General features: G+C 40.3%; 46 protein-coding genes and 1 pseudogene (1 of these 47 running past the window's edge). 24 read left to right on the forward strand and 23 right to left on the reverse strand.

Annotated elements, in window-relative coordinates; translation table 11 throughout:
- Both E4661_RS14800 and istB read left to right on the forward strand, forming a co-directional pair.
- Window positions 1-408 (forward strand): annotated as a pseudogene (locus tag E4661_RS14800) (IS21 family transposase); the annotation flags it as partial.
- A 29-nt stretch (window positions 409-437) separates the two neighbouring features.
- Window positions 438-1,142, forward strand: a complete 705-nt coding sequence (istB, locus tag E4661_RS14805; protein ID WP_136468240.1) for an IS21-like element helper ATPase IstB — start codon at window positions 438-440, stop codon at window positions 1,140-1,142.
- Between the two features lie 89 nt (window positions 1,143-1,231).
- On the opposite strand, the gene E4661_RS14810 is transcribed toward istB, so the two are convergent.
- Window positions 1,232-1,639: a hypothetical protein gene (locus E4661_RS14810; RefSeq protein ID WP_136468241.1), complete on the reverse strand. Its 408-nt coding sequence runs from the start codon at window positions 1,637-1,639 to the stop codon at window positions 1,232-1,234.
- Window positions 1,640-1,745: 106 nt separating this feature from the next.
- Here E4661_RS14810 and E4661_RS14815 point away from each other — a divergent pair, with 106 nt between their 5' ends.
- From E4661_RS14815 to E4661_RS14835, 5 genes are all read left to right on the forward strand, one after another.
- Window positions 1,746-1,994, forward strand: a complete 249-nt coding sequence (locus tag E4661_RS14815; protein WP_136468242.1) for a helix-turn-helix domain-containing protein — start codon at window positions 1,746-1,748, stop codon at window positions 1,992-1,994.
- Window positions 1,954-2,088: a helix-turn-helix domain-containing protein gene (locus E4661_RS14820; RefSeq protein ID WP_136468243.1), complete on the forward strand. Its 135-nt coding sequence runs from the start codon at window positions 1,954-1,956 to the stop codon at window positions 2,086-2,088. The genes E4661_RS14815 and E4661_RS14820 overlap by 41 nt, the downstream gene beginning before the upstream one ends.
- A 24-nt stretch (window positions 2,089-2,112) precedes the next feature.
- Window positions 2,113-2,346 carry a helix-turn-helix domain-containing protein gene (locus tag E4661_RS14825; protein WP_136468244.1) on the forward strand — a complete coding sequence of 78 codons (234 nt, stop codon included), beginning with the start codon at window positions 2,113-2,115 and terminating at the stop codon, window positions 2,344-2,346.
- Window positions 2,347-2,543: 197 nt separating this feature from the next.
- A complete protein-coding gene (locus E4661_RS14830; RefSeq protein ID WP_168796383.1) occupies window positions 2,544-4,346 on the forward strand; it encodes a sensor histidine kinase in 1,803 nt (600 codons plus the stop codon).
- A complete protein-coding gene (locus tag E4661_RS14835; protein WP_136468246.1) occupies window positions 4,336-4,746 on the forward strand; it encodes a response regulator in 411 nt (136 codons plus the stop codon). The genes E4661_RS14830 and E4661_RS14835 overlap by 11 nt, the downstream gene beginning before the upstream one ends.
- A gap of 1 nt (window position 4,747) precedes the next feature.
- On the opposite strand, the gene E4661_RS14840 is transcribed toward E4661_RS14835, so the two are convergent.
- Entirely contained in the window at window positions 4,748-5,503 is a 756-nt protein-coding gene (locus tag E4661_RS14840; protein WP_240751493.1) for a sulfite exporter TauE/SafE family protein, read from the reverse strand.
- 77 nt (window positions 5,504-5,580) lie between these two features.
- Between E4661_RS14840 and E4661_RS14845 the strand changes: the two genes are divergently transcribed.
- The 3 genes from E4661_RS14845 (at window position 5,581) to E4661_RS14855 (ending at window position 10,358) form a co-directional block, all read left to right on the forward strand.
- Window positions 5,581-7,392 carry a sodium:solute symporter family protein gene (locus tag E4661_RS14845; RefSeq protein WP_136468247.1) on the forward strand — a complete coding sequence of 604 codons (1,812 nt, stop codon included), beginning with the start codon at window positions 5,581-5,583 and terminating at the stop codon, window positions 7,390-7,392.
- Between the two features lie 63 nt (window positions 7,393-7,455).
- Window positions 7,456-9,264, forward strand: coding sequence for a sodium:solute symporter family protein (locus tag E4661_RS14850; RefSeq protein WP_136468248.1), 1,809 nt, complete (start codon window positions 7,456-7,458; stop codon window positions 9,262-9,264).
- The gene (locus E4661_RS14855; protein ID WP_136468249.1) at window positions 9,264-10,358 is read left to right on the forward strand and encodes an acyltransferase family protein; all 1,095 of its coding nucleotides are present in this window, start codon (window positions 9,264-9,266) and stop codon (window positions 10,356-10,358) included. Before E4661_RS14850 ends, E4661_RS14855 begins: the two co-directional genes overlap by 1 nt.
- Window positions 10,359-10,405: 47 nt before the next feature.
- On the opposite strand, the gene E4661_RS14860 is transcribed toward E4661_RS14855, so the two are convergent.
- Both E4661_RS14860 and E4661_RS14865 read right to left on the reverse strand, forming a co-directional pair.
- Window positions 10,406-11,032, reverse strand: coding sequence for a hypothetical protein (locus E4661_RS14860; RefSeq protein WP_136468250.1), 627 nt, complete (start codon window positions 11,030-11,032; stop codon window positions 10,406-10,408).
- Between the two features lie 27 nt (window positions 11,033-11,059).
- Window positions 11,060-11,650 (reverse strand): riboflavin synthase, encoded by a 591-nt coding sequence (locus tag E4661_RS14865; protein ID WP_136468251.1) that lies wholly within the window; start codon window positions 11,648-11,650, stop codon window positions 11,060-11,062.
- A gap of 58 nt (window positions 11,651-11,708) precedes the next feature.
- Here E4661_RS14865 and pdxA point away from each other — a divergent pair, with 58 nt between their 5' ends.
- The 8 genes from pdxA to E4661_RS14905 all read left to right on the forward strand — a co-directional run bounded on the left by pdxA (window position 11,709) and on the right by E4661_RS14905 (window position 18,482).
- Window positions 11,709-12,767: a 4-hydroxythreonine-4-phosphate dehydrogenase PdxA gene (pdxA, locus tag E4661_RS14870; protein WP_136468252.1), complete on the forward strand. Its 1,059-nt coding sequence runs from the start codon at window positions 11,709-11,711 to the stop codon at window positions 12,765-12,767.
- Window positions 12,768-12,873: 106 nt separating this feature from the next.
- Entirely contained in the window at window positions 12,874-13,404 is a 531-nt protein-coding gene (locus tag E4661_RS14875; RefSeq protein ID WP_136468317.1) for a YceD family protein, read from the forward strand.
- A gap of 7 nt (window positions 13,405-13,411) precedes the next feature.
- Complete coding sequence (gene rpmF, locus E4661_RS14880) at window positions 13,412-13,612, forward strand: 50S ribosomal protein L32 (RefSeq protein ID WP_136468253.1); 201 nt, start codon at window positions 13,412-13,414, stop codon at window positions 13,610-13,612.
- Window positions 13,613-13,786: 174 nt separating this feature from the next.
- Window positions 13,787-14,776 (forward strand): beta-ketoacyl-ACP synthase III, encoded by a 990-nt coding sequence (locus E4661_RS14885; RefSeq protein WP_136468254.1) that lies wholly within the window; start codon window positions 13,787-13,789, stop codon window positions 14,774-14,776.
- 38 nt (window positions 14,777-14,814) lie between these two features.
- The gene (gene accB, locus E4661_RS14890; RefSeq protein WP_136468255.1) at window positions 14,815-15,309 is read left to right on the forward strand and encodes an acetyl-CoA carboxylase biotin carboxyl carrier protein; all 495 of its coding nucleotides are present in this window, start codon (window positions 14,815-14,817) and stop codon (window positions 15,307-15,309) included.
- Window positions 15,310-15,391: 82 nt separating this feature from the next.
- On the forward strand, window positions 15,392-16,744 hold the full coding sequence (gene accC, locus E4661_RS14895) for an acetyl-CoA carboxylase biotin carboxylase subunit (protein ID WP_136468256.1): 1,353 nt from the start codon (window positions 15,392-15,394) through the stop codon (window positions 16,742-16,744).
- Window positions 16,745-16,845: 101 nt separating this feature from the next.
- The gene (locus E4661_RS14900) at window positions 16,846-17,967 is read left to right on the forward strand and encodes an NAD(P)/FAD-dependent oxidoreductase (RefSeq protein ID WP_136468257.1); all 1,122 of its coding nucleotides are present in this window, start codon (window positions 16,846-16,848) and stop codon (window positions 17,965-17,967) included.
- Window positions 17,968-18,023: 56 nt separating this feature from the next.
- A complete protein-coding gene (locus E4661_RS14905) occupies window positions 18,024-18,482 on the forward strand; it encodes an RNA methyltransferase (RefSeq protein ID WP_136468258.1) in 459 nt (152 codons plus the stop codon).
- Window positions 18,483-18,844: 362 nt separating this feature from the next.
- Here E4661_RS14905 and E4661_RS14910 read toward each other — a convergent pair whose 3' ends face one another.
- The 16 genes from E4661_RS14910 to E4661_RS14985 form a co-directional block, all read right to left on the reverse strand.
- Window positions 18,845-19,507 carry an ABC transporter ATP-binding protein gene (locus tag E4661_RS14910; protein ID WP_136468259.1) on the reverse strand — a complete coding sequence of 221 codons (663 nt, stop codon included), beginning with the start codon at window positions 19,505-19,507 and terminating at the stop codon, window positions 18,845-18,847.
- 30 nt (window positions 19,508-19,537) lie between these two features.
- Window positions 19,538-20,353 carry a GIN domain-containing protein gene (locus tag E4661_RS14915; RefSeq protein ID WP_136468260.1) on the reverse strand — a complete coding sequence of 272 codons (816 nt, stop codon included), beginning with the start codon at window positions 20,351-20,353 and terminating at the stop codon, window positions 19,538-19,540.
- 28 nt (window positions 20,354-20,381) lie between these two features.
- On the reverse strand, window positions 20,382-22,742 hold the full coding sequence (locus E4661_RS14920) for an ABC transporter permease (RefSeq protein ID WP_136468261.1): 2,361 nt from the start codon (window positions 22,740-22,742) through the stop codon (window positions 20,382-20,384).
- Window positions 22,743-22,784: 42 nt separating this feature from the next.
- Window positions 22,785-25,211, reverse strand: a complete 2,427-nt coding sequence (locus E4661_RS14925; protein WP_136468262.1) for an ABC transporter permease — start codon at window positions 25,209-25,211, stop codon at window positions 22,785-22,787.
- Between the two features lie 16 nt (window positions 25,212-25,227).
- Entirely contained in the window at window positions 25,228-27,597 is a 2,370-nt protein-coding gene (locus E4661_RS14930) for an ABC transporter permease (protein WP_136468263.1), read from the reverse strand.
- Window positions 27,598-27,619: 22 nt separating this feature from the next.
- Complete coding sequence (locus E4661_RS14935) at window positions 27,620-30,019, reverse strand: ABC transporter permease (RefSeq protein WP_136468264.1); 2,400 nt, start codon at window positions 30,017-30,019, stop codon at window positions 27,620-27,622.
- 18 nt (window positions 30,020-30,037) lie between these two features.
- A complete protein-coding gene (locus tag E4661_RS14940; protein WP_136468265.1) occupies window positions 30,038-32,443 on the reverse strand; it encodes an ABC transporter permease in 2,406 nt (801 codons plus the stop codon).
- A 21-nt stretch (window positions 32,444-32,464) separates the two neighbouring features.
- The gene (locus E4661_RS14945; protein WP_136468266.1) at window positions 32,465-34,912 is read right to left on the reverse strand and encodes an ABC transporter permease; all 2,448 of its coding nucleotides are present in this window, start codon (window positions 34,910-34,912) and stop codon (window positions 32,465-32,467) included.
- A 40-nt stretch (window positions 34,913-34,952) separates the two neighbouring features.
- Complete coding sequence (locus E4661_RS14950; protein ID WP_136468267.1) at window positions 34,953-37,313, reverse strand: ABC transporter permease; 2,361 nt, start codon at window positions 37,311-37,313, stop codon at window positions 34,953-34,955.
- Window positions 37,314-37,351: 38 nt separating this feature from the next.
- Complete coding sequence (locus E4661_RS14955; protein WP_136468268.1) at window positions 37,352-39,784, reverse strand: ABC transporter permease; 2,433 nt, start codon at window positions 39,782-39,784, stop codon at window positions 37,352-37,354.
- Between the two features lie 21 nt (window positions 39,785-39,805).
- Window positions 39,806-42,193 carry an ABC transporter permease gene (locus tag E4661_RS14960; protein WP_136468269.1) on the reverse strand — a complete coding sequence of 796 codons (2,388 nt, stop codon included), beginning with the start codon at window positions 42,191-42,193 and terminating at the stop codon, window positions 39,806-39,808.
- Window positions 42,194-42,236: 43 nt separating this feature from the next.
- The gene (locus tag E4661_RS14965; protein ID WP_136468270.1) at window positions 42,237-44,621 is read right to left on the reverse strand and encodes an ABC transporter permease; all 2,385 of its coding nucleotides are present in this window, start codon (window positions 44,619-44,621) and stop codon (window positions 42,237-42,239) included.
- A 14-nt stretch (window positions 44,622-44,635) separates the two neighbouring features.
- A complete protein-coding gene (locus E4661_RS14970; RefSeq protein WP_136468271.1) occupies window positions 44,636-47,017 on the reverse strand; it encodes an ABC transporter permease in 2,382 nt (793 codons plus the stop codon).
- Between the two features lie 61 nt (window positions 47,018-47,078).
- Complete coding sequence (locus E4661_RS14975) at window positions 47,079-47,774, reverse strand: ABC transporter ATP-binding protein (protein ID WP_136468272.1); 696 nt, start codon at window positions 47,772-47,774, stop codon at window positions 47,079-47,081.
- 72 nt (window positions 47,775-47,846) lie between these two features.
- Entirely contained in the window at window positions 47,847-49,097 is a 1,251-nt protein-coding gene (locus tag E4661_RS14980; RefSeq protein WP_136468273.1) for an efflux RND transporter periplasmic adaptor subunit, read from the reverse strand.
- 8 nt (window positions 49,098-49,105) lie between these two features.
- Entirely contained in the window at window positions 49,106-50,446 is a 1,341-nt protein-coding gene (locus E4661_RS14985) for a TolC family protein (protein ID WP_136468274.1), read from the reverse strand.
- Window positions 50,447-50,648: 202 nt separating this feature from the next.
- On the opposite strand from E4661_RS14985, the gene E4661_RS14990 reads away from it, so the two are divergent.
- The 3 genes from E4661_RS14990 to E4661_RS15000 are packed head-to-tail and all read left to right on the forward strand — an operon-like array spanning window position 50,649 to window position 53,820.
- Window positions 50,649-52,013: a sigma-54-dependent transcriptional regulator gene (locus E4661_RS14990; RefSeq protein WP_136468275.1), complete on the forward strand. Its 1,365-nt coding sequence runs from the start codon at window positions 50,649-50,651 to the stop codon at window positions 52,011-52,013.
- Window positions 52,013-53,362: a sensor histidine kinase gene (locus E4661_RS14995; RefSeq protein WP_136468276.1), complete on the forward strand. Its 1,350-nt coding sequence runs from the start codon at window positions 52,013-52,015 to the stop codon at window positions 53,360-53,362. Before E4661_RS14990 ends, E4661_RS14995 begins: the two co-directional genes overlap by 1 nt.
- A 5-nt stretch (window positions 53,363-53,367) precedes the next feature.
- Entirely contained in the window at window positions 53,368-53,820 is a 453-nt protein-coding gene (locus E4661_RS15000) for a GreA/GreB family elongation factor (protein ID WP_240751494.1), read from the forward strand.
- Between the two features lie 203 nt (window positions 53,821-54,023).
- Here E4661_RS15000 and E4661_RS19105 read toward each other — a convergent pair whose 3' ends face one another.
- Window positions 54,024-54,200 (reverse strand): hypothetical protein, encoded by a 177-nt coding sequence (locus E4661_RS19105; protein ID WP_168796385.1) that lies wholly within the window; start codon window positions 54,198-54,200, stop codon window positions 54,024-54,026.
- 79 nt (window positions 54,201-54,279) lie between these two features.
- Here E4661_RS19105 and E4661_RS15005 point away from each other — a divergent pair, with 79 nt between their 5' ends.
- The 3 genes from E4661_RS15005 (at window position 54,280) to E4661_RS15015 (ending at window position 56,281) form a co-directional block, all read left to right on the forward strand.
- On the forward strand, window positions 54,280-54,894 hold the full coding sequence (locus E4661_RS15005; RefSeq protein ID WP_136468277.1) for a hypothetical protein: 615 nt from the start codon (window positions 54,280-54,282) through the stop codon (window positions 54,892-54,894).
- 64 nt (window positions 54,895-54,958) lie between these two features.
- Complete coding sequence (locus tag E4661_RS15010; RefSeq protein ID WP_136468278.1) at window positions 54,959-55,831, forward strand: HEPN domain-containing protein; 873 nt, start codon at window positions 54,959-54,961, stop codon at window positions 55,829-55,831.
- A 24-nt stretch (window positions 55,832-55,855) separates the two neighbouring features.
- Window positions 55,856-56,281, forward strand: a complete 426-nt coding sequence (locus tag E4661_RS15015; RefSeq protein WP_136468279.1) for a hypothetical protein — start codon at window positions 55,856-55,858, stop codon at window positions 56,279-56,281.
- Window positions 56,282-56,601: 320 nt separating this feature from the next.
- Here the strand turns inward: E4661_RS15015 and arfB are convergent, their stop codons facing one another.
- Window positions 56,602-57,021 carry an alternative ribosome rescue aminoacyl-tRNA hydrolase ArfB gene (gene arfB / locus E4661_RS15020; protein ID WP_240751495.1) on the reverse strand — a complete coding sequence of 140 codons (420 nt, stop codon included), beginning with the start codon at window positions 57,019-57,021 and terminating at the stop codon, window positions 56,602-56,604.
- A protein-coding gene (locus E4661_RS15025; protein ID WP_313779660.1) for a sulfate/molybdate ABC transporter ATP-binding protein crosses the window boundary here: on the reverse strand, window positions 56,984-57,671 show its 3' portion. 338 nt of this gene lie beyond the right edge of the window; 688 of the gene's 1,026 nt are visible here — the last part of the coding sequence; its start codon lies beyond the right edge, outside the window — the gene reads right to left on this strand; the stop codon is at window positions 56,984-56,986. The genes arfB and E4661_RS15025 overlap by 38 nt, the downstream gene beginning before the upstream one ends.

Consider the following 57,671-nt stretch of genomic DNA (forward strand, 5'->3'; position numbering starts at 1 on the left):
CGTATCGCAGTGCACCAGAGGGACAGGAAACGCTACGGCTATACCACCGACCCTGCCCATATGCCCAGCACCCATCGCTATGTGGCGGATTGGAACCCGGAGAAGTTCCTAGGGTGGGCAGGTGGCATCGGGGGTCATTGCAGGACCTTCATCAGTCTCTTGCTGGCCAAGGCCCGCCACCCCGAACAGGCATACAGGTCATGCGCCGGGGTGCTGTCACTTAGCAAGAAGGTGGGGAACAAGCGTTTGGACAATGCCTGCAAAAGGGCCATGGACTACGAGAGGATAAGCTACAAGAGCGTAAAGTCCATATTGGAGAAACGCCTGGACCTCATAGAGGAGGATGCCCATGAGGAATCCACCCTGCCAGAGCACCAGAACATCAGGGGAAAGGAATATTATAAATAGACAATGAACATTAACACAAATTGGAACAAATGAAACAGTTGAGGCTCCATGGGATGCACAGGGCCTTTTCAACGACCATGGAGACCAACAGCATCGCCTACACCAACGACGAGCTGGTGGCCTACCTGACACAGGCCGAATGGGACGACAAGCACAACAGGAAGATAGAGCGCCTTATCAAGGCCGCCAGGTTCCGCTACACGGCATCGGTCGAGGAGATCATCTTCGACCCCTCCCGTGCAATCGACAAGAACCAGTTCATGCGCTTTATTACCTGTGAGTTCATCCAGAACAGGGAGAACATCCTGATCACGGGCAGCACGGGGGTCGGCAAGAGCTTCATAGCGTCGGCGCTCGGCTACCAGGCCTGCTCCAAGGGGTACAAGGTCAAGTACTACAATATTCAGAAGCTGTTCTCCAAACTGAAGATGGCCAAGGCCGATGGCTCCTACCTGAAGGAAATCGACCGTATAGAGAAGCAGGACCTGTTGATACTGGACGACTTCGGCCTACAGGAACTCGACAACAACAAACGACAGGCTCTTATGGAGATGATGGAGGACAGGCACGGGAACAAGTCCACCATAATAGCCTCACAGATACCGGTGATGCAGTGGCACCAGGTCATAGGGGAACAGACCATTGCCGACGCCATTTTGGACCGTATCGTCCACTCGGCACGCAGAATCGAGCTCAAAGGGGAATCGATGAGGAAAAAAAGAAAGAAAAATTAAATGATGAAAACGCCAAATTTTAATACTTTGTGACACTCTCTTAGGATACGTTCCTGAACATGGTTTGCTATGCTCACTTTAAACAGGAATCACTGGTTCACTTTCACAGGAATATGCAGTATGGTAAGGGCAATGGCGTCGTCGGGGGCATCAATTTCAAAAACCAGTCTTATGACTTGGGCGTCGGGGTCGATCATTAAATAACCGAAGCTTACGGGAAACTGCAACTGCATCATCTCACCTTGGTAGAGGAGCGAGCTACAGGGGATGATAAACCGGAACGAAAATTTAAACAGCAGATTATCCACCACCGTTATTTTGCCCAAGACCGGGCTGGCCAGTTTTTTCACCACCAACCTACGATCTGGTCGTAGTATTTGTCTGTGCGGCACCCCATTGCGAAAGCTCATGATCTTTTGCGTAGAAAAGTGCAGCTCCATGGTCTTGTGCGTGCTTTGGTCTAAAAAGGCAATGATTTCCCCTAAAATATTGGACATGGTTAAAGTTTTCGACGTTGAAATTCAATGGAGAGGTTAATCAAATATATAGAAAAACAACCGAACGGTTATTACACGAATTGTTTTTAGACCTGAAATTGCCGTTATGGAAATTGAGAGCAAGGAGCAACTACTTCAAAACTTGGCAAAAAGAGTTAAGGAATTGCGAGAGATCAATGATGTTACCCAAGAAGAAGCTCTTAACGACACTGGAATATTGTTCTCTCGAATTGAGCAAGGCAAACGAGATGTTCAGCTCTCAACAATCATGAAACTTTGCCTTTATTTTGAAATTTCCCTTAGCGATTTTTTTGATGGAACCTTCGATTTCCAAAAACCAAATTGGCCGAATTGAAAGAGCTGAAAACAACACTAGCCTAGTCACACTAAACCGAATTGCCACAGCATTGGGCCTAGAACTTAAAGACTTGTTTATATTCAATGAATAGCTAACCGATTTGTCAGGCTAGATTATGCGAAGAAAATACAGGGAAGAAGATTTACAGTTTTTAAAAAAGTTTGGTGAGCATCTTCTCGAGTTACGCGAAAAGGCCGGACTTTCCCAAGCCGCATTGGAAACCGATGCCAAAATGTCCAAAAACCAAATTGGAAGAATTGAACGTGGTGAGATCAGCACTTCGATTACAAACCTAAACCTCATTGCAAAGGCCTTGAACATGGAACTTAAAGACTTGTTCGATTTTTGATCACAACCTTTTTTACATAACAGGTACCCCAAAACTTTTCAAAATCTAAAAACCGAGCTCATCCATAAGTAACTTTAAATAAGTGGCTTCCGTATTGATCTAAATTGCTTGTTGTAGTAATGGTCTTGTTTTTGGTTTGGTATTGGAATAATATTAAGAAAATTCCTACGTTAAAGTTATGATAGATCATGCCGACCATGAAAACAAGCCCTTCTGTGCCTTTTGAATTAAAGCAACTTCCACTTCCCATTGCAATTATCGACAACAATCTGGAAATAAAGGAATGCTCTGATTTTTTCTATACGTTTTTTGGATTGCTCAAATCTGGAAAACAACCAATTTCTCTTAAAGACTTGATGGGCGAAATTTCAAAACCCCTTTCAAAAATTGGAAAAAAACCTATTAAAGAGTTTTTTACCCGTATTACAAACAAAGGAGAGGTTAAGTGGTACAAGTTGATATTATATCCATCAAACACCAAAACACTTTTTTACGCTCACTTTGATGAGGTGACCAAGAAAAAAATGGCACTGGATTTTTCTTTACAGGCCGAGCGTATTGCAAGGATCGGCAGTTGGGAAGTTGATTTGATCAACCATAAGATTTTTTGGTCGGAGATGACCAGGCAAATCCATGAAGTGCCCAAAAACTATGTCCCCGATTTAGAAAAGGGAATTAATTTTTATAAGGAAGGAGAAAATAGAGACCGTATTATTAAAGTGGTTTCAGAAGCTATTGAAAAAGGAACTTCTTACGATGTGGAACTAATCATAGTAACGGCAAAAGGCAATGAAAAATGGGTGCGGGCCATAGGCAATGCAGAAATGGTCAATGGGAAAGCTTCGAAAATTTTTGGGGTGTTCCAAGATATAGATAAGACAAAAAGGGAAAGCATAAAATACAAAGAGCTTACAGACAGGATGCGTATGGCTGTCGAAAGCTCCAACATCGGTATTTGGGATTATGACATTGTCAACAACAACCTTGTTTGGGACGACAATATGTACTCGCTTTATCAGGTTAAAAAGGAAGACTTTACTGGTGTTGTACAAGCTTGGGAAAGCACTGTTCATCCCGATGATAAGGAACGTAGTTTAAAAGCAGTTGAGGATGCCATTGTCGGAAAAAAAGAATTCAATACAGAGTTCAGAATCAAAACTTCTGATGGATCTATACGCTACATCCATGGTCGTGGTAAGGTGTTTAGGGATGACAATGACAACCCTATTCGCATGATTGGGGCCAATACAGATGTTTCAAGAATCAAAAAGGTAGATAACCGTCTTAGAATACTTTTAAATACCACGGAAAAACAGAACAAGAGCCTGTTGAACTTTGCGCATATTGTATCCCATAATTTAAGGTCACACTCGAGCAACCTTTCCATGCTTACCGGAATGCTTTTGGACAACACTTCTCCTGATAAGCAACAACGTTTTCTGGAGATGATCCGCATTTCTTCTGAAAGATTGGATGAAACCATAGTTCAGTTGAACGAGGTAATCAAAATTCAGACGGACGACCATAAAAACTTTCAATGGGTAAAAGTAAAATCCATATTGGAGAACAACCTTGAAGGTATAAATGCACTTGTGGAAGAAGTGATGCCCAAAATACAGTTGGAAATGCCTGACACCTTGAAGGTCTATGCGATAAAACCATATCTATCAAGCATATTTCTGAACCTTCTTACCAACAGCATAAAATATAGAGATCCAAAGCGCAAACTACGGTTGAAGATAACTGCAAGCCATGAGCAGGATGAAACCATAATTACGTTCAAGGACAATGGAAGGGGAATTGATCTTAAAAGACATGGGGAAAAACTATTTGGAATGTACAAAACGTTCCACGGAAACAAAGATGCCAAAGGAGTTGGCCTTTTTATTTCAAAAAATCAAATGGATTCCATGGGTGCGGTCATAAACGTAGAGAGCAAGGTTGACAAGGGAACAACATTCAGTTTGCATTTTAACAATAAAGTATCCAATGAAGGCTAGGAAAATATTTTTGGTAGATGACGATTTTATATTTCGGGAGGCCGCAGAGATTTTGATCAAAGCTTCAGGGCTTTCTGAAAACATACACCATTTTGAGAATGGGCTACAGGCGTATGAAGCCCTTGTTTCATTGTGTGAGGCTCCAAATGAGTTGCCGGACATTCTGCTATTGGACATAAATATGCCCGTTATGAATGGCTGGGAACTGTTAGAAGAATTGCAAGAAGCTGACCAAATCATAAGAAATCAAGTCCAAATACACATACTTACCTCCTCCATTGCTCCTGGGGATTTAAATTTATCCAAAGAATATGCCTTCATAAATGGATATGTGACCAAGCCGCTTACCAAGGCAGATCTAAAAAAGATGGAATTGGGCCTTCTACAACAAAACGTGTAGTCTATTTAAAAAGCATGGCCACGGCGCCAATAGCGGTAACAACAAGGATAAATTTCTTATAGTTGCGTTCGTTGATTTTTTTTAAGATAAAGACGCCAGTTGACAGCCCTAAGATTACTGCAGGAAGAAGCTTTAAGTCAATAAGCAAAGTTTCTGTGGAAATGGTTTTCCAAACAAAAATGTGAAAAGGAAGTTTGAGCGCATTGGTAATAAGAAACAACCAAGCGGCGGTGCCCACAAATTCATTTTTTGGGAGACGCATGGCCAAAAAGAATATGTTGGTAAAAGCACCGGCCAAATTGCCAATCATGGTGCAAACCCCAGCAACAATACCAATTGAACCTGCGAAGGCCCAATGTGTTGGAACATGATTCGATTTTTTCCTATCCCACCAAATTAAGGTGACCAAGCTTATAAAAATGACCACCACCATACCCCATTTAAACTCTTGTTCCGGCAAATCTTTACCAACAATTACACCTACCAGAATGCCAAAAACCATCCAAGGCAAGAACTTGAGAATATATTTCCATTGCGTATGGCGATTGTAATAGACAACAGCAACTATATCACCGACTAGTAATAGGGGCATAATGAGACCCGTGGATTCTTTGGCACCAAAGGCCAATGCCAGTAAGGTCACGTTAAAGGTAGCGAGGCCCTTTAGCCCTGCCTTGGAGGTTCCCATCAAAAAAGCGGCCGTTGCTGCCATCAACCACGCAACAAATGACGGTTCAGAAGTTATATGTATAACCAAAGCAGGTGTTTAGCGAACAAAACACAAAGTTATTTTAAAAAAACTTTACCTTTAGTGACTTACCAATTAAATAACCAATGGATATACAAACTTTAGATTATTTTATAATCTTTGGATTCTTCGCGATTGTACTCTTCATCGGAGTATATGTTTCTAAAAAGTCAGGAAAAAGCTCATCAGAATACTTCTTATCAGGTCGAACCATGCCTTGGTGGCTGTTGGGTCTTTCCATGGTTGCTACTACTTTTTCAACCGATACTCCCAACCTTGTTACCGACTTGGTTCGTTCTAATGGGGTTTCAGGAAACTGGGGGTGGTGGTGCTTTTTGGTCACAGGTATGCTTACCGTGTTTGTATATGCAAAGCTGTGGAGAAAATCCAATGTAAAAACTGATCTTGAGTTTTATGAACTGCGATATGGTGGAAAGGCCGCGAGCTTTTTGCGCAAGTTCAGAGCGGTTTATCTCGGGGTTATCTTTAATGTGATTACCATGTCGGCTGTTACACTGGCGGCTATAAAGATTGGCGGGGTAATGCTCGGTCTTGAACCTTGGGTGACGGTTGTTGCAGCTGGTTTGATAACTGTAGTATTTAGTGCTCTTGGAGGTTTCAAGGGCGTAGTCTATAGCGACTTTTTATTGTTCTTTGTGGCAATGGCAGGGGCAATAGGCGCTGCATACTACTTGGTCAATCTTCCAGAAGTTGGAGGAATTCAAGCCATTATAGAGAATGAAAATGTAAAGGACAAGCTCAGTATTGTCCCAGATTGGAGTGATACAAAGGCAGTAATTACTCTCTTGATTATACCACTTGCGGTACAATGGTGGAGCTCTTGGTATCCTGGAGGTGAACCAGGCGGTGGTGGATATATCGCACAGCGAATGTTAGCGGCAAAGAATGAGAACCATGCCATCGGCGCTACTTTCTTTTTCAACATTATGCACTACGCTTTGCGTCCATGGCCATGGATTTTGGTGGCCTTGGCCTCCTTAGTGGTTTATCCTGATATTGCCAGTATTCATGAAGCTTTCCCGAATGTAGCAGAAGACAAGTTGGGTCATGATTTGGCCTATTCTGCGATGTTGACAAAATTGCCAAGTGGATTATTGGGTGTCGTTTTAGCTTCTTTAGTTGCGGCTTACATGAGTACAATTTCAACCCAATTAAACTGGGGGTCGTCATATATAGTTTTTGATTTTTACAAGCAGCAGATCAATCCAGATGCGACAGAAAAGCAGATGGTGGCCGTAGGTAGGATTTCTACAGCAGTATTGATGGTGTTGAGTGCATTTTTGGCATTAGCTATGCAAAACGCTATGGGAATCTTCAATTTGTTATTGTCATTTGGTGCGGGAACGGGTCTTATCTTCATACTAAGATGGTTCTGGTGGAGAATCAACGCGTGGTCGGAGATTACCGCTATGTTCTCCTCGGGAATTTTGGCCATTGCTTTGGAAACAACTTCCTTGAGAGAGGTTCTTTTCGGAACTGAAAATGGACTATTACCTGATTGGGGTGAATTGCCATTTATTATGATAGTGACTTCCGTAATCTGGCTGACAGCAACCTTTGTCACGCAGCCAGAAACCAAAGATGTACTTAGAAGCTTTTACAAAAAAATACAACCAGGCGGTCCTGGATGGGCCAAGGTGGTGGACGAAGCACAATCTGACAATGTTGACATTGTTGACCCAAGAGAAAAATGGAGCGTTCCTTCTGGTATTTTGGCCATGTTGTTAGGTGTGGTATTGATTTATTCCACCATGTTCGCTACAGGATATTGGATTTATGGAGAAACCAACTTGGCAATGATTTTGACTGCGGTCGCCCTTGTTTCTGGAGGCTTCCTGATAAGAGTATGGAATAAGATAAAAGACACGATTTTATAAAGCAATTTGAAAAACCAGATATTCTATCTAAGCTTTTAGGAGCTTCTAATTATCAACAGTCGAATGGACATTCAAACTTTAGATTACTTCATAATTTTCGGGTTCTTCACAATTGTACTTTTCATTGGAATATATGTTTCCAAAAAATCAGGAAAGAACACTTCGGAATATTTTTTATCTGGACGTAGCATGCCATGGTGGCTGTTGGGATTCTCCATGGTGGCCACAACCTTTTCAACGGATACGCCGAACTTGGTCACCAATTTTGTAAGAGGCAGTGGGGTTTCAGCCAATTGGGGCTGGTGGGCCTTTTTGCTCACGGGCTTGTTGACGGTTTTTGTTTATGCCAAACTTTGGCGTCGGTCGGGTGTCTTGACCGACTTAGAGTTTTATGACTTGCGCTATGGTGGGAAACCCGCCCATTTTCTGCGAGGGTTTCGAGCTATATACCTAGGACTTATTTTTAATGTGTTGGCACTTGCTGCTGTAAATCTTGCTGCTATTAAGATTGGCGGGGTTATGCTGGGGATTTCACCAATTCAGACGATACTTATTGGAGGTGTGATAACTGTGATTTTTAGTGCCATAGGAGGTTTTAAGGGAGTGGTCTATACTGATTTCGTGCTATTCTTTGTAGCTATAGCAGGAGGTATAGGGGCGGCTTATTATTTGGTGAATCTGCCTGAAGTAGGAGGTATGGCAGAAATGTTGAGCCACGAAAATGTTAGGGACAAGTTGTCTATTTTACCTGATTTTAATGATACGGAGATGGTTGTTGCCCTATTGGTTATTCCTTTAGCGGTGCAATGGTGGGCCTCTTGGTATCCTGGAGGTGAGCCAGGTGGAGGAGGATATATAGCACAACGAATGTTGGCGGCAAAAAATGAAAACCATGCAATGGGGGCCACCTTCTTTTTCAATATTATGCACTACGCATTACGCCCTTGGCCATGGATTCTGGTAGCCCTTGCTTCTTTAGTGGTATATCCTGATATCGCAAGTATGGCAGCTGCTTTTCCTGATGTGCCTGCCGATAAATTGGGAGATGACTTGGGATATTCGGCGATGCTCACCAAATTGCCCAGCGGCCTTTTGGGAGTAGTATTGGCATCCTTGGGTGCTGCGTATATGAGTACCATTTCTACCCATTTGAACTGGGGTTCTTCGTATTTGGTAAATGATTTTTATAAACAACAGGTTAACGCTAATGCTTCTGAAAAGGAGTTGGTAAATGTGGGGCGTATATCAACGGTGATTCTAATGGTCATAAGCGCCTTGTTTTCATTGTACCTTAATGATGCCCAGCAATTGTTCAATATTATTATGCAGTTTGGTGCAGGAACGGGCCTAGTGTATATTTTACGCTGGTTCTGGTGGCGAATTAATGCATGGAGCGAGATTTCCGCGATGTTTGTTGCAGCCATAGTCAGTTTCTTGTTCAATTTCACCTCGGTTGGCGAACAACTTTTTGGTGATGGCAATATGTTTCCCTCTTGGTTTCAGATTCCGGCCATTGTGATTATTACCTCCGTAGTTTGGTTGGCCGCAACGTTTTTGACCCAGCCTGAAAGTAAGACGGTGCTCTATGATTTCTACACGAAGATTCGACCAGGGGGACCTGGTTGGAAAAAAGTACTTCAAGAGGCAGCTGAAGAGAACATAGAGTTACAACCTAAGAACGAAGGTTGGAGCGTACCTTCGGGTATTTTGGCCATGTTACTGGGCTGTGTCCTAATCTATTCCATGCTATTTGCTACAGGATATTGGCTCTATGGAGAAACAATGAGTGCCTTAATATTGACAGGTCTGGCACTGATTTCAGGTTTTCTTTTACTTAGGATTTGGAACAAAATAAAAGGCAATGTACTATAATGGAATTAACTAAGAGAGTATTATCCGTTGACATTTTTAGAGGAGCAACAATTGTGTTGATGATTTTGGTCAACACGCCAGGAACATGGTCCAATGTTTATGCACCTTTACTACATGCAGAATGGCACGGATATACCCCAACCGATTTGGTTTTCCCATTCTTCTTGTTTATAGTGGGAACATCAATAGTTTTTGCGTATCAAAACAAAGAACCCAATTCGGGCACCTACAAAAAGATATCAATTCGTGCCCTTAAATTGATAGGACTTGGACTTTTTCTAGGGGCATTTACCATTAGCTTTCCTTTCATTAAAGAGTTTGCCAATATTCGTTTTCCGGGTGTTTTGCAACGCATAGGTGTAGTGTTCTTTTTTGCTGCTATTCTCTTTTTGAATTTGGACTGGAAAAAATTGGTTGTAACGGCCATCTTTCTTTTGGTGGGATATTGGCTTCTTATGGCCTTCGTACCCGTGGAAGGTGTGGCATCTACCTTTGAAAGGGCTCCTAACAATCTTGCCAATTACCTTGATGTGCAGCTCTTCGGAACCCATAATTACAAACCGGACTATGATCCAGAAGGCTTGTTGAGTACTATTCCAGCAATCGTAAGTTCTCTATTGGGAATTTTTACTGGACTGATATTGAGGTCCAAACAACAAAAGAAGACCACCATTCTATTCGGACTGGGTGGCGCTTTATTGATTATAGGACATGTATGGGATTTTATCTTTCCTATCAACAAGGCACTTTGGACCAGCAGCTTTGTTTTGGTCACAGCAGGATGGGCCAACGTAGTTTTGGCCTTGATTTATTATCTCACCGATGTAAAAGGGATTAAATTCGGAAGTATATTCCGTTATGCTGGAGCCAATGCGATTGTGGTGTACTTCCTGTCCAGTTTTATCTCCAAATTGTTCTATATGATCAAAGTGGATGGTGAAACTTCTATTCACGGTTGGCTCTTTAAGAACCTCTATGTGCACGACTTTCTATCCATGGAGCTTTCTTCATTGCTCTACGGATTGAGTGTAGTAGCCTTTTATTGTCTGTTGGCCTATATATTATATAAACGGAAGATTTTTATCAAGGTATAAGCTCTAAAAGAGGTGGTGGGCTTGCATTTGTAGGGGTAGCCCCTGATTTATGGGGTGCTAAATTTCTTAATTACCTTCTCTACACGCTTTCTTTTTGTCTCTTTTTCAATGTCACCAAGCCTTGATTTAAGCGTTTTGATAAAAACAGCTTTGTTGTTGCCATTGATTACAGGGATTGCCCTTTCGGCATACATCGGCAGTTGATTTGTAGGGCTTCTCAGTAGCTGCTCAATCAACAGATGAAACGCGTCGTCTGAATATGTTTTAACGGAACATAGTTTTATTAGGATATTTATTGCTTGATCTTTGGTGATGACAGACCCCTTATCCGCTGCAGAAAGAATAGTGGGCAGAGCTGCATAAACCTCCTCTGGTCGTTCACCCGTGATGGTTCCTAGAGTGGTCATGGCCCCCCATTGAAGCCTATTGTTTTTACTGGATAATTGAGCAATAAATTCATGAATGTGGTCAGAAATGAGTTTTGGTGCCTGCTCTCCTATTTCATAAAGCACTTTGATACAGTCATTTTGAACAGCTTTTTTATTGGTAAGGTTTTCCACCAATACTGCAACTGCTGTTTTATCCTGTGCTGATACAATTTCCTTGGCCAATTCTTGATTGGGTATTTCATCTTGTCGGTTAAGAGAAGAAGCCAATTTATCAAGAACACTCATTTTTCCAACAATTTTTTACTGAATCAGCTATTGCCCAATTTCAAGCAATCTCGCCACATATTTTCCGATTACATCAAACTCCAAATTAACCTGGGTTCCTTCTTTGTAGGAATGGAATCGGGTATGCTCATGGGTATATGGAATTATAGCTACACTAAATCTATCATTTTTGGAATCGACAACCGTAAGACTGACACCATCAACGGTAATAGATCCTTTTTCAATAGTCACATTATTGTGCGCTGAATCGTAAGCGAAGGTATAGATCCAGCTTCCGTCTTTTTCTTCAATGGTAGCACAATTTGCGGTTTGATCTACATGTCCTTGAACAATATGCCCATCCAGTCTAGCTCCGAGTTTCATGGCACGCTCCAAGTTGACGGTGTCTCCAACCAATAAATCTCCCAAATTGGTTTTGTTCAAAGTCTCCTCGATTGCCGTTACCGTATACATATCTCCTTCAATGGAAACCACAGTAAGACAAACACCATTATGTGCAACACTTTGGTCTATTTTGAGTTCAGGTGTGATCTTTGAGCTTACTGTTATATGTAAGTTGCCACTCTCATTTTCCAATTTCACAACCTTTCCCAAAGTCTCGATAATCCCTGTAAACATGAATCTATTTAATTGAGTAGTTTTGCAATGTAAATGTAGCTATATCAGCAATGATTTTATGAAGGAAAAGGGAAAAATTAAGCTAGGAATTTCTTTAGGGGATGTTAACGGGATTGGATGTGAGGTGGCATTAAAAACGTTTGAGGATTCAAGAATGCTGGATTTTTGCACTCCTATTATTTTTGCTTCCAACAAAACAATATCCCAACAGAAGACCGATTTAGGAATTAATATCAACTTCAATGGTATCAAAGATGCCTCACAAGCGGTGGATGGAAAGATAAATGTGGTCAATGTCTGGAAAGATGCTCCAAAGATTGAATTTGGACACGCAACAGAATTAGGCGGTAAATACGCGATTAGGTCACTTCGTGCCGCCGTTGAAGCATTAAGGAATGACAAGATTGATGTTTTGGTTACCGCTCCCATCAACAAAAATAATATTCAGTCGGAAGATTTTAAATTCCCGGGCCACACAGACTTTCTTGCCCAAGAATTGAACGGAGAAAGCCTAATGTTTATGGTTGCGGACAACCTACGGGTAGGGTTGCTTACGGATCATATTGCAGTAAAGGATGTAGCAGAGGCAATCACCGCTAAACGGGTTCGAAATAAGGTGCTGACCATGGAAAAATCTTTAAAGATGGACTTTGGTATTAGAAGACCTAAGATTGCCTTATTGGGTATTAATCCACATAGTGGCGATAATGGAACCATCGGCGAAGAGGATGATAAAATTTTAAAACCAATCATTCAGGAATTGTTCAATAATGGGGTTTTGGCCTATGGCCCATATTCCGCAGACAGTTTTTTTGGCTCCAACACCCACCAAAATTTTGATGCTATACTTGCGGCTTACCACGATCAAGGACTTATTCCTTTTAAAACCCTCTCCTTTGGAAAAGGGGTAAACTATACAGCAGGTTTGGATAAGGTAAGAACATCCCCTGATCATGGAACTGCCTACGAAATTGCGGGAAAAGGAAAGGCCGATTCTAGCTCGTTCAAAGAAGCAGTCTTTTTGGCGTTACACGTTTTTCGAAACCGCATAGACCATTTGGAACTCAACAAGAATCCGCTGCAAAAGCAAAAAACTAAAAAACCCGTTAAAAGTTAAATAAACAGAATTACATTTATCTTGAATAGAATTGCAGTTTTCTAAATAAGTAGTATCTTTGCCCCCGCCTTTAGAGGCTGGTACACAAACCTTAAGTGAGGAAATAATGAAGCTGAAGGAGTTTTTCATCCCGTTTACGGGACTAAAATTAGGAAAGCACGAGTTTGGGTATCAAGTTGAAAACGCGTTCTTTGAGTCTTTTGAATACCAAGAATTTAACTCCGCTTCAATAAGAGTTACCGCCATATTGGAAAAGTTGAACAATATGATGGAACTAGATATTGAGGCAAGCGGAACCGTAAATGTGGATTGCGATCTTACAGGTGAACCTTTTGACCAACCTATTGATTCAAAACTGCATTTGGTGATTAAGTTCGGTGAAGAATACAATGACGAAAATGATGAGATTTTGATTCTTCCCCATGGCGAATACCAATTCAACATTGCACAGTATATTTATGAAATGTTGGTTTTGGCCGTTCCGCAAAAAAGAGTTCACCCAGGAGTGTTGGATGGAACATTGAAGTCTGAAATCTTGGATAAATTGGAAGAATTGCAACCAAAAGAAAACAAAGAACAAACTGAAGGCACTGATCCCAGATGGGACGATTTAAAAAAGTTACTAACGGACAAATAGGTTTATAATGGCACATCCTAAAAGAAAAATATCAAGAACCAGAAGGGACAAAAGAAGAACCCACTACAAGGCGACTGCGCCAACTATTGCCAAAGATTCTGTAACAGGTGAAATGCACTTGTTCCATAGGGCTCATTGGCACGAAGGAAAATTGTACTATAGAGGACAAGTTTTGATTGACAAGACAGAAGAAGAAACTGCTGCTTAGTCATTTAAACCTTAAACGCATATAACTCCCGTTTTGCTAAACAACGGGAGTTTTTTTATGGAGTAAGGTGAATTTCAAAAACAATTCAATTTTAGGCAAAAAGTCATATAAAATGACTAATTTTCACCGCTTTTGCGTCAAATATGGGCGTTTTTGACAAAAAAAGACACTAATATGAAAAAAACAACGGCAGCGATTACAGCTGTGGGAGGGTATGTTCCCGACTTCGTTTTATCCAACAAAGTGTTGGAAACTATGGTAGACACCAATGACGAATGGATTACTACGAGAACAGGAATAAAAGAACGTAGGATTCTTAAAGGAGAAAACAAGGGAACTTCATATTTGGCCATAAAAGCCGCAGAAGATTTGATACAAAAAAGTGGCGTTGATCCGGCTGAAATTGATTTCGTTTTGGTTGCGACCGCTACACCAGATATTCCAGTTGCAGCCACCGCAGCTTTTGTTGCTTCTGAAATAGGAGCTGTAAATGCGTTTTCATATGATCTTCAGGCTGCATGCTCCAGTTTTTTATACGGAATGTCCACAGCTTCTAGTTATATTGAATCTGGAAGATATAAAAAGGTGTTGTTGATAGGCGCAGATAAAATGTCATCTATTATTGATTATACCGATCGCACTACCTGCATCATTTTTGGAGACGGTGCCGGTGCAGTTCTTTTTGAACCAAATGAAGAAGGTTTGGGATTACAGGATGAGCATTTACGTACGGATGGTGTTGGAAGGCAGTTTTTGAAAATTGAGGCAGGTGGTTCCATTTTGCCCGCTTCGGAAGAGACCGTAAAAAACAAACAACACTTTGTGTACCAAGACGGAAAATCTGTTTTCAAATTTGCAGTTTCCAATATGGCTGATGTTTCAGCATTGATCATGGAACGTAATGGATTGACCCATGAAGATGTGAACTGGCTGGTTCCACATCAGGCTAACAAACGAATTATAGACGCTACAGCCAACAGAATGGGATTGGATGCAAACAAGGTAATGATGAACATTCATAGATATGGTAATACCACATCGGCAACATTGCCTTTATTGCTACATGATTATGAAAAGCAATTGAAGAAAGGGGACAACCTTATTTTTGCCGCGTTTGGTGGAGGGTTTACCTGGGGATCCATTTATTTAAAATGGGCATATTAATTCTTAACTTAACAACTAACTGACTAAATCATAATTCCATGGACATTAAGGAAATTCAAAGTTTAATCAAGTTTGTCGCCAAATCAGGCGCTAGCGAGGTAAAACTGGAGATGGAAGACGTTAAAATAACGATTCGCACAGGAAGCGCAGTCTCGGCTCCAGAAACCACAATTGTACAACAAATACCAATGGCACAGGCCCCAGCTGCTCCTGTAGCACCTGTACCTGTACCTGCCGAACCAGCTGCTCCGGCAAAAGAGGAAGCTGCGACCGCAGCGGCCGATGATTCAAAATACATCACCATTAAGTCGCCAATAATTGGAACTTTTTATAGAAAACCTTCTCCTGACAAACCTGTATTTGTTGAAGTAGGAAGTACTATTAACCCAGGTGATGTGCTTTGTGTTATTGAGGCCATGAAACTCTTTAATGACATTGAATCCGAGGTTGCTGGTAAAATTGTCAAAGTTTTGGTAGATGACTCATCACCAGTAGAATTTGACCAACCTCTTTTCTTGGTAGACCCTAGTTAGAAATTTCAATATTCAAATCCCAAATCCCAAAACAGAAGCTTGGAATTTGGTGCTTGGAATTTGAATTTTTAAACCAGAAGTTATGTTCAAAAAAATATTGATTGCAAACAGGGGAGAAATTGCACTTCGAATTATCCGAACCTGCAAGGAGATGGGTATCAAGACAGTAGCAGTATACTCTAAGGCCGATGAGGAAAGTCTTCATGTACGTTTTGCCGACGAAGCAGTTTGCATTGGCCCGGCTCCAAGTCATGAGTCTTATCTGAAAATTCCAAATATTATTGCGGCGGCCGAGATTACCAATGCCGATGCAATTCATCCAGGATATGGCTTCCTTTCAGAAAACTCCAAATTCTCTAAAATCTGTAAGGAACACGAGATAAAATTTATCGGAGCTTCAGGTGAGCAGATTGATAAAATGGGGGATAAAGCCACTGCTAAGGAAACCATGAAAAAAGCTGGTGTTCCTTGCGTTCCTGGCTCTGATGGCCTTTTGAAAGATGTAGATGACGCCAAAAAGACCGCGAAGAAAATGGGCTATCCGGTCATGATCAAGGCTACTGCTGGTGGTGGTGGAAAAGGGATGCGTGCCATTTGGTCCGAAGATGAGATGGAGCCCAATTTTGAAAGCGCTGTTCAAGAAGCCACTGCAGCTTTTGGCAATGGCGGAATGTATATGGAAAAGCTGATAGAAGAGCCACGACATATTGAAATTCAAATTGTAGGAGATCAATATGGAAAAGCTTGCCACCTATCCGAAAGAGATTGCTCTGTCCAGCGTAGACATCAAAAATTGACTGAAGAAACCCCTTCCCCTTTTATGACGGATAAATTGAGGGAAGAAATGGGTGCTGCCGCGGTAAAGGCAGCAGAATATATAAAGTACGAAGGTGCGGGAACGGTAGAGTTTTTGGTGGACAAACACCGCAATTTCTACTTTATGGAAATGAATACACGTATTCAAGTAGAGCATCCTATTACGGAACAAGTTGTAGATTACGATTTGATTCGTGAGCAGATTTTGGTAGCAGCAGGGGTTCCAATTTCAGGAAAAAATTACCTGCCCAAGCTGTATTCTATAGAATGCAGAATTAATGCCGAGGATCCGTATAACGATTTTAGACCATCACCTGGTAAAATTACTACCTTACATACTCCTGGAGGTCACGGAGTACGTTTGGATACGCATGTTTACAGTGGCTATATTATTCCTCCAAACTATGATTCCATGATTGCAAAGTTGATAACCACTGCCCAAACTAGGGAAGAGGCCATCAACAAAATGCGCAGGGCGTTGGATGAATTCGTAATTGAAGGCGTAAAGACAACCATACCTTTCCATCGACAATTGATGGATCATCCAGATTACTTGGCAGGGAACTACACCACCAAGTTTATGGAAGATTTTGAAATAGACGAAAAATATTTGTACTAATAACGAGCCCCGATTTTATCGGGGTTTTTTATGAATTGTCCCCTTGGGGAATGTCACCCTGAGCGAAGTCGAAGGGTAGGGGTGTTTAAAAAACATTAGTCATGAACCTTAGCTATTGGGAATATAAAACGTGGCTGTTCAATGTAGATTTTACCGTGATTGGAAGCGGGATTGTTGGACTCAACTGTGCTTTACATCTAAAAGAAAAATATCCTCACAGCAAAGTTTTAGTGCTTGAAAGGGGGACACTTCCTCAGGGAGCCAGCACTAAAAATGCTGGTTTTGCTTGTTTTGGGAGTATTTCAGAAATTTTAGATGACCTTGACAAGCATTCTGAAGAAGAGATTGTGGCACTTGTCCAAAAACGTTGGGAAGGCATTCAGCTTTTACGACAACTTTTAGGAGATGATGCTATTGGTTTTCAAAACCATGGAGGTCATGAACTTTTTCTGAAAGACAACAAAGCCTTATACGAAGGGTGCCTTGACGGAATGGACAAACTTAATAGATTGTTGAAACCGATTTTTGGCGAAGAACCTTTTCTTAAGACTAAAAATTTATTTGGGTTTGAAGGAATTTTTGATGATTATGTTACCCATCAATTTGAAGGACAACTGGACACAGGTAAACTCATGGATTCCCTTCTTCAAAAAGCATTGAGACAAGGAATCCATATTTTAAATGCCGTAGAGGTTGTTGGTTTCAGTGATTCAGGGGGTAGTGTGGCAGTTGAGACCAGCTCTTTTTCTTTCAAAAGCAAAAAGGTGTTTGTAGCGACCAACGGATTTGCCGCCAAGCTGCTAAAAAAAGAAACCATATTACCGGCAAGGGCACAAGTATTGGTCACTAAACCAATAAAGAATTTGAAAATAAAAGGAACCTTCCATTTAGATGAGGGCTACTATTATTTCAGAAATATAGATGACCGAATCTTGTTGGGTGGGGGAAGAAACCTTGACTTCAAAACCGAAGAAACCACGGAGTTTGGTCAAACTGAATTGATTCAAAACAAATTGGAAGAACTCTTACGGGTCGTGATATTACCTGACGAAAAGTTTGAAGTTGACGGTCGATGGAGTGGTATCATGGGGGTGGGTAATCAAAAATCACCTATAATCAAACCAATCTCAAACAATGTGTATTGTGGTGTTCGGTTGGGGGGTATGGGTGTCGCTTTAGGCAGTTTAATTGGGAAAGAACTGGCGGATTTGATAGATTCATAGAATGGATTGTACAATTTGTCTGTCAGTTCCAAGGGCTATCTTTTTATTTTTGCGCTATGGTGGATAATTTTGAACATGAATTTTTCGGGATAGGCATACAAAATGGAAAAACACCCGAAAATTTGGGAGCACTATGGCGTTCGGCCCAAAACCTTGGGGCAAGCTTTATTTTTACCATAGGAAACCGATACGCAAAACAGGCTAGCGACACCCATCATGCGGTAAAAGCCATGCCGTACTTTCACTATGACACTTTTGATGATTTCTATGCCCATTTGCCCAAAGGAGCTAGGTTGATAGGCGTTGAAATGACGGAAGGGGCCACTCCCTTGGAAAGTTTTCAGCACCCCCGACGGTGTGTATACCTTTTAGGCGCAGAAGACCATGGATTGAGCAAAAAAGCGCAAGAAATGAGTCATCATTTGGTTCAGTTCTTTTCTGAAAAAAGCCTAAACGTAGCTATTGCAGGAAGTATAGTGATGTATGATCGGCAATTGCCAAAACCAAGGGTTTAAATTCCCCCTAGGAGCATAAACCAAAATCAATTTGGGATTGGAAATTAAGGCGCCGAAATCTCTGATAGAAGAAAAAGTGAAGGGGCGTATAGGGTTCATTTCAGTATTCGTCAATTCATATCCGGCATCCGTCAATTTACTCATGAACTTTACCTTAAATTTCCCGAACTTCACTTATCGTTGGATATAAATCATTAGAAACGATTCATATCCTTTTAGATAAGTGTATAAACGCCTTTCCCTTTTTGGGAAATAAATATGTGCCCATTCTTGCAAGACTTGCCCACCGACAAGGCAGGCTTGTACCTAGATGAATCTTAAGACATAAAACAGCCCGTGCTGAGCTTATCGCCGCAAGCGGTCTAGACCATCCTTCCGTCCAAAAGATTGATGATTCTAGACCCATAAGCCGCATTCTTTTCGGAATGGGTAACTTGAATAATGGTCACCCCTTCTTCATTCAACGCTTTAAAAAGTTCCATAATTTCTTCACCCTGTGCTGAATTTAGATTGCCAGTAGGCTCATCAGCCAAAATCAATTTGGGATTGGAAATTAAAGCTCTAGCAATACCTACCAACTGCTGCTGTCCTCCACTTAACTGAGCTGGAAATAAATCTTTTTTCCCTACAATGTTAAACCGGTCCAGCATATCTGCTACCATTGCTTTCCTTTCGGAACCTTTGAATTTTTTGTAGAGCAAGGGCATTTCAAGATTTTCTTTTACGGTAAGTTCATCCAACAAATGGTAGGATTGAAATACAAATCCGATATATTCTTTATACAAATTGGCTCTATGTTTTTCTTTTAGTGAGTGTACAGACTCATCCAAAAAATGGTACTCGCCTTCATCAAACCCATCCAGCATTCCAATGACATTGAGAAGGGTGGATTTGCCAGAACCCGAAGGCCCCATTACGGAAATAAACTCTCCTTCCTCCACATTAAGGTTAATGTCCTTCAATAGAAAAACACGCTGGCCACCGGAGTTGACCCATTTGAAAATATTGTTTAATTGTAATAGCATGGTATATAATGATTAATGTTATAGATGTGTTTATTTGACAATGACTTGATTACTTGTTTTCGAAGTGACCGTAAATGGTAAATGAATTTGTTGCACGCCATTTTGCCAATAGGTCATTTGATACGAGCCTGTTGGCAGATATTTTTTAAAAGGAAAGGCAACTTCCTTGAACATGTGGTTTTCTGGCCCTGAGATTTTAAACTTATTCCTTTTTTTGCAGCTATCGCATTTAAAGGTAACAACTTCTTTGTCGTCCTTTGTTTCATGTTTAGCCCCAATGGCAACAAGACCTTGACCATTTTTTTTAAGTTTTTCGGCCACCAGTTTTTTGGTATTGATTTTTCCAATACCTTCAATGTTCAAAGTAGCATTTTCCGCATTTCCGGATACAGTCATTTTAACTATACCACTGAGTGAAACATTAAGGTTTTTAACTGAAACCGTTATATCTCCTTTTATCATTCCTTCTCCTTCAACGGTAAGTTCTGTTTGGTCTAAATCGTTTTCTGAAATCACATTTATAATCCCTTTTAGTCGAAGAGTTTGTATCCCGTTGTGATGCAGATAAACAATTATTTTTGATGTATTGTCGTCAGTTGTATCATTATTATGATGGAGAAAGAACTCTTTGTTCTTGACACCCATCGTATATTGTTTTGGTATAGCTTTGTTTTTTGCTTCAATTTTAACAGATGGTTGATTACTCTTTATCAGGTGTAATTCAACATTGCCACTGATGTTTGCGTTCGAAAAACTTTCTAGATCATATTCCTCTGATGTTTGGGCCGTAACAAGCCCGTAAGTACAAAAGAGAACCAACAATCTAATAATATATTCTTTTTTCATAAGGATAATTTTATAGTTAACAGTGTAATCATTCCTCTCTTAAACCTCCTACGGGGTTTTTATTTGCGGCGTTGATGGTCTGAGAGCCAACGGTCAGCATAGCAATAAACAGAGCTATCAGACCTGCAGATAAAAAGTACCAAAAATTTAAGGAAACATGGTATGAAAAAGTTGAGAGCCAATTGCTTATCAATACATAGGCAATGGGCAAGGCAATAATGGCCGAGGCCAAAACCAACTTAGCAAATTCGCTTGAAAGCATTAAGGTTATTTGCGAGGCCTTTTGCCCTAACACCTTTCGTATACTGATTTCTTTGCGTCTTCTTTCTGTGGTGAAAATAACCAGACCAAATAGCCCTAGACATGAAATTAAAATAGCCAACCCAGCAAAATACTTTGACAAAGAAGCTACGCGTTGCTCAGAGCTATATAGCTTTTGAAAGTTTTGATCCAAAAACGCATATTCAAAAGGTAAACTTGGGTTAAATGTTTTGTAGAGTTGTTGAATTTCGGAAAGAGCTTGTTTTTCCTTACCAGCTTCTATTCTTGCCATTACCTTGTTTGTTGCTTCGGGCATCATGGTAAGAAAAAGCGGCTCTACTTTGTCGTGCAACGATTTAAAATGAAAATCCTTGACCACGCCTATAATTGTACCTTGCCCGTAAAACCCTCTGACAGTTTTGCCAATAGGATTTTCAATATTCATAGTTTTAATGGCAGTCTCATTAAAAACAAGTCCGAGGCTATCGGCCCCAAATTCCCTATCGAAACCTCGGCCTTCAACAATTTCCATATTCATGGTCTCTATAAAATCATAATCCACACCAGCGACTTGAAAAGCGATGTTTCTTTGATTTCTTCCTTCCCAATCCAATCCTACTGACCAATTATGACCAACCATACTATGAGTTGTACTGGAAGCATTTTGAACCCCAGACAGCTTCTTCAATTCGGTTATGAAGGATTCTTTTTGGTTTTTTATCTGGCCTTCGACATTGAAATGGACAATGTTATCTTGTTTATAGCCCAAATTTTGGTTTTGCACATATTGCATCTGCATATACACTACCAATACCGAGGCTATCAAAATAATGGAAAGCGAAAATTGTACAATTACCAGGCCTTTTCTTGTCCACAACTCACCAAAGGATTGATTCAGTTTTCCTTTGAGAACTGTAATGGCATTGAATCCCGAAAGATAGATTGCTGGGTAACTTCCGGCGACAAGTCCGGTAAAAATTGTGATGCCGAGTATTATTAGAATCAGGTTGAAATCAAAAATTAAAGCCAACTGTTTTCCTACAATAAGATTAAACTGTGGAAGGAAAAGCGCAACCATCGCCATGGAAACAGTCAATGCTATAAAAGCCATCAAAAGCGATTCGCCGAGAAACTGGGTAATAAATATGTTTCGGTTGGCACCAACAGCCTTCTTTACACCGATTTCTTTTAACCTTTTGGTGGCCCTGGCCGTCGAAAGATTCATAAAATTGATACAAGCTATTACAAGGATAATCAAGGCGATAATAGAGAATAGCTTTACATATTGGATGCGACCACCAACCTGTTTTCCATTTTCGTAAGTGCCATGAAGGTAATGTTCTGAATAGGGAACAAGGACTGCGGTTCGAATACTTTTAGGGTTCGTACTTTTTCTAAGCTTGTCCACCTTGGTATTCAATGCACCAATATCAGCTCCCTCCTTCAATTGCACATAAACTTGGGGTCCACTGCCGTTCCATGAATGAAGGGAATTCCAGGGAGGCGCATCTTTATACGCATGGGAGGACAGGGCAAAATCAAATTGAACTGTGGAATTGGAAGGGGTTCCTTCATAAATTCCTGAAACAGTAAACAGTTTGTCCTGTTCGTAGGAAATGGTTTGGCCGACAACATTTTCCGTAGTTCCGAACAGACTCAATGCCAATTCTTTTGAGATTACTATGGAGTTTGGGTCCTCAAGCAATTTATTCTTGTCTCCATGGATAACTCCGTAGGAAAAAATATTAAAATAATCTTTCCCCACAATTTGTCCCACTGCTTTGATGCTTTTCTCATCTATTGAAAGATTATGTTTGCCAAACCAAGAGGGAGGAATGGCTTCCGCGGCGAATTCCACTTCAGGAAATTCTTCAGTCAACAATTCTGCCATTGGGCCAAAAGTTTCAATCATCGTCTGGACCCCATCTGAAAAATTCAAATGCTCTATAACCTGATAGATTCGCTCATGGTTTTCATGAAACTTGTCCACGCCAAGTTCATCCAGCACCCAAAGCGATATTAATAAAGTACAGGCCATGCCCGTAGACAGGCCTATCATATTGATCAGAAATGAACTTTTACTCCTTTTAATATTCCTAAAAAAAAGTATGATATTGTGCTTTAACATGATTTCTAGTTTTTTGATTGATTTCTTTAGTACCCTATTGGGTTATTCATCTCTAAGAGATTCAATTGGGTTTGTTGTAGCTGCTTTAAAACTCTGCCAGCTAACGGTTAGCAGTGCAATTAACAAAGTCATGACACCTGCCAAAGCAAAAACCCACCAACTTAAGTTTGTTCTGTAGGCAAACCCTTGAAGCCATCTATCCATGGCAAACCAAGAAATTGGAACGGCGATAATAAAGGCCAAGCCCACCCATTTAACAAAGTTCTGGTTGAGCAATTGTAGAATTTGGGCAATGCTGGCTCCATTTACTTTACGGATACCGATTTCTTTGGTTCTTTGTATCAATGTGTATGACGTTAAACCAAATAAGCCTAAAGAAGCTATCAGTATGGATAAAAGTGTGAATATTGGAAAAACCTTTGCCAAACGTTGCTCATCGGCGTAGGTGGCTTCAAATTGGCTATCCACAAACTTGTAATTGAAGGTACTCATAGGAAATACATCGCGCCAAACGGATTCAATATCTTGCAACGCATTATCTATACCGGCCAAGTTAATGACTTGTTCGTTCAGTTTGATCAAGATATTCTGAGAGATATTGTTGTGCCTGACTATTATTGGCTTTGCCAAAGATTTAATTCCGAAATGGCTGTAGTCCTTTAGAACACCAACAATCTGCCAATTCTCTCCCCAAAATACAGTCGTTTTACCAATTAAATTTTGAGGGTTGTGGACACCCATAAGTTTCGCCATAGTTTCATTGACCACAATATTTTTGCTTTTTTTCTGACTTGTCTGGTGAAAGGGCCCACCTGCCACAAAGTCCATTTCCATAAGGTCAAAGTAATTTGGCCAGACCGCATAATTGTACCAGATGTGCTTTTCATCAACGGTCCCGTCTACATATTGAATACCAACATTGCTATTTGCGTTTCCATAATCTTCTCCAGGATAAGTACTTGCCACCGTAATATCGGCCACATAGTTTTTCTTCTTAAGTTCTTCAAGTACAACATTGAAATCCCTGTGGAACAAAGAATCTTTTGAGCGATTTATCGCTTGGCCCTTTATGGCAAGAACTTGATTTAGATTAGTACCTAATGGCCGATTTTTGAGATAGTCAATTTGTTTAAAGGCGATAAATGTGCCAGAAAGCAGGCATATCGTGGCAATAAACTGCCCGGTTAAAAGTGTTCGTCTCAAGAATAGACCACTACCGGAATTGGCCAGTTTACCTTTGAGCACTGAAGTTGGTTTATATTTTGAAATGGCAAAGGAGGGCAAAAACGAAACTAAAGAGGTTCCAAATAGAACAATTAAGAGATAGGGCAACAATTGCCTTAGTGTTTTGCCATTTAGACTAAAGTCGTAACCAACAAAAGAACTGAATGTTGGCAATACCAAAAGTATAAGCACAATACCTAAAAGTATTGCAGCGGTATTAAGGACAAAAGATTCAAATAAAAACTGGCCCACCAGCTGATGGCGCCCTGCACCGACAACCTTTCTCACCCCTATTTCTTTAGCTCGTTCCATGGATTTGGAGGTCGTTAAATTGGCATAATTGATCCAAGACAACAGCATCGTAATCAACGCAATAAGTGCTAGCATTTTTACCGAACTGGCGCTGCCATTTGCCTGAGCTTCATAAGGTTTGTTTGAATTGAGATGAATGGATTCTAGCGGTTCAAGGTGATGTCGCTCAAATTCGTGTATGTCTTCACCTGGTTTAAAAGCCATTACCTTGGCATTGAGGTCAGCCAAATCGGTTCCTTTACGAACTTTAAGATAGGTATAGAACTCATTTTGTGTCCAAACATTCTGTCGCTCACGCTCGAAATAGGGTAAATTGAAATAGGAACTTAAAGAAATTAAACAATCAGTGGGAATATGCGTTCTGCGATTAGAAAAATCGATGACTCCCGTAACTGTAAGCGGCAGAAATTGACCATCAAAAGCCAATTCGACTTTTTTGCCAATCGGATTTTCTCGACCAAATACGGTATTTGCCAATACCTCACTGATTACAATCGAAAAAGGTTCCACAAGTGCTGTGGATTCATTCCCAAGTACCAGCTTCTGATTGAAAATATCGAAGTACGTCGGGTCTACCATTGAGATGATTTGATCATCATAAACCTGTCTATCGACCACAAAGTTCTGTTCATCAAATCGTCGAAATCGCACATAAGATTCTATTTCAGGGAACTTTTCCGTTAGGGTTGCACCACTCAGTTGGTAAGAATTCGCATCACCTGGCACAAATTGATCACCCTCTATATAATCCATAAATACGCGATGGACCAGATGGGATTCTTCAAACTTGTCATAACTCCACTCCATGCTCACATAACACATAATCATGATAAATGACATGACTCCTATAGCTAATCCAAAGACATTGATAAATGAATAGAGCTTATTTTTAAGCAAGTATCTGACGGCAATTTTTAGATATAATTTGAACATGATTGCTGTTTTTTGATTATTCGGCGCGCAAACTTTTAATTGGGTTCGACAGTGAAGCTCTTAAGCTTTGATAACTTACTGTAGACAAGGCCACAAACAATACAATCAACCCTGCTCCGGCGAACATCCACCACTGTAGATTAATATGGAACGCAAATTCTTCCAGCCAATGATTCATAGCGTACCAAGCTATGGGAACGGCCACTAAAAAAGCTATGCATACAAGCTTTAAGAAGTCTTTAGAGAGCATATTTACCAATTTCATAGCACTGGCACCTAAAACTTTTCTAATTCCAATTTCTTTAAAACGTTGCTCTGCCATAAATGCTGAGAGTCCATATAGCCCCATGCATGAAATAAAAATGGCCAATAGAGCAAACACATTAAATATGGATCCCATTTGTTGCTCTCCTTTATACTGGGAGTTTAAATCAGCATCCATAAAATTATAGACAAGGGGATAAGCCGGATTGAGGTCTCCATAGACTTTTTCCAGAGCTGCAATGGCATGTTCGGTATTGCCAGGAGAGGTTCGTACCACGGTGTATCTCCCTCTTTGACTATGCCACAGAATCAATGGCTCAATGGCATATTGAAGGGGTTTAAAGTTAAACTCTTTGACCACACCAATTACGGTTCCGGTTCTTCCTCGAAAGGTGAGTTTTTGACCCACAAGGTTTTCGGTGTCCAGTCCCATAAGTTGGGCTGTAGTTTCGTTGATGATATAGTCATTATTCTCAAAGGAGTTTTTGGAAAAGTTCCTCCCTTCTAAAAGTTTCATTTGAAAAACATCTAAAAAACTTTCATCCACAGCAATGCTTGGAAAAAGTATTTGCTGATTTGGGTCCTTTCCATTCCAGGTTACGTCAAAGTCGCCAGTGACCAAACTTGCAGGGAGCTCTGAGATAATTGAAAAATCACTCGTCAATGGATTTTGGTCCAAAGCTGTTTTAAGGGCCTCTTGCTTGTCCCACATTTCCCCTTCCATGGGGATATATATAAGATTGGATTTATTGTATCCTAAATTTTTGTCTTTGATAAAATTAAGCTGTTTGTAAATTACAATGGTACCAACGAGCAGCAGTACCGAAACTACAAATTGTGAAATGACCAGTCCGTTCCGGAAGAGGAGATTGGAATTGGAAAGTTTCAACCTGCCTTTCAGCACTTTCATCGGTTTAAATCCAGAAAGCAACAAAGCAGGGTAACTACCAGAGATAAGTCCGGTAACAAGAGCTATAACAATTAAACTTGTCCAAATTAAAGTGTTCTCTAGTTGAAACACCAGTTCTTTTTGAGCAAGATCATTGAATGCTGGAAGTAATAGATAGACCAATCCGATTGAAATAGCCAATGAAAGAAATGAAATGATCAAAGATTCGCCCAAGAATTGAAAAACAAGTTGACCGCGATCAGCTCCTATCACCTTGCGAAGCCCCACTTCCCTGGCCCTCCTTGCGGACCTTGCTGTGGCCAAGTTCATGTAATTGATACAGGCAACGATTAAAATAATGAAGGCCACTACAAGAAAGATGTTTACATATTGGCTGTTACCATGGCCAGGGAGATCTATTTGCAAGTTTGTCGAATGCAAATGAATATCTTTTAGTGGCTGTAAATTAAAGTCAATTTCGAAATCGGGAACTCGACTGGCATATACTTGATTGATTTTTTCGGTGGTTTTGGCCAAGGCATCTCTAGATGCAATAGCATCTTTTTCAAACCGGAAATACCCATAATAATCAAAACTGTTCCAAACTCTATTTATCAAATCCTGGTCACTGTTTGCAATATGTGCTGTTGGGACTATAGCATTGAATTGCAAATGCGAGTTGGTGGGAAGGTCAGCAAACACCCCGGTAATCTGAAAAGAATCTTGGTTGTTTATTTTTATGGTTTGACCCAAAGCCTGGCCTTCGCCAAAGTACTTTTTTGCCGTTGATTCTGTTATGATTATAGTGTTTGACTGGGTAAAAGCTGTTTTTGCATCACCAGCGATCAATGGGAAGCTAAAGAATTCCAAAAAATTCTCATCCGCAAAGAAAATAGAACCTTCCTTATATCTTTGCCCGTTTGTTTCAACAAGCGCATCAAAAGGTTTGGTCAGAAGAAGGCTTGATTTAATTTCAGGCATTTCATCAGGAAGTTCGATTACCATTCCTACCGGACTCACAGCGGCCTCAAAATCCTCATTAGCTTTAGCGGTAAGCCGAAATATTTCATCCGCGTTTTCGTGGAATGAATCATAGCTCGATTCATTTTGTACCCACATTAAAATAAATATAGCGCAGGTCATACCAATTGCAAGCCCTCCAATATTCAAAATTGAATACCACTTGTGAAGAACAAGATTCCGCCAAGCTGTTTTTAAATAGTTTTTCAACATGATTGTTTGTTTTTGATGATGTTTATTCTGTCCGAAGACTTTTAACAGGATTTGCCCTTGCGGCTCTAATGGCCTGAAAGCTTACCGTAAGAATCGTGACGGCCAAGGCACCCAACATGGCCAAAGCAAAAATCCACCACTTTAAAATGACCCGATAGGGATATTCCTGTAACCAACCATTCATAACATAGTAAGCAATGGGCACGGCTATAAAACAGGAAAAGATGACCAGCTTTAGAAAGTCTTTGGAAAGCATATTCCATACGTTAAAGACAGAAGCGCCCAGTACTTTTCTTACCCCTATTTCCTTGGTTCTTTGTTCAGCTACAAAAGAGGTCAAACCAAATAATCCAAGGCAGCTGATCAAAATAGCCAATGCGGTAAAAATCCCGGAAAGTGTCCCGATACGCTCTTCCGCCGCGAACTTCTTTCCGTATTCTTCATCCACAAAGTCATATTGAAAGGGAATCGCAGGGAAATTCTCTTTAAAAATCCGTTCGATTATGGCAAGGTTCTGGCTTGCACTTTGGTTTGGGTTCAACCGTAAATTATAATAGCTAAAGTTATCTTGGCGATCATAGACATACCATGATTGCTTTACAGGTTCATAGGGTGATTGGGCAATCATGTCCTCGATGACGCCAATAATTTTCATTGACGGTCCTGGATCTTCTTCATCGGAACCTCTAATGATAGTGCCTACTGGGTTTTCCAGCCCCATATACTTAACGGCGGTTTGATTGATGAGTATACCCAAGGAATCAGTGGCCATATCTTTGGAAAAATCCCTTCCTTGGATAATTTTTAGGTTGAGTGTGCTGGCATATTCGGGAGATACCTCTGTCCATGCAAAATCTTCTTGAAATCCATCTGGTTTTCCTTCCCAAGTATAACCACTGCGATTAGACCAAATGCGAGTTGTAGGACTGCTTGAAGTGGCCATGGCAATTGCTGCTCCAGAGTTTAAAAATTGCTGGCGCATTACATCTGTCTTTCCTATAAAATCTTGGCTATAAGTAGGGATTTGTATTAGACCTTCCTTATCATATCCAACCGGGCGGTTTTTTGCATGATTTATCTGTTGCATCACAATGACTGTCCCGATAATAAAAGCCACGGAAACGGTAAATTGAAAAACCACGAGAATCTTACGAGGAGTACTGGCATGCTTTCCTGTCTTAAAGGTTCCTTTTAGTACATCTACAGGTTTAAAGGAAGATAAATACAAGGCGGGATAACTACCTGCCAACAGCGCGGTGAATAAGATAAAGGCAATAGAAACTACCCAAAAAACGGGACTTGCCCAAGGGAAGGCAATTTCCTTACGTGCCAACTCATTAAAACCACTCAATGATACTAGAACGATTAATAGTGCGGCCAAAAAAGCAAATACAACCACTAAAAAGGATTCTCCCAAAAACTGATTGATCAATTGGCTTCGCTGGGAACCTATGGATTTCCGTATTCCCACTTCCTTGGCCCTTTTTTCAGACCGGGCCGTGCTCAAATTCATAAAGTTGATACAGGCCAAAAGCAATACAAAAACCCCGATAACACCAAAGAGCCAAACATACTTGATTCGTCCACCAACTTGTTTTCCGTTTTTGAAATCACCTCTCAAATACCAATCCTTCATTGGAAACAGAAACAGTTGAGGATTATATTCTACAGTATCTTCAGCTAAAGTTTTTTTGACATCTTTTATGGTTGCAGATACTTTGTCCATATTGACATTATCAGCAAGTTGTACAAACAGCTGAAAAGAATTGTTGCCCCATTGATCTTCAGAGTTCTTTACCCATTCATTGGCCGCCACATACCCTTCCCATGGAATAATAAATCCTGTGTCGGCAAAAGAAGTGTTAAATGGAATGTCTTTATATACTCCGGTTACCATGACATCATGCTTATTGGCCACTTTGACAACCTTTCCAATAGGATCTTCGGTTCCAAAAAGTGCATTCGAAATTGACTCAGAGAGCATAATGGAGTTCACTTCTCTTAGACCGTCTCTTTCTCCTTTTATAATTTCCAGATTCAATAATTCTGGGGCTTCCCTTTGCATAAAGTTTCCAGATCTATAGAGGCTGGTTTCTTCATGTTTTAGGTAAACCTTGTTTGTCCATGAGGACATTATCAAATACTTAAAATTACTGGAATATTTTTCTCGCAGTGCTTTTTCCAAGGGTCTTGGAATCGCTGGTCCGGTGCCGATCTGACCATTAAAGGTTTGGGACTGGAATACTTGTGCGATGTTATCCTTATTGGTAAAATAACCGTTATGGGTAAGTTCATCTTTCATCCAAAGTCCAATAATCAAGGTAACGGCCATGCCCAAGGCCAGTCCGCCCACGTTGATTATGGTATACGACTTGTTTTTTGTAAGATTCCGCCAAGCAATTTTGATATAGTTTTTAATCATGATTTTTCGTTTTTTGATTTATTCTGTCCTCAGACTTTTAATGGGATTGACCAAGGACGCTTTTATAGATTGGATGCTACAGGTAATCACAGCGATTAATAGTGTAACAAGCCCTCCAAACAAAAACATCCAAAAAGAAAGTTGGATCCGATAGCTAAAACCTTCCAACCACAGGCTCATAAAATAATGGACCAATGGTGCGGCAATTACAAAAGACAACCCCACAAGCTTAATGTATTCTTTAGAGAACAAGGAAACGTTCTCCAATAATGAGGCACCCAATACCTTTCTAATACCAATTTCCCGACTTTTCTTGGAAACCATAAAGGACATTAACCCAAGAAGACCTAAACAACCGATTAATATGGAAAGAATTGAAAACACACCAAAACCTGCGAAAATCATATTTTCAACAGTGTATTCTTTGGCGATGGCATCATCTAAAAATTGATAGCTATAAATAGCATTTGGATATATTTCTTCCCAGTTGGTTTTGATTGTTGCCAATGATATGTAATCTGCATCATTAAGTTTTATGAATGCACTGTTTAGGTAATATGTCCAATTGACAAGGACACAGGGTGTAATATCATATTGCAGTGAATTATTATGAAAATCTTTTACTACCCCGACAATTTTTGCAATGCCCTCATTTATTTGAATCTGTTGACCAATCGCTTCTTCTGGAGTCCAGCCATAGGGCTTCAAAAAGGTTTCATTGACTATAAACTCGTCAAAGGCTTCTTTGTTTAGCGTGAAATTTCGTCCCGCCAATAACTGTAGACCATAAAAATCAAGATATTCGGTATCGACCATTTTCATTTCTGCCGCTAATGACTCTTCCTCTGATTGTTTCGGTAAACGATAGTTAGTCCCGAGCTGGAGTCCATTTACGGCCATCGGTGGGCCTGAACCAAAAGAAACTTTAGAAACCGCCGATTCAGCAAGCAACTTTTCTTTATATACTTTGGACTTAGAGTAATCCGAAGATTTTGTGATGACAACCGTATCTCTATGAAAACCAAGGTCATTACTTTTAAAATGGCTCACTTGAAATGCCAAAACAATAGCAGCTATTACAAATAATTGAACCACCACAAACTGAAATGTAACCAATGATCTTCTTAGGTTGACCTTGTCGACCTTTGTATAATCAAACTTGTTTCTTAGGGCCTTGATGGGTTCAAAAGAGGACAGGAATAATGCGGGGTATACGGCAGCCAGTAGCATAGCAATAATGGCTGTAAGTATGATATAGAGGAAATGTTCTGGTAGAAACCTCAGTTGTAAATCAATAACGGTCAGATAATCGTTCAGCAGCATAAGCAATCCCTTAATTGCGATAATGGATATAAGAGAAGCAAGAACGATGACAAGGCTGTTTTCGAAAATAAACTGAAGAATTAGATGTCTTCTTTCGCTGCCGACTACCTTTCTTATACCTACCTCTTTTGATCTGGAATAGGATTGTGCAGTAGCTAGGTTCACAAAATTTATTAGGGCTATCAAAAGAATAAATAACGCGATAACAGTAGATATCGATAGTATGTTTTTTGGGAGAATATAACCTCCGGGGCTTGGGCCATATAGCGTTTCATTGTGTATTTCCTTCAAAGGTTGCAGGTAATATGAAATGCGCTTATCATTTTGGGGGTTGAGGTATTTTTTTTTCCAGTCGGCAATTTTTGATTCAAGAGCACCTTTAGAGGCAGTATTGTTCAATACCACATAAGTTGTTCCCTGATGGTTAGCCGACCAGTTTTCTGAAAAAAAAGAATTTTGGGTTATAAAGAATTTGTAGGGAATCAACATATTATATTGATGGTCAGAATTTCCTTTTGGGGACTTTATAACTCCTGTAACTGTTAAGGGGTCATCATTCTGTAGATAAATAGTCTTACCCAATGCGTTTGAATAGTTATTCGGACCCAATTGAAAATAGCGTTTTGCCATAGTTTCGGTTAGCACAACAGAATTTATTTCTCGTAGTGCGGTATTTTCATTTCCGGCTAACCATATCAAATCAAAAGTTTTTGGATAATATTCATCTACAAACAAGATTTCAGGTTCCTCAAAAAGGTTCTCATTTCCTAGAGCATCCTCCACTTTGAGCACTCGGCTTACTGGGCCAGAGATTTGCGTCACTTGGTTGATTTCTGGGAAATCGTTCCGTAGTGCTTCTGCCAAGGGATAAGCAGTTGTGTTCCAATATAAGGTTTGATTGGGCAATAGACTATGTTGAACAATCCTATAGGTTAGATCAGCTTTCTTATGAAAAGCATCAAAGGTTGACTCATAGCGAACGAAAATGAGAATTGTAACACAAACGCTTATTCCCAGCGTTAGTCCAAATACATTGATAAATGAACTTAATCTGTTTTTAATGAGATTCCGCCAAGCGACTTTGATATAATTTTTGATCATGATCGTTCTTTTTGGAATAATTTATTCAGTTCTGAGACTTTTTACCGGGTTCATGAGGGCCGCTTTTACACTTTTGTAACTGATTGTGGCGAAGGCGATAGCAATGGTGGTTAGACCGGCGATTGCAAATACCCACCAATGGATTTGGATTCGGTAGCTAAAATCTTCCAACCATTGGTTCATCAGGTAATAACCTAATGGAAAGGCAATGAGCATGGCGACCAAGACCCATTTAAGAAAATCCTTGGACAACATATGTACAATCTGTAACACCGAGGAACCCAGAACTTTTCGGATACCGATTTCCTTGAAGCGCTGTTCGGCTGTGAAGGTTACTAGACCAAAGAGCCCCAAACAGGCGACGAAAATGGTTAGCAGGGCAAAAAATTGGAGTATTGTACCCGTATTGCTTTCCTTTCGATAAGTTTCCTGATAGAGTTCGTCCAAAAAGGCATACTCAAAGGATTCACCCGATTTAAATGTGTCCCATTCGGTTTTTATTGCTCCAACCAAGCCAGCCATATCCTCGGTTTGTGACTTGATTATTAAACCATAATAAGGATTGTATTCCATAATCAAGGGTTCGATAAGGCCATGAAGGGAACGGGAATGGAAATCCTTGACCACCCCAACCACGGTAACTTCTTTTCTGCCCCCCATGTTGTCCGTGGCTACGGTTAATGTCTGCCCTAAGGGATTACCGACCATTCCAAAGGTTCGTACTGCGGTCTGGTTGATGATGATGTTGTTTTTTTCGCTCCCGAATTCCTTGGAAAAATTACGTCCGTTAACGACCTCCATACCCAAAGTAGGAATATAGGCCTCATCAATGTTGTATACTTTGGTACGTAAGGTTTGGGGGATTTCATGCTTGGTAGTGACCGTGGTGCCTCCTTGATCACTCGGGCCGGCGGGCACAAATGCTGAAGTAGAAGCATTGACCACTCGTGAATCTTTCTCCACGGACTCTTTAAAAGCCTTTAGGTCATTGCCCAAACGACCTGCAGAGCGAATGACGATTGTTTGTTCGCGGTCATAACCTACATCTTTATTAAGTATGTAATGCATTTGACCTGAAACGACCAAAGTAGCTATAATCAATGTAATCGATACTGCAAACTGAAACACGACAAGGCCATTGCGAATTACCGAACTGCCATTGGAGGTAAAACGGTTTTTTAAGGCCTTTACCGGTTTAAATGATGACATAAAAAAGGCAGGGTAACTGCCCGCGAGCAAAGTGATGAACACTACAAGGCCACCGACTGTGATTAAAAAATAAGGTGAAAAAAGTTGAAGCAATTCAAAATTAGTATCGGCCGTGTTGTTAAAATAAGGAAGGGTCAATGTCCATAATAACAGTCCTATCAGAGTAGCGACTGTACTGGCCACAAATGCTTCGGCCATAAACTGAAAGATCAATTGATTACGGTTCGAACCCAGTACCTTTCGCATACCGATCTCGCGCATACGTTTGCCGGCAGCCGCGGTAGAAAGGTTCATAAAATTGATACAGGCAATTATCAACATAAACAACGCAATAGCCCCGAACATATAGACCGTTTTACGATTGGCACTTTTTACATTATTATTCTTGATATTGGAAAAATAAATGGCCGAAAGCGGTTCTGCGTAAAACCCGAACTTGTTTCCTTGGGCAAGGAATTCCTCGTATGACATGCCCAAGGATTGTTCTATTTGGGCCTGCATGTATTTTTTTATAATGGCTGGGAGGTTGGCTTGCAAACGTTCAATGCTCGAGGTTTGGTTCAATAGTAGGTAGGCCAAATAATCCCCATTAACCCAACTTTGGCTCACAGCTCCCTTGTTACTGCTCATCGAAGCAAAGAGTTGATAGTCAAAATGGGAATTTTTGGGTAGGTCAGCCATCAAGCCCGTTACCGTGTATAATCCATCGTTTTGCATATAGCCATCATTGGTGTAAAAGCCAACTCCTTCAATTTCAAGCATTTTTCCTATGGGATCTTCCTGTCCAAAATATCGCTTTGCTTGGGATTGGGTGAGGATGATGGAATTAGGTTTTTTTAGGGCGGTATCGACATTGCCTTTAAGCAAGGGTAGCGAGAAAATTTGAAAGAAATCAGGATCCACAAAAGCGAACCTACCCTGACGTAGGTTATTTTCCTTATACGTCACTTTTGGCTCCCCTATAGCTCGAAGCCGGGCAGCCTTTTGAACTTCGGGAAGGTCTTGGACAAGTGCCAATGCCACTGGCGCGGGTACTGGGACTTCTTCGATAATCTCATCACCTATCTTGCCCTTGATAACAATTCGAACGATTCTATCTCCCTTTTCATGAAAGCTGTCGTAGGAAAGCTCATGGGCTACGTATAGCCCAATGGTAAGGCAGGTAGCTATGCCAATAGCCAGTCCCATTACGTTGATACCAAAAAGCGTTTTTTGTCGTAATGCGTTCCGCCAGGCAATTTTTAAATAATTCTTTATCATGATCGTTTTTTTTGACCCTTCGACTGTGCTCAGGGCGGGTTTATTCCGTTCGGAGGCTGTTAACTGGCTTTTGGGTTGCTGCTCTTAGAGCTTGATAACTTATGGTAAGAAATGCGATGATTATATTAAGTATTCCGGACAAAAAGAAAGTCCACCAAGGAATGTTGACCCTATAATCAAAATCACTTAGCCAATCATTCATAATGTAAGCGGTTATGGGAGTAGCAATTACAAAAGCAATCAATACCAGTTTTAAAAAGTCTCTTGAGAGTAGGTTGGTTATACTGCTGATGGAGGCCCCAAGAACTTTTCGAATGCCAATCTCCTTGACTCGATTTTCAGCCATGTAACTTGCTAGGCCAAACAAGCCAAGGCAAGAAATCAGTATGGTCAACAGCGTAAAAAGAGAGGCGATGTTTTCAATGCGTTTTTCGTCTTCAAACTTTTTGGCATATTCTTGGTCAACAAAATTATAATTCAAAGGATACAGAGGATTGTATTTCTTGAAAACACCTTTTATAATGGCTAGATTATTGGATGTGGAATTATTGGGGTTCAATCTAATATTGATTAGACTGAACCATCCTTTTGCCCCCTCTATGACCAACGGCTCCACTTTTTGGAAAGGGGAATTGATTACAAAATCTTTAACGAGCCCCACAATATGCCAATCAGTTCCGTTATCCCTTATTTTTTTTCCAATGGGATTTTCCAAACCCATAAGAGCCAATGTCGCTTCATTTATTATAGCAGCAGTAGAATCGGTAGGATATTCATTGAGATTAAAATCACGCCCAGAAATAAGTTCGAGACCCATGGTTTTAACAACGTCTTCATCGGCAATCAAACGATGGATCAAAGTGTTGTCGTTCTCGTTTTTTCCTTTCCAGTTAATATCAGCGGTATTGCTCCATGTTTCGGTTATGGGCGAATTGGTTTTAGTTATTGATCTTGCCGCCCCAGACAACAATAACTCTTTCTTTATCAATTCATAATTGTCTATTGCATCCCCTTCAAGAAACCCATGGATTAGGTGTTCTTTATTGTAACCAAGATTTCGATTTTGAACTTTGTTCAATTGTTGGTTGATAATCAATGTTGCCGTTATCAATGTTATGGCAACTGTGAATTGAATAACTACCAGAACTTTTCGAGGTGTTATCAATGTATCCATTCTTTTGAATGTGCCCTTAAGGATTTTTGATGGCTTAAAAGACGATAAGTAAAATGCAGGATAGCTACCCGCAAGAAGGCCTGTGACCAGTATAACTGCAATGGCTATGGTCCAGATTATGGGATTATCCCAATCGATGTGCAATTTCTCTCCAACTAGAGAATTGAAAGCGGGCAATAGCATTGCTACAGAAACTACTGCAAAAATTGCTGCAATCGAACAAATCAAAATGGATTCTACCAAGAATTGCCCGACCAATTGCCGTTTTATTCCTCCAACAACCTTACGTATACCGACTTCTTTAGCTCGTTTTTCGCTTTTGGCCGTGCTCAAATTCATAAAATTGATGCAGGCAATAATAAGTACAAACAAACCGATGAGGGCAAAGAGACGAATCATTTCGATTCGGCCACCTGTTTCTACACCATTTTCAAAGGTAGCGTAGAGATGAGTCTTCGAAAAAGGGTAAAGATAGGTTAGCATATCTGGAGCATTTTTATCATGGATAGCCCTAATATTCTTAATCTTTTCTGTAAGTTCGGTTCCGGTCACACCCTCTTTTAAAAGAACATAAGTCTTGATGTTGTGATTACTCCAATTGGTATCGTCCCAACCTAATTGTATTAGATACTTCCAAGGCATTAAAAATTCAAAAGAGAAAGCTGTATTATTGGGAAGGTCTTTCAAAACACCAGTAACAGTAAAAACAGTGTTATTGTCAATTGTGATAGTCTGACCCATAGGGTCTGTATCACCAAAGAGTTTTTTTGCTAAAGCTTGCGTCAATACAACCGAATTTACCCCTTCAAGTGCCGAATCTATATTGCCTGAAACCAAAGGGAAGTCAAAAACCTTTAGAAATTCTGGATCCACAATATTGCCCATGGGTTGAAGCCTTTTTTCCCCTTTTGAGAAGAGAAAATGCATATCCCAACTGTAACGTACAGCATGTTCTATCTCGGGATAGTTCTCGGAAAGGGTTGGTCCCAAGATTTTTGGAGTGTCCGCCCAATTCAAAATCTCACCATTAATGTCATACTGGTTTTGAACTTCATATATGCGATCTATTTTTTGATGGAAATGATCAAATCCCAACTCAAATGAAGCCCATAAAAAAATTAAGGCAGTTATGGCCAATCCTGCTGATAACCCAACCACGTTCAACAAGGTGAATGTTCGGTTTTTTAGAAGATTCCTCCAGGCAATTTTTAAATAATTCTTTATCATGATCGTTTTTTTACCCTTCGACTGTGCTCAGGGCGGGTTTATTCCGTTCGCAAACTTTTTACAGGGTTTACAATAGCGGCTTTGATACTTTGATAACTAACGGTCAATACGGCGATGGATATGGCCATGAATGCAGCCAATAAGAATACCCATACACTGATTTCTATCCGATATGAAAAACCTTCCAGCCACTTGTCCATCACAAACCACCCGAGTGGTAAGGATATGAGAATGGCCATCCCCACCAATCTTAAAAAATCTTTGGTCAATCGTAATGTAATTTGGCCAACGCTTGCACCCAAAACTTTGCGCACCCCAATTTCCTTGGTTCGTTTTTCTGCATTAAAAGCAGCTAGTCCAAAAAGTCCCAGACAAGCAATGAAGATGGATAGGATTGTAAATGTGATAAAAATTTGTCCTAGATTTTGGTCCGCTTCATAGGTAGAATTGAATGCATCGTCCATAAAGCGATAATTAAATGGCTGTTCGGGAGCAACCTTATTCCATATGTTCTCAATTGATGCGACGGCGGCTGAAAAATCACCAGCATTTAACCTGACCGCCATAGCATCATTAGAGCTGCTTATTTGTAAACTCAAAGCTTCAATACCTCGTCTTAATGACTCGTAATGAAAATCTTTGATTACTCCGACTACCGTTAAAAATCGAGGGTTCTCTGAACCTAGATCCCTTGATAACCTCATGCCCAATGCTTCTTCTGGAGTAACCCCCAAAATGGACACAGCCGTTTCATTTAGAATTAATGCGGTTGAATCGGCCGCAAATTGTCTGTTAAAACCACGTCCAGCCAAAACTTCGATGTCAAGTGTAGATAGATAATCGTGATCAACACTCCAAATTTGCATGTTTATGGCATCTTCTTGGTTGAGAAGTCCCTCTTTCATAAAACTGGTATCGGTTCTAAATGAGGGAGTGGGCAAGAAGCCCGAAATGGTAGCACTTTTTACTTGGGCCAGTTGCGAGACCCGTTCTTTAAAAGAATGCAATTGAGGTCCGGCCGCAAAGACTTCCTCAACTATTAAAACTTGATCTTTAGTAAAGCCCAAATCTTTACTTTGGATATAGTTGAGTTGTTGATAGACCACTGCTGTGCTAATGATCAATAAAATGGAAATGGAAAATTGAAACACAACCAGCATGTTTCTGACCTTGCTGCCGCCCACGGTTTTTTCACCAGAACCCTTTAGGACAGATATTGGCATGAATCGCGACATAAAGAAAGCAGGATACCAGCCCGAAAATAGAGCTAAAACCATGGTAGAAACCAACAATATTGCCCAAAAGGATGGACTTGTAAAAGGGATTTCGATGGCTTTGCCCGCCAGACTATTAAAGAGAGGTAAGACAAGTATGGCAAGAAACAATGCTAGAATCAATGACAAAAAGGAGATTAATCCAGACTCCATCAAAAACTGCCTCAAAAGAGCAACTTTTGAAGACCCCAAGGTTTTACGAATCCCAACTTCTTTACTTCTTTTTAGGGAATAAGCAGTGGAGAGGTTCATAAAGTTGACACAAGCCAGAACAAGCAGAAATAGACCTATAAAGGAGAGAATATAAATATTTTGTACACTACTGTTGGCGCTCATTTCCGCCTCCATATCGGAATGCAAATGAATATCCGTCAAAGGGATGCTACTTAACTCATATCGGTTGCCGGAGGCTATAAATGCTTCCTCTGTAATTCCTGGGAAAAAACGCTGCGCATAGGGGATTACATATTTTCCCATCATAGCTTGTAGAGGAGCTTGAAAATCCTGGATACGCGCATTGGGTGATAGTTTGATGAAGGTCGCATAGTTATGGCTGGTCCATTCATCAGTGCGAGAATCTTCCAATCCTGACATTGCTATAAAAACCGAACAATCCCTTAAAAGAGAATTTTTGGGCATGTCAGGTATAATACCCGTAACGGTATAGGTACCTGTATTGTTTAAAACCACTGTCTCTCCGATTGCTTTTGAATCTCCGAAAAGTTTTTGGGCAGAGGTTTCGGAAAGGATAAGTGTATTGGGTTCACTCAAAGCAGTTTCTTCGTCACCAACGGCAAGCTTCAGGCCGAACATCTCAAAAAATGAGTCATCAACAAAAGTTGCGGCATCTTCTTTTGAGTTTCGTTGGGTATCACTTCTTCTTATTAAGGTAGAACCAAGTGTGTTGAATCTTGTGGCTAGCTCAACTTGTGGAAAATCTGCCTCTAAAGCGGCGGCCATGGGTGCAGAAACTTCGGCCATTTTACTTTCATTGCCTCCAAATTTTACATCTACGTTAATACGATGAATCCTTTCAGCATCTGTGAACATGGTATCAAAGCTTAGTTCATCATAAATGAACAGTGCTATAAGCAATCCGCCAGTAATTCCGATAGCCAGACCAATAGTGTTGAGGCAAGTAAAAAAAGTCTGTTTTCTTAGACTTCGCCATGCTATTTTGATATGATTTTTAAACATGATTGTTGTTTTTTGACTGGTTTATTCCGTTTTAAGACTGTTTATCGGGTTGGTTTTGGCAGCCCTAATGGTTTGTATGCTTATGGTAACAAAAGCAGTGATTACCATACCAAGGGCGACCATAACGTATATATACCAGTCAATAGGGACTTTATAAGCAAAATTCTGAAGCCAATATCCCATGGTCCACCATCCAATGGGAATGCCAATTAGGGTGGCCAAAGCGACTATGGAAACAAAGTCTTTTCCGATAAGTAGCGCTATGGAACTTATTTGTGCTCCAAGGACCTTTCTAACCCCTATTTCTTTATTGCGTTGTCTCGCAATGTAAGTCGTGAGTGCAAAAAGACCGATCAAAGAAATTATAATGGCCACGACACCAAAAAAGGAAATTACTTTTTGCAGCTTACGGTATGAGGCCAATAATTGCTCAAAGTTGTGGTCCAAAAACGAATATCGAATAGGTACGTCGGGCACATTCTTATTCCATATTTCCTCTATGCCTGTCAGTGTTGTTTGAATGGCTCCACCGTTGGCCTTGATTAAAATGGCCCCACCCGATTGGTATCTACATGCTTCGTTGCCTATAGTAAAGACCGCTGGCTTCACCTGTACCTCTGCGCCCATCACATTAAAATCATTGACTACCCCCACTATGGTCATGGGTTTTTCACAACCTTCATAATATATGGTCTTTCCAAGGGAACTCTCTGATGAAATGAGTTTGGCCGTGGCCTGGTTGATAATTGCATTTTGTGTTTTTTGGTCAGATATGGAATTGGTAAAATCCCGTCCTTCTAAAAAATTGACATTGAGCGCTTTAAAATAATCCGTACTTACCTTTACTGAGGCAAATCGGCGCTTTTCGCCCGCTATGGTAAAGCCAATTGTAGTTGAGTCCACAAAGGAATCTCCTGGAACTTGGGTGGTTTTGGACACATATTGCACCCCTGCAAGAGAGCTAAGTTCATTTTTAAGCTTTTCAAACCCTTGCTCTCGAATATTTTGGGCAGCTTCGAGCCGAATGAGGTGCTCCTCGTTAAACCCCTTATCCCTTTGCTGCATAAATTGGAGTTGTTTTCCGACCACAACGGTTATGATGACAAAAAAACTAGCGACCACAAATTGAATAACAATCAATAAGTTTCGATATACCATCCCTTTTCGGCCTTTAACAGATATTCCCTTAAACACTTGGGCCGTATTGAATTTGGAAAGAAAAAATGCAGGATATAAACCAGACAAAAATATAATTACGAGCAAACACAATAGGGTTTGACCGAGCAAAGATGCAGCATAGCTTTGATGCCATAGACTTAGATCCGTCATAAAGAATGCATTGATACTAGGCAAGGCTAATTGTACCAGCATCAGTGCAAGCCCTAAGGCAAAGCAACAGATTAGGGTGGTTTCCATCATAAATTGAAGAATGACATGGGTTTTTCCAGCTCCCAACACCTTGCGCACACCTACCTCTTTTGAACGATCCATAGCCTTTGCTATAGATAGGTTGTTATAGTTTACGGTACAAGTGACCATAAGCAACAAGGCAAGTAAAAACAATGCTTGAATGGTCTTGATGTGACTGTTGCCGTATTTTGGATAATTATGTAGCTGGGGAACGGCATCTGCGTACAATTTCTCGTAAGAATCTGATTCTAGATATTCTTCAAGGCTATACTCGTTTTTGTTCATGCGCTCTTTATAATAAAGCCTATTTATACCTTTCTCCAAATACGCTATGTCCAAATCGGATGATGTCTTTATATAGGTCTCATACGAATAATTTTCCCAAAAATTATTGGTTTCGCCATAGGGATCTAAGACCAACAAATGTGCATCAAGATGCGAGGGTGTTGACGGTTGCTCCAAAACACCGGTTATCACTGCTTCAAACGCACCGTATATTTTTATGGATTTGCCCAAAGGATCATCGTTTCCATATAGCTTTTGGGCCAGTTCCGTACTAATCACAGCTGCATTTGGGGCATCAAACACGGTTTCGACAGAACCTTTTGAGAGGGAATACGGAAAAACTTTAAAAAACAAAGAATCCACAACAATAGATCCTTTTTGAAAAAAAGTCCTGTTCTGGGCATCTACCTGTACTTCGTAATCCCCTGACGATTGAATGGCCGTACCAAAAGCCACATTAGGGTGTTTTTTGGTCAAAAACTTGGCCAATGGAGCTGGAGTAAGTTCTTTTATATCATCCCCTTTTTTGATAGAAAGTTTATAGACACGATCAAGACTTTCATCCCAAGAATCATAACTTAATTCATAATTGAGAAACAATAACATGATAATAAAACTGCTTAATCCTGCTGTTAACCCGAGAATGTTGACGGCACCTATCCCTTTGTTTTTCAGGAGGTTTCGCCAAGCAATTTTGATATGGTTTTTTAACATGATGTTTGTTTTATGACCCTTCGACTCCGCTCAGGGCAAGTTTTTATTCCGTTCTTAGGCTTTTGACAGGGCTAGTCAGCGCAATCTTTATGGTTTGATAACTTATAGTTAGCAAAGTGATGATCATAATGGAGATAATGGCGAGGGCAAACATCCACCAATGTATTTCGGTTCGGTAAGTGTATCCTTGGAGCCATTGTTCCATAAAGTACCATACAATTGGAGCGGCGATTACCCCGGCAATCAATATAAGTTTGAAAAAATCCACTGTGAACAGGGCAAGGATATTTCTGACATTGCTTCCCAGCACTTTTCGAATCCCAATTTCCTTGGTGCGTTGGCCGACAAAGAATAGGATAAGGCCATATAGACCTAAACATCCAATAAATATAGCTAGTGCAGAAAATATTTTAGAAAGGAAAAGATATCGTTGTTCTGTCTGGTATTGTTCTGCAACCCTTTCATCCATAAAGCGATGTTCGTAGATATAACCAGGAAACGTCTCGGACCAAATCGACCTTATCTGATCCAAAGTTGAAGCTACATTTTGTGGGTTTATCTTTAGTGCGATTTCGTTATAAGTAGTTGGTCTTTGAACAATAAAGGCAGGACTTATCTCTTCTCTGAAATTGGCATTGTGAAAATTGTCGACCACTCCTACAATGGTACCTTTTACATATCCTCCATTGGCCGTAAATTTTTTGCCCAACATTTCTTCAGGATTTGTTATTCCTAATTTTTCTCCGAATCTTTTGTTGACCAAAATCTCATGAATGCTGTCACTTTCAAAGTAATTCCGACCAGCCAATAAGTCAATTTCAAACACTTCTAAATAGTCAATATCTCCCATTTTGTAGTTGATGGCGAATTCCTCATCTTTTGGGTTGTTATGATATCTGGCATTTGTACTCCAATCATTTTTTGATGCTCCTGGACTGCTTAGACAGGCGGAAGCTTGTTTCACCCCTGTTATTTTTTCAAACCGTTCTTTTAAGGATTTGATTTTAACAGGCTCTATAACCGTTGGAATGCCGGTCATGACAATCGACTCGGTTGTATATCCTAAATCGGAGTTTATGGCATAATCCATTTGTTTGGAAATAATTATTGTAGCCGCTATAAGCGCAATGGAAATGGTAAATTGTGCTATTACCAATACCTTTCTTGTAGTAACTCCTCCGGTGTCCTTTTGGTTTAGTTTTCCCTTGAGTGCTAGTACCGGAACAATCCTGGACATAAGCAGACCGGGATAGCTTCCTGAAATGAAAGACACTATGACCAAGACTAAAAAAAGAAATCCAAAGATTTTCGGGGTGAATAGATCATCAAAGGTCAATTCCAACTGAAAAAGTTCGTTGAATTGGGCCAGAGAAATGGCTGCGAAGAAAACTCCCAAAAGCATGGCAAATAGGCCTATGATAAAAGTTTCGGTCAAGAACTGCAAAAACAAATGTTTCCTATAGCTCCCCAACACTTTTCTGACCCCTATTTCCCTAGATCGGGTAAATGTCTGGGCAGTAGAAATATTGATAAAGTTTATGCTTGCAATAATGATTAAGAACAGGCCAATTATCCCAAAGACCCATAACAATGCGGGATCCATTCCCCAATAGTCAGGATTAAAATGAACATCTGCCAAGGGCTGTAACTTGTACACATGCTTATTGGCAAAGTTTGGTCGATACTTTTTGGGGAGTTCAAGTAAAGTGTTCTCAATATCGGCTATGTTTTGATTTGGTTTTAAGAGAACTAGGCATTGTAGTTCAGAAGTGATTCCATTCCAAGTTTCCATAGCTGCATAGTCTTCAAGGGGAATCAAGGTTTTAAAGGAAATGAATAAACCTTCAGTAACCATAGATGTTTTTGGAAGATTCTGAAGCACACCGATTACTTCAATAGTCTCACGATTATCCAAAACAAAGGTTTTCCCTAAAGGGTCAATGTCGCCAAACATTTTTTTTGAAGTGCTCTCACTTATATAAGCGGTATTGGGCTCATCCAAAGTGCGTGTTCCCATTGATTTAACCAAGGGGAAATTCATAATTTCAAAAAAATCTGGTTCGGCAAATACAGCATCTTCTTTAAGCTGGACCATCTGACCTCTGCAATCAATACTCAGCAAATTATCTTCCCAAGTATTTATTTTAGCTACTTTTTCGGCATAATCATAGTTATCACGAAATTCCTTGGCAAAAGCAGGAGGGACTGATGGTTCATGGTCTATAATATCTGTATGCTCTTCCGTGACCACTCTATATATGCGATCTGCATTTTTATGTAACTTGTCGAACGAAAGGTGAAAGTTCAGAAATAGATAAATAAGAATGCTGCTTCCAAAACCAATGGCAAGCCCTAAAATGTTGATAGCTGTAAAGACCTTCCTTTTTCGAAGGTTTCGCCAAGCTATTTTGAAATGGTTCTTAAGCATGATGTTTGTTTTTGTTATTCCGTTCGCAAACTTTCGACAGGATTGACCAAAGCGGCTCTCAACGCCCTGAATCCTGTAGTGCCCATTGTAATTAGCAAAGCCAAAATTGTGGCTATGGCAAATACTTCAAGCTTAATATTTGTTCTATAGGTAAAATCTTTTATCCAGTCGTCCATAAAAAAGTACGTTAGCGGCCATGCTATCAAACTGGCAATGGATAATAAAACGACAAACTCCCTTGTTAGTTGAAAAGTGACGTTTCCAATGGAGGCGCCCAGTACTTTTCGAATCCCGATTTCCTTTGACTTTCGTTCTGCCGAGAAAGATACAAGACCAAAAGTGCCAAGGCAGGCTAGGATTATGGCCAGAATTGTGAACATGGTGAGGACTTCGGTAAACTTTTTCTCGGCTCTATATTGCTGCTCTACATCCTCATTTATAAAGGAATATGAAAACTCCCTGTCCGTTACGAATTTTGAGTATACTGATTTGATATGTTCTAGGGTAGAAGGAATGTCATGGGGTTCTACTTTTGCATATACCCAGTTCAAATCTGAGGTCGACGGAAGGAAAATCGTAGGGGCAATTTTTCTATGGAGTGATTCAAAATGGAAATCTTTCACTATGCCCACTACTTCGAATCTTTGACCGTCAAATTCCATCCATTTACCTATGGGTTCTTGCCATCCCAATTGAGCTACTGCCGTCTCATTTAAAATGATGGACGAGGTGCCGTCTGATGAAAAATCCTTTGAAAAATCACGTCCTTCTGACATTTCCGCTTCGACTGTTCCAAAAAAATTACGGCTGATTCCAATGATTTTCATTGATTTTCTTGCGTCCTCGTCAATGGGCACCCCTTCTGCACGATAGTTGGTACTGTTACTGATCCAACCTGGTATTTTCATATTAGAGGCACCGGCCTTGAGAATTGAGGTGTTGGATAAGAGATTGTTCTGGAAAGTATCTATTTTGTTGCGATCCATGGTTCTAAGCGGTATAGCCACCAATTGCTCCTTATTGATTCCTAGTTCCTTGTTCTTAAGAAAATCCACCTGATGAAAAACTATGGAGGTAGAGGCTGTCAGGCCAATGGAAATTACAAATTGTAGCACTACAAGCCCTTTTCTGAGGACTGGGCCAAATCCTTCTTTGGTTTTGCCTCCCTTTAAGCTGTTTATAGGTTTATAATTGGAGAGGACAAAAGAGGGATAGGCTCCTGATAAAAGGGCTATGATCAAAACTGCTACGCCAATCACCGCTATGAACTCTAGACTAAGCAAAGTATTTGCCGTTATTTCTTTGGAAGCAAACTGGTTAAACTTTGGCAGTAATAGAAGGGTCAAACAAAATGCAATCAATGTTGAAACAAGAGTCAGGATGAATGACTCGGACAAAAACTGTTTTACAAGACTCATTTTATGCGCGCCCAGTACTTTTCGCATGCCAATTTCCTTGGCCCGTCTTAAAGACCTTGCTATGGTCAAGTTCATGTAATTTATACTGGCAATAATTAGAATGAAAATAGCCACGCTGGAAAAAATGTAAATGTGGTTTATGTTTCCATTGGATTCTATTTCCGTTCCATTATCCGATTTTAGATGGATGTCCAATAGGGGTTGTAGAAACAACTTAAAGTTTCCAGAAGTAAGTGGGGATAAATGGTCGTCAATAAAGTTGGGAAACAAGGCTTCCATCCTTTTGGGTTGGACACCTTCCTTCACTTTAATATATACGTATTGGGAATCCCAACCCACATTAGTAAACATGGCTTCGGGTACTATTTCTCTTAATGTTTGCTGTGATATAAGGAAATCGAAATGAAAATGGGAATTGGAAGGCATATCCTCCATAATTCCACTTACCTGTAATTGCAACGCTCCATCCTCGACAGAAAACACCTTGCCCATGGCATTTGTATGGCCGAAATATTTTTTAGCTATAGATTCTGAAATGACCACTTTATTTAATCCTTTTAATGCCTCGTTAGGGTTGCCCGAAATCAATGGAAAAGAAAAGATTTTGAAGAAGTTTCCATCCGTGATGGCCATCCGTCTTTCATCAAATCGTTTTTCTCCATAAGTGACAATTTCCGACATGCGTGCAATACGGACTAATTGTTCAACTTCTTCAAAATTTGATTTTAACCTCTCGGCTGTTGGCCATGAATTTGTGGAATATGGTTCCCAGACACCTTGTCTCATATAGGCTGCTGCCACGCGATAAATTCGATCGCTACCCTGATGAAACTTGTCATAGCTCAGTTCATCCTTTATAAAAAGGAAAATCATAAGACAGCAGGAAAGGCCCAATGCCAAACCGGAAATATTAATAAGGCTGTATGCTTTTTCCTTTTTGAATACCCTGAACGCTATTTTAATATGATTTTTGAACATGTTTTTTTGATTAGCCCTTTGACTTTTACCAGGGCAAGTTTTGATTGATGAATAAACTCGATTATACCATAGCTCCTATCTCTCTGTTCTTGCTTTCGGTTACGATTTGACCGTCAAATAGATTTACAACTCGATGCGCATAATGTGAATCTCTGTCCGAATGCGTTACCATTACGATGGTGGTTCCTTCTTGGTTCAATTCGGTAAGCAGGTTCATGACCTCGATTCCGTTTTTGGAATCCAGGTTACCCGTAGGCTCATCCGCCAAAATCAATTTTGGGTTGGTGACCACTGCTCTTGAAATCGCTACGCGCTGCTGCTGTCCACCTGAGAGTTGTTGTGGAAAGTGTTTTTCACGATGCGCAATTTTCATGCGTTCCAAAACAGCTTTGACTTTCTGCTTGCGCTCCGATTTATTCATTTTTAGATAAATTAATGGCAGCTCTACGTTTTCATAAACGGTTAGCTCGTCGATGAGGTTAAAGCTTTGGAAAACAAAGCCTAGATTTCCCTTTCGCAATTGGGTGCGTTGACTTTCCTTGAGGCCGCTTACCTCATGTCCCGCAAACTGATAGCTTCCATCAGTGGGGTTGTCCAACATTCCGATGATGTTCAGCAAGGTTGATTTTCCACATCCTGAAGGTCCCATAATGGCCACAAATTCTCCCTCCGCCACGTTTAGGTTTACACCATTTAAGGCAAGGGTTTCTACTTCTTCAGTTCTAAAACTCTTTTTAAGGTTCTGTATCTGTATCATTTTTTGATTGTTATGCTGTTTAGATTCATAATTTAAAGACGTTGCTACTGTACACTCTGTGACAGTTGGTTTCTATTTTAATACGATTCTTTCTGCTTTGCCAAAGCTGTCATAATTACTGGTTATTACACTTTCACCCGGTTCCAAACCTTCTAACACTTCGTAGTATCTAGAGTTTTGTTTTCCTATTCGTATGTTTCTTTTCAAAGCCTCATCACCACTAGTTCCGACAACAAACACCCATTGACCTCCAGTGCTCTGGAAAAAGCCTCCTTTTGGCAATAACAGGGCATCGCTGGAAGCCCCTAGTTGTAATCGTATATTATAACTTTGACCAGCTCTTATGGTTTCAGGTTTTTCATCGGTAAAGACCAAATCCACCTTAAACCTTCCGTTTCTGACTTCTGGATAAACTTTTCGCAACCTTAACCCATATTCTTTTTCATTCCGTTCCAATGTCGCAGACAAATCCCTTTTCACACGATCTATGTAATGCTCATCAATTTCTGCTTCGATTTTAAAATCAGTAAGGACATTGACCTGCCCAATACGCTCTCCTTGAGAAATATTTTGTCCAATTTCCGCGTCTAAAAAGCCCAATTGACCATCCGCAGGAGCCCGAACATTTAAATGATCCAAGCGCTCGTAAACCATGGAAAGGGTTTTCTTCATTCGGGTAAGATCTGCATCCAGACCCGTTAAGGAAGTCGTTCGCATTTTATCATCATTTTCCGTTTGGATCTTAACAATTTCGTATTGTTTTTGGGAAAGCTCGTAATTTTCTTTGGAGGTAAGATATTCCTCCTTGGAAATGAGTTCATCTTGGTAAAGAGCCTCATTCTGTTCGTAGTTTCTCTTTAGCCGCTGCAATTCATTGGCCGCTGTGGCCAGGGCTCTGCGACCATCATACTGGCGAGAATCAAAGTCAAGGCGTGTCTGACGCAGGTTATTTTCCTTTAACGCCATATTGCTTTCGCTGGAAAGAATCTGCTCGTAGAGATTGGTGTTCTCCAGTTTTAGGATGATATCGCCTTTTTTGACCATGGTTCCTTCCTCAATCAATTTTTCGGAAACTCTTCCTCCTTCATAAGCATCCATATATATGGTAGCTATCGGAGCGACATTTCCGTTTATGGTAATGTAATCGTCAAACTTTCCTTCCGCGACCTGAGCTATGGAAAGACGGTCTTTTTCTGTCCTATAGGTTGGTATGGAACTGGCAAATATGAGTTTGTACCCTGTAAAAAGAACCAACAGACCAAGAGCGATATAGCCGTAATGTTTTGGTCTTAATCCTTTCTTTTTTTCTAACTGTATATCCATGATTGTTTTTAGTTGATGTTAAAAATTGGGAGCCCTTGATAAAAATCGATAGTACTTTGATTCACTTTAAGTCTGAGTCCAACCTGTAAGTTCTCATTTTGGGCAACGCCGTACAAGTTCTTTGCCTGGAAAAGATCTATGGCGTTGATCAGTCCTTTTTCATATCGCTTTTGAGCAATGGCAAAAGCCAATTCCTGCGCCTTTACTTTTTGTTTGCTTTGGTCGTATTCGGCGGTCAATGCATTATGGGCCTGGACCAATTGTTGTAATAGTTGAAAAAGCTCTTGTTCTTGGATTTCAAGATTGTTTTTAGCTTGGAGGTATGCGATTTTTTGCTGTTTAACCCTTGACCGATTGGCCCATCCATTGCTAATCGGAACAGACAGTGAAGCTCCAATAAATTTTGAGGTATTGTCTTTGAACTGAGTCCTAAATGGAATGGTATTACCATCTTCATCTCTACGAGTTTCAAAGTAACCAGTGCCTATCCCTGCACTAAAGGAAAGCGATGGAAACAATCCTCCACGGGTGGACTGCAATTGCTTTTTGGCAGCAAGAACCCTGAATTCCTGTGATTTAACAATGGGAACAAAACCCCTAGCGGCGTTATATAAAGAATCCAAAACGACTTCTTCGGTGGAGGTCACGTCGGTATCTTCTAGACTGGGCATCAGATTGATATCCTGTTCTTCAGTCATATTCATTTCTTGAAGTAAGGTGAGCTTGGACGTAGTCAATAAATTTTTGTTTTGGGTAACCAAAAGCTTGTCACCAAGCAGATTGGATTCGGCTTCATATAAATCGGCTCCAGCCATCATGCCGAGGTCAACTTGTTTTTTTACTAAATCGTAATTGGACTGTGAGATTTCTTGTTGCTCCAAGGAATTTGCCACTAATCCCTCATAAAACTTAATATCGTAATATGCGCTCATCACCCTAAAGGCGAGAAGAAACTTTTCTTGCAGCATATCTTCTTGGGTGGCTTTGTAAATGAATTTTGAAGCCTTAATATTATTAAGTTTCTGAAAGCCACGGAACAAATCTATATTGGCTCCAAGAGAATAATTATTTGTGAAGAACTGAGTGTTTACAATATCGTTTGTATTTGGATCCTCGGATCGCCCAAATTGAACGTTATAAGATGTGGAACCACTTATGTTGGGCAATAAGTTTCGTACGGACTGCCGATAGGTTTCTTTACTTGAATCGTTGTTGTAAGCTGTATTTTTTACCTGAAGATTGTGCTCAATGGCATAAGAAACACACTCTTCCAAAGTCCAAACTTTTTGCGAAAACCCGGAATAGGAAGCCAGAAAAACAAGCGCTACTAAATATGTTTTAAACGTCATGGTCTATTATCTGTGACAAACTAGACACTATTCCTGTGCCAAAGAGTCAATTGTTTGATAATCAATATATTGTAATGAATTTAAGTTAATGTAAACTAATCAAGTGTAAAATTTTTGTACAAAAAATGTCCAATTATTTTACACTTGCTAAAATGCTATTGACACAATTTGTAGTTTTAAATTATAAGAAGAAGCCGAACCTATGACAGATGCCAAGATCTTGGTGGTTGATGACAACAAAAGTGTTTTAAGCGCATTGGAGATTCTTTTGCAATTTGAGTACAAAAGTGTTCAGACTATTTTTAATCCAAATCAGATTTCTTCCTTTCCCAATTTGGATGATATCGATATCGTATTACTGGACATGAACTTTTCTGCCGGGGTAAACACAGGAAATGAGGGGCTTTTTTGGTTGAATGAAATCAAGAAAAAATCGCCCAACACTTCTGTTATCATGATGACAGCATACGGAGCAGTAGACCTTGCAGTTACCGCTTTGAAGCAGGGTGCCTCGGATTTTATCTTAAAACCATGGAACAATGAGCGGTTGTTGACCACAGTGAAATCGGCTTATGAATATCGAAAATCCAAACAAGAGATTAGCAAGTTAAAGAAGAAAGAGAGCCATTTAAAGCAGGTGATCAATGATGATAAGAATTTTATCATCGGGAACTCGAAATCACTAATGTCTGTTTTGAATCTGGTTAGAAAAGTGGCCAAGACCGATGTAAATGTTTTAATCACAGGTGAAAATGGTACAGGAAAAGAGTTGATAGCCCGTGAATTGCACCGATTGTCTTCTCGAAAAGATGAGGTATTCATCAATGTGGATATGGGATCTATTGCTGAGAACCTGTTCGAAAGTGAACTCTTTGGGCACATCAAGGGATCATTTACAGATGCTAAAGACGACCGCGCCGGGAAGTTTGAGGCGGCCAATCAAGGTTCATTGTTTTTGGATGAAATGGGCAATCTTTCCCTTCAGACCCAAGCCAAATTATTGTCAGCTATCCAGAACAAATCGGTGACTCGAGTGGGATCCAATACACCAATAAATGTTGATATTCGATTGATTTGTGCCACCAATTGCAATCTCGAACAAATGGTGGTCGATGGTCTTTTTAGGGAAGATTTGTTGTATCGAATCAACACCATACATATTGAAGTCCCGCCATTACGGGAACGAGAAGGAGACATTTTGATCTTGGCCGATTTTTTCCTGAAGCGATTTGCCAATAAATATGACAAACCGGGATTGCGCATCAATAATTTGGCGCATGAAAAACTTATGGAGTACCCTTGGCCCGGAAATGTGCGGGAACTGCAACATACCATGGAGCGTGCGGTGATTCTTTCGGAAGGAAATGTTTTGAAACCTTCTGACTTTTTATTGCATAGCAAACCTTCCCAATCCTTTGAAAATGGCCCTGCCACTTTGGATGAAATGGAGCAACTAATGATTTCCAAAGCATTGGACCAACATGACGGAAACTATAGTGCTGCAGCGGAACAGTTGGGTGTTTCGCGCCAGACCTTGTACAATAAGTTGAAGAAAAAGAACAAGTAATGGCGAGCAGAAATTTTTACTTTCAGGTAATTTTTAGGGTGCTTTTAATTGCTTTAACAGCCTTGGCAATTGCCTTTTCTTTCTTCAACCAGTGGTATTTTATCTTGGTCTTTTCGGTTTTCTTTCTGGTTATCCAAATAGTTTCCCTTATCAAGTTTATCAATAGCACAAATCGGAAGATTGCCTATTTCTTCGATGCCATCCGTAATGAGGATTTTACCCTTCGCTTTCCTGAGCGGGTATCTATAGAATCCTTCAAGGAACTCAATAAAAGTTTGAATAGGGTCAATGATTTAATCCAAGAAGTACACCTGCAGTTGCAAATCAAGGAACAATACTATCAAGAGATATTGCGGCAAGCCAGCATTGGGATCATGACCTTTAATGAGAAAGGGCACATTCTTTTTGCCAATCCCACATTGGAAAAATTGCTTAACCATTCTCCTCTGAACCATATTAAGCAACTGGCTCAAATTGATGAAGGACTGTACGAGGTTTTTGAACCATTTCAACCTTTCAAGAGAAAGTTGTTTCAGCTGACCAACGAAAGGGAACAAATTCAGTTAGCACTAAAATCCACACCGCTTTCTTTGGATGGACAGTCGCTTCTTTTGGTGGTGGTGCAGGACATCCATCAAGAATTGGACGAAAAGGAAACCGAATCTTGGGTACGGTTAATTCGTGTGCTCACCCATGAAATCATGAACACCATAACCCCGATTGCTTCAATATCAGACTCTATCATAAAATATTATAGAAAAGACGGGAAAACGGTCCCGATTGAAGACTTAGAAGAAAGTCAGGTAACCAATACCCTAAAGGGGCTGGAGGTGATCAAGGAACAAGGGGGGGACTTGATGGATTTTGTACAATCATATCGAAGTTTATTGAATGTACCCGAACCCAACAGGGCCATTATTGGTGGAGAAGGGCTATTGGAAAAAATAGAGGTTTTGATGTCCGCACGACTTGATGGTGAAACCAAATTTTCAGTGATTTGCGCCCCAGATGACCTCGAATTTTTTATTGATGAAAAACAGATTACCCAAGTATTGATCAATCTGGGAAAAAACGCATTGCAGTCGGTAAAAGAAGCAAAAAACGGGCAGGTACTCATGGTTGCCGGTATTGATGATGACGGCATAAAATATATTGAGGTAAAAGATAACGGCCCGGGAATTCCGCCAGACTTGATAGATGAAATATTTGTTCCTTTTTTCACTACAAAATCAGAAGGAACCGGAATTGGATTAAGTCTTTCCAAAAGGGTGATGCAAATGCATGGAGGCAATTTAAAGGTGCGTTCCGTTCCAAATAAAGAAACAGTGTTTAGATTAAGTTTCAATTGATGGATATGCTAAAGATTAAAGAGCAACTGCTGCAATTTTGTTGGGATGGTGTTGATGCAAGAACCGCTAGCTTAAAAAAGCGGGGCGACGAACTGCGGGAATCCCTCAACTCGGAAACCAAGAGCAGTGCAGGGGACAAGCATGAAACGGGCCGGGCTATGGTGCAGTTAGAACAGGAAAAATTGGGGAAACAACTTTTGGAACTCGAAAAGAAACGAGCAATACTTCAAAAAGTCGATATTGCCAAGACCTCCGCCAAAATTGTACTGGGCAGTCTGATAAAGACCTCCTTGGCCAACTATTTTATAGCCATTTCTGCCGGAGCATTTCAAAAAGAAGGGGTTGACGTTTTTTGTATTTCTCCAAATGCACCTATTGCACAATTACTATTGGGCAAAGAACAAGGAGATACTACTATTTTCAATGGCAAAAAGATTGAGATTCTCGAGGTGTTATAATTTGACTTCTATGTCAGGTCGAGTGTGATTTGGGCAATGTCACACTGAGCCTGTCGAAGTGCTATCAATGGTAAAGCTTCTCGACTGTACTTCGTCTTTGCTCAGCACAGGCTTTTCGAAGTGACAATTACGGTGGTATTCCTTTCCCGAATGTCATCCTGAGCGAAGCCGAAGGAAGGGAAAGGGTAAAACCGCATAGTTTGTCATTCCGTACTTGATACGGAATCCATTCCTTCCGTTGCGTCAACCTGAACTTGTTTCAGGTTCTCATCATATTTTTTCAATGGGATTCTGAAATGCACTTCGACTGCGCTCAGCGCCCATTCAGAATGACACATTTCAACCCTTATAAACACTTTTGCATGGAAAGAAAAAACCATCTATCAATTTGGGTTGTATTTTTAGACAGAAATTTCCGAACTTCATTTCCAAGCAAAATATTAAACATTACTTGCAATTGTGAAAAACCTAATTATAATATATTTCTCCCTCTTTCTTGTTTTGCCTCTATTTGGGTTTGGGCAAGATTTTGAACTAATTGAAGTAAAAAGAAATATTGAACAGGATACAATCAAAATCTACCCAATTTTTGAAAATTACCAGCTAGGAGATTATTGTTTCGCTATCGGGCATGACCCAAAAAGTGTTGACAAATTTGGGTTGAAATTATTGGTGTTTGACAAAAATGCAAATTTGATTTTCAAATCGGACGCGCAAGAGGATAACATGACGTTCACTCTAAAATTTTTTGAGTCTAAGGTGAACCCCAACGAAATTCTGATTTTCGGACACCAAAGCAATGAATATTCTTGGGGAAACCAAGTTTATAGGTTCGAGAAGGGAAGAATTAAATACCTCGGGCTTTTGGATATAGCTACGCATGACCAATTTGACGTTCCTTGGGATATTTCAACACACACAGAAATCCGTAAAGTTGGGAAAAACCTTAGGTTTGATTTTGTCAAGGACACCTTGGTTTTTAATCCTGGCGGTCGGAAAGAAAGTTTAGTGGAATCTGAAAAAATCTATTATTTATGGGATGGAGAAAAAATGGTGTCAAAAAATAATCAGTAACATGGTTAGTAACCCATTCTGATTTTCAAATATCCAAATCCCAATAATCCCTTACCTTGCATTTGTGAAAGAACTTAACCACTTACCAAAATCCAAACAAGAAGAACTAGCATTGCTCACCGAGCAGCTATCCGCCCATAAGTTGGTGGAAATGGTCATCCTGTTTGGTAGCTACGCCCGCGGCAACTGGGTAGAGGACCAGTACGTGGAAAAAGGCATCACTTACGAATACCGTAGCGATTTTGACATTTTGGTGGTGGTTACCCATGAAGATTTCAAACAAAAGTTTCGCATAGAGGACAAGGTCAAGGCAGAACTGATCACCACGGGAAAAGTCACTACTCCGGTGAGCCTGATTTTTCATGGCATAAAGCAGCTGAATGCCTCTTTGGCCATGGGCAACTACTTTTTTAAGGACATTAAAGAAGAGGGGGTGGTGCTGTACGATTCGGAAAAATTTAAGCTTGCCCATCCCAAAAAACTGACCCCTGAGCAGTACCAACAAAAAGCACAGGACTATTTTGACCAGTGGTTTAAAAGTGCCAACGGTTTTCTTATTGATTTTCAACATGGGATGGACAGGGAAGATTTTCACAAAGCAGCTTTCTATCTTCATCAAGCCGTTGAGCAATTTTACACTACCATTTTGTTGGTCTTTACGGATTACCGCCCCAAAGACCATAATTTGGAGAACTTGGGAATAAAAGTGGAAATGTGCGACAGGCACTTTGCCGTTTTTCCCAAGACCACCGACCAAGAAAAGCATCTTTTTGAACTCTTAAAACGTGCCTACATAGATGCCCGTTACAAAATGGACGAATACCAGATAACCAAAACTGAACTTGAGCATCTGTCAAAAAGAGTGAACGAACTTAAACGGCTTACCAAAACCATCTGCACCGAAAAGATAGCTGGAATTGGAGGGAGGGATGCGTAGTGCACATTAAACAAACTAACAGGTATGAAAATTAGGTTTAAGAAAAAAAGGCTTTATTCAAATTTGATTCTTGGAATTATTTGGACTGGCCTGGGGTTATATAACTTGTTGGAGGAAGATAATTTAAGAACCTTCGATTATGGGTATCTAGCAATTGGGGTTTTATATTTAGCGCATTACATTTATGATTTAACCAATCAATATCTGACGATTGAAAATGGAATGATATGGAAACATGCTTTTGGGAAGAAAATTAGATTGGACGAAATAAGCTGGATTAAAAAATTCGCAGGCGACTATATCTTAAAAACGGAATCAAAAGAACTTCATATAGACACGAATTTGATAAAAGAAAGCTCGCTTACCAAACTGAATAAAACGTTAGAAGAACTAAACTTGTCGTCAGATAAAACGCCATTTGCCAACAATAGAGGGGAGATGATTTATTAAAATTGATAGAGTTTTGGCCGTATTTTTAACTTCGTTCAGCTCAGGCTTTTCGAATTCGCAATTATAATAATATTCCTTTCCCTTTAAGGGAAAGGTGTCCACTTTAGTGGACGGAAAGGGTTAAACCGCACAGTTTGTCATTCCGTACTTGATACGGAATCCATCTCTTCCGAAACGTCAACCTGAACTTGTTTCAGGTTCTCACAAGTTTGGTATTCAGTGTTGAGATTCTGAAATAAATTCAGAATGACGTAATTTATCCCTTCCGACCTTCGGCCACCTTCCCTTGCCAAGGGAAGGAACTTTTGATTCAGCCAAAATCAATCCCAATCCGGTTTTTTGCGGTTTGCTTTTTTGTCCGAATCCTTCTTTTTGCCCTTCAATCGTTTTTCAACGGAGGATTTTGAAGGTTTGGTAGGCTTCCGCTTTTTTGGGACTTCCAAAGCCGTTTTTATCAATTCAAAAAAACGTTTAATTATGATTTCCTTGTTTTTGTGCTGACTTCTAGATTCGTCGCATTGGATGATTAACACACCGTCCTTGGTCAACTTAGGTGCAAGTTTTATCAGAAGTCTTTCCTTTTCTCCTTCCGAAAAACCTTGGGAAGCATTTACATCAAAAGAAAGTTCCACTTTTGAGGAAACCTTGTTTACATGTTGCCCACCCGCTCCGCTGCTGCGAATGGCCTTAAAAGAGAGTTCTCTATGAATCTGTGCTTTGTTCAACTTGAAGACGGGCATTGATGGTTTCCAAAGATACGTTAAGGAAAACAGTGTCTCCGGGCTTAAGTTTTTTCGAAGTATTGAAGTATAGCGTAGTCCCTTCAATGGGTACCGTTTCATTGAGATAATGACTTCCCTTAAAAAAGGAAGTTTTTACCTGAGCTTCCAATCCAGAGGCTTTTGATAGTTGAAATTCGTGTGGATAAATCAATATGGAACGGTCGATTGTGGCATAGGCCTTTAACAGTTTAATAGGTAGTTCGTTCACCTCTCCAAACAATGAAGCCGTGTAATAGTTGGGAGGATTTTTGTAAAGTCTTTTGGTTTTCTGATTAGCAGTGATTCTTCCGTTCTCCAAAATAAGGGTTCGGTCTGCATAAGGCAGCACATCATTGGGATCATGACTTGCTGTAAGCACGGTGATGCCTTTCCCTTTTAAGTATTGAAATAGATTTCGACGGAGGGAATTGCGCTTGAAATTATCGATATGTCCGAAGGGCTCATCCAACAACAATACTTCAGGTTCTTGAGCCAGTACCCGGGCCAAGGCTACGCGTTGTTGTTGTCCACCACTTAGATTTTTAACCTTGATCTTCGCATAACCTTCCAATTCTATGAGCTCCAATAACTCTTGAATACGCTGCTCATGGATTTCTCTTTCAAATACA

Origin of the sequence: Flagellimonas onchidii, from assembly GCF_004804315.1 — a bacterium.
In the GTDB taxonomy this organism is placed as follows: domain Bacteria; phylum Bacteroidota; class Bacteroidia; order Flavobacteriales; family Flavobacteriaceae; genus Flagellimonas; species Flagellimonas onchidii.

Bases quoted from the DNA above. Each gene is read 5' to 3' on its own strand.
- rpmF (WP_136468253.1), top strand. From the start codon at position 13,412: ATGGCACATCCTAAAAGAAAAATATCAAGAACCAGAAGGGACAAAAGA.
- E4661_RS14980 (WP_136468273.1), bottom strand. From the start codon at position 49,097: ATGGATATACAGTTAGAAAAAAAGAAAGGATTAAGACCAAAACATTAC.
- pdxA (WP_136468252.1), top strand. From the start codon at position 11,709: ATGAAGGAAAAGGGAAAAATTAAGCTAGGAATTTCTTTAGGGGATGTT.
- E4661_RS14945 (WP_136468266.1), bottom strand. From the start codon at position 34,912: ATGATAAAGAATTATTTAAAAATTGCCTGGCGGAACGCATTACGACAA.
- E4661_RS14850 (WP_136468248.1), top strand. From the start codon at position 7,456: ATGGACATTCAAACTTTAGATTACTTCATAATTTTCGGGTTCTTCACA.
- E4661_RS14950 (WP_136468267.1), bottom strand. From the start codon at position 37,313: ATGATAAAGAATTATTTAAAAATTGCCTGGAGGAATCTTCTAAAAAAC.
- E4661_RS14825 (WP_136468244.1), top strand. From the start codon at position 2,113: ATGCGAAGAAAATACAGGGAAGAAGATTTACAGTTTTTAAAAAAGTTT.
- E4661_RS14815 (WP_136468242.1), top strand. From the start codon at position 1,746: ATGGAAATTGAGAGCAAGGAGCAACTACTTCAAAACTTGGCAAAAAGA.
- E4661_RS14835 (WP_136468246.1), top strand. From the start codon at position 4,336: ATGAAGGCTAGGAAAATATTTTTGGTAGATGACGATTTTATATTTCGG.
- E4661_RS15015 (WP_136468279.1), top strand. From the start codon at position 55,856: ATGAAAATTAGGTTTAAGAAAAAAAGGCTTTATTCAAATTTGATTCTT.
- E4661_RS14885 (WP_136468254.1), top strand. From the start codon at position 13,787: ATGAAAAAAACAACGGCAGCGATTACAGCTGTGGGAGGGTATGTTCCC.
- E4661_RS14960 (WP_136468269.1), bottom strand. From the start codon at position 42,193: ATGTTAAAAAACCATATCAAAATTGCTTGGCGAAACCTCCTGAAAAAC.
- E4661_RS14875 (WP_136468317.1), top strand. From the start codon at position 12,874: ATGAAGCTGAAGGAGTTTTTCATCCCGTTTACGGGACTAAAATTAGGA.
- accB (WP_136468255.1), top strand. From the start codon at position 14,815: ATGGACATTAAGGAAATTCAAAGTTTAATCAAGTTTGTCGCCAAATCA.
- E4661_RS14920 (WP_136468261.1), bottom strand. From the start codon at position 22,742: ATGTTAAAGCACAATATCATACTTTTTTTTAGGAATATTAAAAGGAGT.
- E4661_RS14990 (WP_136468275.1), top strand. From the start codon at position 50,649: ATGACAGATGCCAAGATCTTGGTGGTTGATGACAACAAAAGTGTTTTA.
- E4661_RS14975 (WP_136468272.1), bottom strand. From the start codon at position 47,774: ATGATACAGATACAGAACCTTAAAAAGAGTTTTAGAACTGAAGAAGTA.
- arfB (WP_240751495.1), bottom strand. From the start codon at position 57,021: ATGCCCGTCTTCAAGTTGAACAAAGCACAGATTCATAGAGAACTCTCT.
- E4661_RS14925 (WP_136468262.1), bottom strand. From the start codon at position 25,211: ATGTTCAAATTATATCTAAAAATTGCCGTCAGATACTTGCTTAAAAAT.
- E4661_RS14865 (WP_136468251.1), bottom strand. From the start codon at position 11,650: ATGTTTACAGGGATTATCGAGACTTTGGGAAAGGTTGTGAAATTGGAA.
- E4661_RS14905 (WP_136468258.1), top strand. From the start codon at position 18,024: ATGGTGGATAATTTTGAACATGAATTTTTCGGGATAGGCATACAAAAT.
- E4661_RS14985 (WP_136468274.1), bottom strand. From the start codon at position 50,446: ATGACGTTTAAAACATATTTAGTAGCGCTTGTTTTTCTGGCTTCCTAT.
- E4661_RS14845 (WP_136468247.1), top strand. From the start codon at position 5,581: ATGGATATACAAACTTTAGATTATTTTATAATCTTTGGATTCTTCGCG.
- E4661_RS14970 (WP_136468271.1), bottom strand. From the start codon at position 47,017: ATGTTCAAAAATCATATTAAAATAGCGTTCAGGGTATTCAAAAAGGAA.
- E4661_RS14900 (WP_136468257.1), top strand. From the start codon at position 16,846: ATGAACCTTAGCTATTGGGAATATAAAACGTGGCTGTTCAATGTAGAT.
- E4661_RS14995 (WP_136468276.1), top strand. From the start codon at position 52,013: ATGGCGAGCAGAAATTTTTACTTTCAGGTAATTTTTAGGGTGCTTTTA.
- E4661_RS14820 (WP_136468243.1), top strand. From the start codon at position 1,954: ATGGAACCTTCGATTTCCAAAAACCAAATTGGCCGAATTGAAAGAGCT.
- E4661_RS14830 (WP_168796383.1), top strand. From the start codon at position 2,544: ATGAAAACAAGCCCTTCTGTGCCTTTTGAATTAAAGCAACTTCCACTT.
- E4661_RS14860 (WP_136468250.1), bottom strand. From the start codon at position 11,032: ATGAGTGTTCTTGATAAATTGGCTTCTTCTCTTAACCGACAAGATGAA.
- E4661_RS15000 (WP_240751494.1), top strand. From the start codon at position 53,368: ATGCTAAAGATTAAAGAGCAACTGCTGCAATTTTGTTGGGATGGTGTT.
- E4661_RS14935 (WP_136468264.1), bottom strand. From the start codon at position 30,019: ATGATTAAAAACTATATCAAAATTGCTTGGCGGAATCTTACAAAAAAC.
- E4661_RS14930 (WP_136468263.1), bottom strand. From the start codon at position 27,597: ATGTTGAAAAACTATTTAAAAACAGCTTGGCGGAATCTTGTTCTTCAC.
- E4661_RS14810 (WP_136468241.1), bottom strand. From the start codon at position 1,639: ATGTCCAATATTTTAGGGGAAATCATTGCCTTTTTAGACCAAAGCACG.
- E4661_RS19105 (WP_168796385.1), bottom strand. From the start codon at position 54,200: ATGGTTTTTTCTTTCCATGCAAAAGTGTTTATAAGGGTTGAAATGTGT.
- E4661_RS14855 (WP_136468249.1), top strand. From the start codon at position 9,264: ATGGAATTAACTAAGAGAGTATTATCCGTTGACATTTTTAGAGGAGCA.
- E4661_RS14955 (WP_136468268.1), bottom strand. From the start codon at position 39,784: ATGTTTAAAAATCATATCAAAATAGCATGGCGAAGTCTAAGAAAACAG.
- E4661_RS14910 (WP_136468259.1), bottom strand. From the start codon at position 19,507: ATGCTATTACAATTAAACAATATTTTCAAATGGGTCAACTCCGGTGGC.
- istB (WP_136468240.1), top strand. From the start codon at position 438: ATGAAACAGTTGAGGCTCCATGGGATGCACAGGGCCTTTTCAACGACC.
- accC (WP_136468256.1), top strand. From the start codon at position 15,392: ATGTTCAAAAAAATATTGATTGCAAACAGGGGAGAAATTGCACTTCGA.
- E4661_RS14940 (WP_136468265.1), bottom strand. From the start codon at position 32,443: ATGATCAAAAATTATATCAAAGTCGCTTGGCGGAATCTCATTAAAAAC.
- E4661_RS14915 (WP_136468260.1), bottom strand. From the start codon at position 20,353: ATGAAAAAAGAATATATTATTAGATTGTTGGTTCTCTTTTGTACTTAC.
- E4661_RS14965 (WP_136468270.1), bottom strand. From the start codon at position 44,621: ATGCTTAAGAACCATTTCAAAATAGCTTGGCGAAACCTTCGAAAAAGG.